The sequence below is a fragment of the Colwellia meonggei genome, assembly GCF_057537295.1.
The window spans coordinates 173015-230685 of record NZ_BAAJLZ010000004.1 but is presented as its reverse complement, the minus strand read 5'-3'; the positions used below and the strand labels follow the sequence as shown (position 1 = coordinate 230685).

Here is a 57671-nt window from a genome sequence, read left to right as displayed (position 1 = left end):
GATTAAGATCGGCTGCTGTCTCTCCCGGTAATACCGAAATGTACTGTCTATCTTTATGATCAAGTGAAAATAAAGTTACATTAGCGCGCAATTTATCTTCTAACCATTGGCTTTTAACACCAATTTCATAAGAATCAACATCTTCAGGTTTAACCGCTGGCTCAGCAGTTGAAGCGCGCGGATTAAATGTGCCAGACTTAAAGCCTTGGGCAAAACTGGCAAACAACATAACATCGCTATTCGCTTGATATTCAACACCAATGCGAGGGGTAAATTTAGACCAATCTGCTTTATCATCTAAAACGGTTGGCACTAAATCGCCGTCAGGTCTTACATAGCCCTCAATCCAGCCAGTTTCTGGGTAAACAGTATCGAAAATTAAGCCATTATTCACTTTTGCTGTTTTCTCATCTTTCGTATATCGAGCGCCGGCAGTAACCGACCATTTTTCAGTGAAGTCATAACTTAATTGTGCATATGCCGCTTTACTCGTCGAGTTATTACAACCACTTACTTCTCTTGTTAAGCCCGGTGTGCCAAAGGCACCTTGGCCAAGAACTTCTAGTATTGCCTCGAATTGACCACAAGAATCACCATCATAGAAATATAAGCCAGAAACAAAAGTATAATTATCGCCAATATTATTTAATTGAATCTCATGTGTTGTTTGTTCATCATCATAAACTGCTGGTACATCAAAAATACGTAGTGCAGTATTGTCAAAATCAATATTAGTTGGTGAGTAACTTTCTCTATCTGAGAATACGTACTTTAAGCTGGTTGTATCGTTAACATCCCAATTAGCAGTGAAACTCACACCTTCCACTTCAACTTTATTCCAAGTCGGTAAACTTGTGTAAGAATCATAAACACTGTCAGGTACTGGAGCATCCGTTAAAATACTCGGTAATAAGCGGTAGCCACCTTTTGAATTTGACTTATCTTCTGTTTTATCCCACTTCAACTTTAATGAAAGTGTATCTGTTGGGTGATATTCAACCGATAATCGCGCAGAAACAACATCTTTATTATAGTTTTCTTTATCCTGGCCAGATAAATCAGATTGTAAGAATTCACCGTAGCCATCACGTTGTAAGTTGGCATAGCCAAAACCGACATAAAGTTTATCTTCAATAACTGGGTATTGGCCTGTTAGTTTGACATCACGCTGGTTATAACTTCCTAAAGTACCGTTTAAATTTAGTTCAGCATCACCAGACATTTCCTTGGTAACGTACTTAATAGCACCACCTATGGTATTTTTTCCGTAAAGTGTCCCTTGTGGCCCGCGCAAAACCTCCACTCGTTCAATATCGAGTAAGTCTAAAACCGCTCCTTGTGGACGCGCCATGTAAACATCGTCAATATAAATACCAACACCTGGCTCATAACCCCATAAAGGGTCTTGCTGACCAACACCACGGATAAATGCAGTAATTGTTGAGTTAGTTCCTCGGCTACGTTGTAAGGTAGTATTTGGGGAAAATTGCTGTATTTCAGTTAACACTTCAATACCTTTTTCATTAAGCTCATCGGCACTGATTGACGTAACGGCTACTGGCACTTGTTGCAAGCTTTCAACCGTTTTACGTGCTGTAACTTCAATAACTTCTAATCCAGAATCTTTTTCTTCTGCGAAACTTACCGGACTAGATATAGCACTGGCAACAGCTAACGCAATACAGCTGAGCTTAATTGTATTTTTCATGTTATTCCCCACATTCTTCAATTATTATTTGGCTAACTTTTCAGTAGCGGACATTTTTATTGGTATGGGAAAACTCTATAGCAATTCATTTTAAAGATAATTTCTACTATAGTACCATGCCAGCCCAAAAACCTAGTAACCAAATGATTTTAAAGGTTTATTATTTTTATTAAATGAGTTTATTAGTTGATTTTCCAAAAGTTTACGATACTTTTCGCCGTACTAATCGGTGCTGCGAGTAAAAAATCAGCTGTTTTTCCGCCATTAAGTTCTATGGCATTAACCGCCATACCATGACCAAGATCATCAAGTTCTATTAACTGCACGTAAGGCTGATTCGCTTTATCGAGCCATTGTGTTACTTGATAACCTTGGTGGCTCGTTTTTACAGGGCTAGCATTAGGTACAGAAATTTCACTCCAACTTGTCGCTAAACGCTGAGAGTTCAGGGCATTAACAATTTTATCCGCTTTACCTGTCCACACCGACAACTTAGGTAATGATTTACCTTTTTCAATGACATCTTTGATTTCTTTGGTGAGCACTTGTTCCGTTTGAGACGGACCTGCACGCATACAAGCAATGGCCTTGATAAGGTTATTTGCGCAAGGATAAGGAATACCAGCAACCACTGCGCCTGCGGTAAATAATTCAGGGTAATGAATAAGTAAACTACTAGCCATTGCGCCGCCCGCAGAAAGGCCAACAATATAAACATTCTCTATGCTATGTTTTTGTTTCAACATCGAAATCATGCTAACAATAGAAAGTGTTTCACCACTGTCTTTATTAGTATCTTGCTCCGAAAACCAGTTAAAACAGCCCTTGATATTGTTACCCTGACTTTGTTGAGGAATTAAGAGTGAAAAACCATGTGTTTTTGCTAAGCCAAGTAAGCCACTTTGTTCAGCTAAAACCTCGCCTGATTGCACACACCCATGCAATAGAACAGCAAGGTTTTTATTATTACTTTCACCGATAAAGTAGCTCGCAGTTAACTCACCAGGATTAACTTCAAGGTTTGTTAACTTAGTAAAGTTTGCCAATGTATTATGGCTAAATATTATTAAAGTAAAAGCTACGAGTAATGTAGTCTTAGAAAAATTAAGCATAGAAGTGACGTCACTATAGAATTAAATTTAAGAGGTTAATCTTGTCGAATACTCACAGGTAGGTGAATGCTACTTTAGTACCAGCAACAATATCATCTATTACAACATAATGTTATTTATCACTATTTAATATAGTTTCACCACTTTAATGGCTAATGAAAATTATCCGATGTAAAAATAGCGTTCGTAAACGCTTGATTATGAAGCCGTACGTCAAACGACAAATGTTATATCATTACTTCCACAAGAGAAGCATAAAAGTTACGGTACATTAAATGAGGTAAGCATGCTGTCAGAATGGCAACAACATAAAGCACAATTACGGCAGTATATTACATCACAGCTCGATGACACAGATATCATTGATGATATTCTGCAAGATGTTTATATCAAAGCAAACAAGAATCTACAGCAACTAAAAGTGCGTGGCAGCATGAAAAGTTGGCTATATCGCATTACTCACAATTTGATCATGGATCATTATCGAACACGAAAAAATTTCGATGAACTCAATGACAACTTAGTAGCAGAGTCACTAAGCCCGATAGAAGAAAGCCATCAAACCTTAGCTAAATGCATTAAACCTTTGATTCAAGAATTACCAGAGCGATACCAACTACCATTGGAAATGGCTGAACTAGAAAATAAAAGTCAGCAAGAAATTGCTAATCGATTAGGCATTTCACTGTCAGGCGCCAAAAGCCGAGTACAGCGAGGGCGAAAAAAGTTAAGAGAAATTATGCTCAGCCAATGCGACTTAGAAATAACAAAAGCTGGTGTTGCAGACTTTTCACCTAAAACGAGTTTAGGTAAAAAGTACTATAAGACTATCTGTAAGCCGTAAGTTTACGCTAAAAGTATTTAACCCAAGCCATAGTGGTGTTTCGTTTAAACTGGCCGAATTTTTTAGAAGGCCAATACAATACCGCAACTAAAAAAGCAGAGAATAACCATACTTGCCAAACGTCACTGAAGGCAAAGTAATCTAGCTGTTGTGCACCATAACTAATATTAGGGCCGAAAAAGTAAATGGCGATAGCATAGCAAACCAACAATGCATATAAGTGCAAAATATAGAAAAACATCGGCGCAGAGCCAAGCACATTAATTCGATCTAACCAGGTTGATTTTGCGGTTTCAAGCCATGCTAGTGCTAACGCACCTATACCTAATGCGAATAGTAAAAAATTCAGTGAAGGCGGGTATTTAGTGTAATTTAAAAAGTCCATTATTGTCATTACTGTATTGGTTTGGACTTGCCAATCAAGTGTTTCACCATAAAGATTAAAGCCACGCAGTAACAATAGTAAGGCCAAAAATGAAGTACCGGCAATGAACAATATTTTTTTTCTTTTAAGCGAATCAACCGCTTGTGAAAATAGAGGTCCAACCGTATAGCCAAGCATGATAACACCTACCCAAGCTAATACTGGGTAAGACACTTTCACTTTAACAATACCTTCCGTTACAAGATATCCTCGGTCATGCAAAATAGTCCACAAAGAGTAACCGAATTCATTAGCTGAAAATTGAATAGGCGACAATAAGTTATGGCCAAAAACAATCAATAGTCCAAGTGAGGCAAGCCACACTTTAGGTATATGAGCGACTAATGCCAGTGCTATCATACTCAGCCCTATTGCCCAAATAACCTGTAAGTACAGTGTGTTATAGGCTGCAAACCAAGAGAAGTTAATTAGGGTCATCTCAAGAATAATTAAAATTAATCCACGTTTAAGTAGAAATTCTTGCACATTTCGTTTTTTACCATTAGCCGGGTTAGCGTATAACCATGCCGACATACCGGTAAGAAAAACAAAAATAGGCGCACACAAATGTGCGGTCATGCGGGTAAAAAACAATTCAACATCTGTGCTTTCAATATCCATAGGATCAAGCACTTGTTTATGTAAATAAAATCGCTCGCGTACATGGTCAACCAGCATTAGTAATATCACCATGCCGCGCAATATATCAATAGAAGCTATTCTTGGTTTTGAAACAGTTGTATTCATAAATATGTAGCGCCCATAACGGGCGCTTTTTCTAGGTAATTAGCGTTAATTAAAATTTATAAGTTAAACTTGCCTGGTAACGCATTGGCTGGCCAGGCATAGTCCATAATGCTGAGTAAGAGTTTGCAAAATAAGCCTCATCAAATAAATTCTCAATACTCGCTTGGATGGTTAAGTGCTCACTTAACGTTAAGCTACTAAATAAATTAGTGATGGTATAACTTGGCAGCTCATAACTTGGGTCAATAGTCTCACCAAGCCTGTCGCTAACATGTTGAATATGCGCGCCAATTTGCAGTTCTTTACCTGCTATTTCAGTATAGTGCTGCAGTGTTACATTTACAGTCTGCTCAGGTACATTGATCAGTTGACTACCAGCCGGAATTTCAACACCCCAATCAGGATTAACCATATCGTTTACAGTATGTGCATCAACATAAGCGTAGCTCAACGCAAATTCAGTGTCTTCACTAAGCATTGCTATAACATCAAGCTCAATACCCGTGCTTTCTGCCTTACCCAATGCGGTTGAAAACCCTGAATTAACCGGATCAGCCGTTAAAATATTAGATTTTTCTGTTTTAAATACTGCAATGGTACCGAAAAGCTTATCATTGTTGGCAGACCACTTAAGCCCCGCTTCCATTGATTTACTCTTCTCTGGAGCAAAATTACTACCATTTGCATCAGCACCCGAGTTTGGTCTAAAACCTTCAGCATAGTTAGAGTAAAGCGCTACATCAACTGTTAGCTTATAAGAAAGTCCAATTCTTGGACTAAATTCAGACTTTGATTGGCTTGCAACATTACTTGAAAAATTATTAGTAATATCTTGCTCAAACTTGTCGTAACGTAAGCCTATTAAAACATCAAATTTTTCTGTTACATTAACAAGATCTTGTACGTAAACACCCCAAACTTGCTGCTCTTCTATATTGTCAGTCGTAGGTGAGAGCGCAGGTGGCGTTTGACCATAAACAGGGTTTTCGGCATTAATTGAATAAGTTGTATCCCCACTTCCCCAACCAACACGCCACCTTTCTTGCTGTGAATGCAGCTCATAGTCATAACTGTCCAAACCTAACAGCATATTATTACTAAAGCCCATAGTATTGAATACACCACTTAGCTCTGCTCGGAACGACAAGTCTTTGGCATCATAGTCTCGATAACGACGCTGACGGCTAACCGTTTCACCGTCAACATAAAGTAATTGTCGGCCAGGTGACAACTCAGTTTCTGTTGAAAAGCCTTCTAAGGACGAGTCTCTATAGCCAGCGCCTAATGTAAAAAACCAGTCTTCATTAATATCATGTTTAAGTGTTAACTGGTGACCAATTGCGTCTACCTCCATCGGGCCATCATTTGGCTCGCCTAAGAATGTTTCTGGAGATAACTTAACTCCTGGGAGCACAGGAATACCGCGGTCAAAAGGGATTTCTTGTTTAACGTACTCAAGTTCATACGTTAAACGGGTTTCATCGTTGATTTGAAAATATACCGATGGTGATAAAGCCAGCTTTTCCGACTCTACCGTATTACGAAAACTTTCACTTTCTTCATAAGCACCATTAATACGAACAGCAATTTCATCGGTTACGCCAGTAGTATAATCACCTTCATAACGTTGGTACTGATGTTTAGCGCCATATAATTTTAAATAACCTTCGGACTGAAATTGAGGCTTCTTAGTAATGATATTTATCGTACCACCTGGCTCCCCACGACCATAAAGTGCAGAGCCAGGCCCTTTTAGCACTTCAATAGATTCTATATTGGAAATATCGCGTACACCGCTAAAGCCACGTCCGGCACTAAAACCGTTAATTAAATACGAAGATGGTAAATTTTCATCGCCAGCAAAGCCACGTACAGCAAAGCTTTCCCATAAACCACCAAAGTTATTCTGGCGTGCGATGCTACTTTCTAAACTTAGTGCCGTTTGAAAACTAACAATACCAATATCAGATAGCTGTTGTGAGGAGATTACACTAGTAGCTTGTGGCAAATCTTTTGCCGCTACATTGCCCCGGTACGCTTGATGATGGTTAATAACTTCAATCTTTTCAATATCGGCTTGTTCGGCAAAACTAAAACTTGAAAATGTGCTTAATAAACAAAGGGAAAGGAAGCTCTTATTAAAAGGTACTCGCGACATCATAACGGGTTTACTCGGGTTAATTTAGGATAATTGCGAAGATTTTAAATGTTACGTTGTAACATTACAACAATTATTAAAGAAAAATTTACTTATTGGCAAAATTAAAAACAAGGTTTGCTGGCAATAAAAAAGCCTTCTCGAAAGAAGGCTTTTAGTTATCTTAAACGCTTAACTCTTTAAAATGGCTTATCTAACTTTAACAGCAGCTTTTTGAGGCACTACCACCGCAGCCATTATATTGTCCGCTTGCTGATGAAATTGCTGCTTGTAGACGCAGAAAAGCACTTTCTATATCAGCTTTAGGTGCCGCGAAATTCATACGGGCAAATTGGCCATGATTTTCTCCAAACCAAGTCCCTGGCGAAACACCAAAACCAGCATCACCAAATAGCTTAACTAAGCCGTCATTAGAGTAACCAAGTTTTGAAAAGTCTAACCACACTTGGTAAGTACCTTCAACTGGAGTCATAGTGACGTTTGGCAGTTTTTCGGCGAGGAATGACGCGATCCACTCAACAGTTCCCTGCATTTGTTGTAAAAAACCATCAAGCCATTCTCCACCTTGGTCAAACGCCGCTATCGTGGCAAATGTCGTGAAAGCATTGCCGTGATCAATATATAGCGATTGCGATAGTTTGCTCATAGTGTCGAATATTTCTTGGTTTTCGCTATAAATATAGCCATTTGAAATACTTTGCATACCGAACGTTTTCGCCGGAGATCCTATTAAAGCGACATGTTTTTCTGCGCCGGTTGCCATTAAGCTAGTGAACTTATGGCCTGAGAAAATAATATCGGCATGAATTTCATCACTAATAATAGTGACGCCATGCTTTTCAGCCAGAGTTTGGATTTGACGAATTTCATGTTCACGCCACACCCGCCCGACCGGGTTATGCGGGTTACACAATATCATTAACGTGACATTATCAGCACTTAGCTTTTCTTCTAAGTCGCTATAATCAACTTCGTAACGGCCATTAACCAGTTGCAAAGGACTTTTAACCACATCACGACCAGCGCCGCTAATCACTTTCGCAAATTGATGATACGCGGGAGTTTGAATTAACACCCCTTCACCATTTTTACTAAGCTCTCGAATTAACAGCGCAATTCCGGCTAGTACGCCAGGCACTTGCACAAATTGATTCGAGCTTAAGGTTAAGTTATGCCTACGCTTGAACCAACCACTAATAGCATTAAAAACCGTGGCAGAGTCATTCTCATAAGCAAACTGGTTACGTTCTACAAGCCGTTGTAACTCCTGCTGAATCGGTTTTGCAATGGTAAAGTCCATGTCTGCTATCCAAAATGGCGTCACTTCGGTGGTACCAAAGACATTCTTTAGCATTGATGAACTATTACGAATAAAACTATTTTTTGCTGCCACTTTCTTTTCGGTAAACTTCATATCTATCTCCAATAAGGTTTACTAATAAGACGAAATAAATTCACAAAAGACGCACACATGATCATAAAAATTAAATTTATCTCACTAGCCTAAAACATCAACTAACACTCGTTGCCAGTTTTCCCCCATAATTTTATCTATTTCTGTACCAGTAAATTTTGCTTTTGATAGTTGATATTCAATTGAGCGCATGCGTTTAATATGGTTTAACTCAGGAATAACAATATGATTAACGTCTCGCTCGAATCCCAATACCCCCTTATTACCTAGACCTTGCCACCAACTGTCATATCCTTTAATGGCTACCGCATTATTATTGCCAGCGGATAGTGCATTTTTATGACCACGAAGAGGGTAATCATTTGCAATGGCAACGGCATCAATTCCAGCCACATTTTTAACATGCTTTAAATGTGCAATATAATGCTCTGGTCTTGGTATTTTTTCATTGGTTAGCCACCACGACATCATAAATACTCCAAACACTCCTCCACTATCAGCAATGCCTTTCAAAATATGGTCTGGTGTACAACGGGCGTTGTTGATAATTTCCCGCGCCGCACCGTGAGTTTGAACAATTGGTCCTTTGGCTCGATGTAACGTATCTTGAGCGCTGGCAACGCTAGAGTGAGACAAATCAATCAGCATATTTTTGCTTTCGAGTTTATCTATTAAGGCAAAGCCTTGTTTGCTTAACCCCTGTTGTTCTAGGCTTAACGCACCACCAGCGTATAAATTATTATAGTGATGTGTTAATTGCAGCACTCTTAAACCTAACTGATGAAATTCATCAACTTGCTCAAGCCCGCCTTCAACGCAATCAGCTCCTTGAATTTGTAGAAATACCGCACACTTATCACCATCTTTAGCAGTAAAAATATCGCTGCCCTTTTTCGCAATATGATAAGTATTTGGTGCAGCCAACATTTTTGCGGTTTTTTCTTTAATACTTTTCATACAAGCTTGATAGGTACGTTTATAATTTACGCTACCATCAGCAAGCTTTACCTCTTCAATTGCAGAAATATCAGCAATAAAACTATCTAGTTGTGATGCTTTAACATCAAAACTTTCATCTGGCACAAAAGATAAACCGTCAATATACAGCCTTTTTTTATCAACAGAAGTAACAGGACTACTAATATTCGAGCACGCACTTAAGGCCGTAATTGAGCTAAAACCTGCGAGTTGTTTCAAAAAATTTCTTCTTTGCATAGAACACTCCTTTATGCGCACTTACATTTTTATTTCAGCTATTAGGTGAAATAAAAAAAGCACTTTGCGATCAGCAAAGTGCTTAATTAAAAATTAAATATTCAGCAACAATACTTGTAACTAGCCTAAAAGTTTTCCTAAGCCGTCGGTTAAAATTTGCTTCGCTTGTTGGCCTTGCTCTGTATCTAGGTAACTTTGCGCAGTATTTACAAAACCACTGATCATCTCTGGCTTTAAACCCAATGCTTCAAATTGTTTTTTCACATCATTAATAGATTTTAAAGAGTCACTATATTGTGACGCTTTATCTAACAAACCACCTAAACCTTCGCCAGAGCTAAGTTTACTGATATCTGGCATTTGACTAACAAGCCCATCAACACCAGGTAAAGATTTAGCAAGCTGACTAAATTGCTCACTTGAGACATTATTTTTAACGTAATTTAAAATAGCTCCCATACCTCCTGCGGCCTGGCCTGAGTTCACATCTAAAGAGCCTGTCAACATATCGATTAGGCCGTCAGTGCTTGGCATAGCTGAAGTATTTACTTCAGCCGTTTGTTCTTTAGCATCGCCTAAGCCAATTAAGTTCTTCAGGCTGTCTAACCAGCTTGTTTCTTGTGCAAGAACAGAGGTACTTAATGTAGAAAGTGTTAATAGTACAATAAGTTTTTTCATAGTGATTTCCATCAATTTTAATAAGTTATTATTTAGTTAAAAACAAGTGTACAACATTTAACATAAAGGTATGTAACGCTTTATTCAAATTCAGTGATATCAAAGATTGGTAAATTCTCAATAAAATGTCTTTTAATTCGGTGTATAATAGAATTCTACGTAAAGTTAATGAAAGCATGCTATGAGCCAAGAAGATATTCAGTTAAATAATCCATTACACGGTTTAAAGTTAGATACACTCCTGAGTGAGCTAGTGACACATTACGGCTTTGATATTTTAGCGGAATATACCCGCATAAAATGTTTCAAAAATAACCCAAGCATGATCTCAAGCTTAAAGTTTTTACGTAAAACTGAATGGGCGAGAGAAACACTCGAACGTTTCTATCTTTATAGCTTTAAAAATTTACCTGAGCCGGGTGAAGACGAGTTTGAAATACCACCAAGGCAGAGAGAAATTCCATTATACATCAAACCAAAAGAGCCTAAAGTATTAATAAAAGGTGAGGCAATCGTTCCATTAACTAAAGATAGTTTTAAAGAAACACATCGCTCAAAGCCGGTACATAACAACAAATACCAAGGTGCTAATGATAAGAGCCAAAGCAGGCACTCTCGCTCAAATGAGCGGAAAAATGAAAATTCAAATACTGATTCAAAAAGAAATTCAGAAAGCAATAAGCCATTTGATCCATACGCTAACGCACCAAAGTAATGGGTATTATTCAATAAAAAACGCTAATAAATTAATTTATTAGCGTTTTTTATTTAGTAAAATAAATTATTTTAACTCTTATCCTTTTGTTGCAGTTGTTCTTGCTGCCACGCCCAAGTTGGTGATTTAAAGAATAATTTCACGCGATATGACCAAGACGGTGCTAGCCATAAGCGCTGTAAAAACTTCCCATACCCTGAAAAGAAAACAATAAGTGGGTTAACACTGTTAATTCTCGGGTATACGCCGTAGTTTACTTTTTCTTCCTCTTTGGCAAAACTACCGAACATTTTGTCCCAGATAATAAAGATGCCGGCATAGTTTTTATCTAAATACTGCTTGTTTGTTGCATGATGCACGCGATGGTGCGAAGGCGTATTAAAAATAGCTTCAATCGGTCTAGGCAATTTTTTAATGGTTTCAGTATGTAATAAAGTTTGATATACCTGCACAATAACTTCAGCTAAGAAAATAATAAACGGATTAAAACCTAAAAATGCCAACGGTAAATAGAAAAACAATGGGAAAAACCAATCCATTGGGCCATGGCGATAAGCTACAGATAAATTAAAATGCGGAGAACTATGATGTACAGTGTGAGTTGCCCAACCAAAACCATTCATATGCAAGAACCGGTGTTCCCAGTAATAAGCCAAGTCAGCCAAAACAATACAACCAACAATAGTCCAACCTGTTAACGGTAAATCAATAATTCTAAAATTATCATAAACGTAAAAGAACACCCCAGCGTAAACGCCAGCAACAAGAGCAACAATAACAATAAACATTGCAAGAGTAGCAAAGTTTGCAGTGCTATCGCCGAGTAAATTCCACGACATTTTTTTCTTAATCGCGTAACGTAAAAGCTCGATAATAAACAAAGCAAAAGCAAAAACTAAAAACCAATCATCTATCCAAGTTTCCCAGCCATAAATAAAATCGGTAGATAAAATATTTGATAAGCTATCCATTTTTCCTCCTACTTATATAACACTTGCATACTGACACTAACCACTTCTGCACGCTTGTTTAATTGATGACGTTCAACAACCGCAACAACTTCTTTCGTAAAATTAAGCTTTTTCCAGGCTGCTTCTAATTGCTTTGAGCTTAAATGACTATCGGTAACAACTGTTTGATAATGCCCAGTAGGCAGTGAGGTAAGGTGTGAATTCGACTTTAATTCTCGACTATCGTAACCAATAGTAATATCAGCACGAGTAAAACCTTTTGAAATATGACGATATAAAACATAGGTAGCTGTAGGGTAATCACTTAACTGTGAATGAAGTGAGCCACGCTGCGAAAATTCCGCCCATAGTTTATCAATGTCACTTATTAACATCTCTTGGCTAACACCAATAATATTAGCAACTGGGGCATTATTCTTAACACTATTATTTGCGCTAATAAGGCGAGTGCTTTGGTACCCTTCTTTCGTCTTTAGCTTGAGTTTTTCTGATGTTTTTTCACCATCAGTGCTCGCCGTACTCTCTGTGATTATCTCTATCGTACTTGGTGTGATAATTTCAGCATACGCTGGCGTTGGCTGATAAATAACACCAAACCAAACGGCTAGCACGATAATAATGCTAGTTAAAATTGATGCAAATAAATTCATGGTTCACTCTTACATTTTATTAGATAAGCGAAATATACGTTTCCCACAATAAATTGTCAACATGAAAATTTATTGATATTACCCCAATGTTGACATTAGCAATAGGGTCGATTTCTTTAATTTTAGCACTTCATCCAATAAGGCAAGCGGTAGTAACGACTCACTCATTAAATAATTTGCGTAAATTCCCGCCGCCACTAACTCAATTTTTTCTGCCGCAGCCCCTGAATATTGGCTTGTTAATACCGCCATAAGGTGGCGATTAAATTCCGCCATTATCTTTTCTTGATCAGCCTTTATCTCAGGTAATCTCTTAGCTTCCGAAAATAATGCTTCCCCAATAATAGTATTGTTTATATGTTCTGATGAACGGGATGAAAAAAGAATATCAATTAAGGCATCAGCCCTATAATTATTGGGCAACCAAGCTAAAGTGTCTTGCCATTGTTGATTATATTTATCTGTCCAACGAGCACTAAGCGCACAAATTATTTCATCTCTATTGCCAATATAGTGGCGTAAAATTGTTCGCTTCATTTTTGCCGTTTCTGCCAAATGCTCTAACGACGTTGCTTGTATGCCTTTCTCTAAAATACAAATTTCTAGCGCATCTAAAATTTCTTCTCGACGCTGACCAGCCATACTCGGGCGTGCCATAACTATTCTCGCTTTATTGTTCATTATGAGTTTATCGATCTTAAGCATATCTTAAACAAAGTAAATTGTCATATTGACAACATATAGCATTTACGCATAAGCTATAAATTGTCAATATGAAAATTTATTATCAAACTGGAGTTTTTGATGAAGAAGTTTATTATGATCAGTGCACTTTCTATGCTGACTGCTTGTGGAGGTGGCTCAGACAGTAAACCAGCGCCAATACCACCAATAGTACCAGCGCCCCCCGTAGCACCGCCAACACCACCAACCGTTGAACCCCCGCAAGCCAAAGCTGACTTTATTGGCTTTGAATCGGGTCAAGTGCGCCCAATAGCAAAATCAATTGATGGGAAACAGCTACTTGTTACAAATACTTCAAACAATAGCTTAGATATTTTCAGCATAAATAATTCTGGCGATTTAAGCTTAGAACAATCACTACCAGTAGGTTTAGAGCCAGTTTCGGTTGCAGTACATCAGCAAACAGCATGGGTAGTTAATCATGTTTCTGATTCAATAAGCTTAATTGATATTGCTAGCACACCTGCAAAAGTTATACGTACTCTGCTCGTTGGTGATGAGCCTAAAGATATTGTTTTTGCTGATGATAAGGCTTTTATTACCACTGCACACCGTGGTCAGCAACGCATGAACCCTGCCTTGGCCGACGTTGATGGGGCTGGCGATCCAAAACTTCATCAAGCAAATCAAGGTCGCGCTGATATCTGGGTATTCGATGCGACAGAGCAAGGCAACTCACTAGGCGGAAAACCACTAAAAATCATGTCACTATTTGGTGATACGTTACGCGGGCTAGCTGTAACGCCCGATAAATCAACAATCTATGCTGGCGTATTAAATTCAGGTAACCAAACTACCGCCGTACATGAATCCGTAATGTGTTACGGCTATGAAGATGACGAATACGGCGCTTACCCTTGCCAGATTCTTGATGAAATTAGCAGCCCAAATGGTTTAGAAGACGGTTATTTGCCTGGCGGAAGAACAGCGCCAGGTGTGAATGTAGAAGGTAAACCACAACCATGGACAAGTATGATTGTTAAGTACGACAACGACACTGGACAATGGTTAGACAGTAAAGGGCGTAACTTTTCAAACGGTGTTCGCTTTACATTACCTGATTTAGATGTATTTGCTATTGATACCAAATCTCTGCAACAAAAGTCAGCCTATAAACATGTTGGCACAACATTATTTAATTTGGCGGTAAACCCGAGTAATGGCAACGTTTATGTTACCAATACTGATGCCAATAACAGTACTCGATTTGAAGGTGCTGGTGAATTTGCGAAATCAACGGTGCAAGGTAATATTGCCCAAAGCCGCATTAGCGTTATTAATCCAAATGCGCAAACGGTTAAAGCCCGCCATTTAAATCGCCATATCAATTACGCTGATTTAAAAGGTAATACCAATGTAAAGCAACATAGCTTATCGACACCTCTTCAGTTAGCAATTACGAATGACGGCTCAACCCTTTACAGTGCAGTTATTGGCTCAAACAAAATAGCCAAATTGCCAACTAAACAACTTGAACAAGATAAATACTGGGACAACAATGGTGAAGAGTTTGATCCAAAAACATTAAGTCAAAATTACTTGACCGTTAACGGTGGTCCTTCAGGTTTATTGTTAGATGAAAGCAAACAACGCCTGTACGTTTTCACACGCTTCGACAATGCCATTGTCACTATTAATTTAAACGATAATTCTGAGAGCCAGCGTCTTAACTTAACAACGCCTGAGCCAGTTGAATTCAGTGCTGGACGGCAAATGCTTTATGATGCAAACCGCTCCTCGTCAAACGGCGAATCAGCCTGTGCAAGTTGTCATGTATTTGGTGATACCGATCATTTGAGCTGGAACTTAGGTAATCCAGATGGCACCAATGGTGAAAACCCACAACCTTTCCCTACAGAAAATTTATCGGAGCTTGGTTGCGTACTTGTTGGGCCTGAAGATGAGAGCTGCCAGTTATTAGAGATCATCAATGGTGATGGTGATAAACGCACATTTGCTGCGATGAAAGGCCCGATGGGAACGCAAACAATGCGTGGCATGCACAATCATGGACATATGCATTGGCGCGGTGACAGATCAACTGGCTACTTCGGCAATGATACTGAACAAACGCTTGATGAGCATACCTCGTTCAAAAACTTTATTGTTGCCTTTGAGGGCTTACTGGGACTTGATATTCATTTACCTGCTTCAGTTACCTCAAGTAATAAAAGTACCGATGTAGTTGCTCTTGAAAATGATATCGATGATTTTGCTAACTTTATGCTAAAAGTTGCTTTACCACCGAACCCTATTCGAAAATTTGATAATTCACTTTCTACCTCTGCACAGCGTGGAGCTGACTTCTTCCATGGCAATCGTCGCTCTGATGGCGCCGAAACCGATACACTAATTAACGGTGACTCAGTCGATGGGGTTAATTGTCAGGGTTGTCATGGTGTTGACCATAGCCAAGGTTTTTACGGTAGTCGCGGAGAAATTGCTCATGGTGGTGAAATTCAAATTTTGAAAGTGCCACAACTACGTAATCTATACACGCGAGTGGGTATGTTTGGTCTACCTGACAGGGAAGGCTTTTTACCATCACACACTAAACAACATCAAGGCGAGCAAATTCGTGGTTTTGGCTTCTTACACGATGGCGCTACCGATCAATTACTAAACTTTCTTAAAGGTGCTGTTTTTGATAACGGTGAAACCGGATGTCCAGACGGGGCTGACGAACGCTATGGTTGTCACTTTAACAACGGTGAAGTGGGCATTCCTGATGAGCTAACTCGTCAAGGATTAGTGGATTACATGATGGAATTCGACAACGATTTAGCACCTATTGTTGGTCAGCAAATCACCCTAAATAGCAACGCACCTGCCGCTGTTTCACAACGTGTTGCTTTGTTTGAACAAAGAGCGCAAACCGCATTTACCTCAAAAATATTAGGTGGTGAAGTTACGGAGTGTGATCTTATCGCACTTGGTCAAATTGATGGTAAACAACGCGGTTATTTATTTGATACGCAAACGAAGAAGTATCTTAGTGACGCAGCGTTAGAGCCAATGTTATCGCCGAGTGAATTACACTCGTTAGCGACAACAAGTAATAACAATTTAACTTTCACGTGTACTGTACCGGGTAAAGGCTGGCAAAGCGCTTTAGACCAAGATTTAGACAGTACCCTAAACTTTGACGAAGGAGCATAAACATGATGGCTTCATTTCCCTGGTCGTATTGGCTAGGCATTGCTTTATTTCTGTGGCTATTCGTCGACTTAATTCGCGGTGAAGTTTACCTGTGGCAGGCTTACCAGCGAGCCAATGAACCCGGTATGTATTGGTTTTGTATTGCACTGTGGGCAATTGTCGCAATCAGTTGTTTTATTTATCCAAACTGGTCGCTGTCTTAACAAAACAGTGTTCATATTCGTAACGGCAAAGTAGCAATTATGTCTACTTTGCCTTACTTTCAAGGAACCATTTATGCTCAAAAATAATCGCCTACCTGTGGATGCTTATACCTGTGATAAGTATTTTGCTATCGAACAACAGCATATTTTCTCTACCACCTGGGCTTTTGCCGGATTAAAAGAAGATCTGGTAAAGCCTGGACAATATATCAGTGTTCAGGCTGGGCTTAATAATATTATTGTAATTGTTGATGAAAACACTCAGCTGCAAGCATTTCATAATATTTGCCCGCACCGTGGTACGCAGCTACTAGCCGCAAAAGGCCAAGTTAATAAACATATCACCTGCCCTTATCACGACTGGCGTTTTGACTTATCGGGAAAGTTACGTTCTCTGCCAAAAAAAGTGCAAGAATTCAAAAATCTAGATAAAAAATGCTTCGGTTTAACAAAAGCCAGCGTTGCTTTATGGCATGGTATGTTGTGGGTGCATCCAGAGCCAAACCCAACCCCCATTGCACAATGGTTTGCCGATATTGAGCCGCATATGGGCCCGCATCAAGTGGATAAGTTAATTGAAGCGCCAGACGAATTAGTGATCAAAGATATTCACGCTAACTGGAAAATTATTGTTGAAAACTATATTGACCATTATCATTTAGCACAATTACATGTTGGCACACTAAATATGTATGATCACGCCAAAGCGAAGTTTCAGTTTGTCGGGCCGCACTTTGCATTCTGGGAGCCCTTAGCAAAAGGTTACAGCGCCAATCTAGAGCGAAACTCGCCATTACCACTCATTGAGCATATCGATAAAAGCCAACATGGAGCTTGGGTACCTATGTTATTTCCAGGCGTTGGTATCGCTGCCACAGAGTCAACATGGTCGGTATTTCACATTATTCCATTAGCAGCCAATAAAAGTCGTGTGGTTATTCGAACTAAAGTACAGCCATGTTCCGACTTAACTTATTTAAGTCAAAGCATGCGTAGCGCTATGTATTGGTATAAATCAACTTTTGCCAAAGACGACAAGATGTCAGCCGATCATCCGCTTGCTTCTGGGGATTTTTTACAAGAAGATATTTTTGTCTGCGAGCAATTACAAAAATCGCTAACTAGCCCTATTTATAAACCGGGGCCTTCTGCGGAATTTGGCGAATCTCCCGTGCGCGAACACCAATATATTGTTTGGCAATATATTAGTAAACACCTTAACGATAACGCCGAGCAGGAAATAGCCGTTACATCAATAAATAATTAAGCGTGTTAAACGAGTGCCAAGTTTGATACCTAGCACTCGTGTACTAACAATTATTATTAATTTTAAACATTTATAGCTTAAAGCGCGCCACTGACTGGGTTAATGAATCAGCTAATTTATTCACATCTTCACTTCGATTTGATAAGTCTTGTGATTCAGCAGCATTATGACTTGCAGCTTCTGCCGCTTCACTCATGGTCGCTTCAATATCTTGGCTAAAGCCTAATTGTTCATTCGAAGCGACACTAATACTTTTACTCATCTCATCAATCGTTAGCAAGGCACTTTCTATTTGTTTGATGGCATTACTAAGCTCTTGGCTTTGCGAAACACATTCCGATGCTTGCGTTTGCCCTTGTGAAATGGCTAATTCAGCGGTTTGTGTTTCTTTTTGCAAGGCATCAATCATGGTTTGAATTTCAGCAGTCGATGCTTGTGTGCGTGATGCTAGCGATCTTACTTCGTCAGCAACCACAGCAAAACCACGACCATGTTCACCGGCACGTGCTGCTTCAATGGCGGCATTTAACGCTAATAAATTGGTTTGATCAGCAATGCTGCCAATCGTGTCTAAAATGCCGCCAATACTATCGCTGTGCTTACTCAAGCGGGTCATAACCTCAACAGATTCTCCTAATCGCTCAGATAGCGAAACAATACGATTACTATTATCATCAGCAATAGTGCGTATCTCATAACTATGTGTTGTCGCCTCTGAAACATTATTCGCGGTTAAATTTGCTTCATCAGTCACGCGGGTTGAACTGGCAAACATTTTTTCTGCTATTTGCTTAGCGCTATCAACTCGAGTTATTTGCGCTGATGTTGACTGAGCTATACGTTGACTTTGCTCACTGGTTGTTTGTGACGACTCATCTAACGAATAAGCATTTTGACTAATATTTTTTAATAATGAAGTTAAGTCATCGCTGAGTTTATTAATGTTTTTAAATAACACGCCGAACTCATCTTTATTGCCAATAGTTAATCGAGCAGTTAAATCTCCCTGAGCAATTAACGCTAAGGAATCATTGGCAAGCGCCAAAGGAGTCAGCATAGCTCGCGTGGTAATCACACCAATAAAGCTCGCTAAGATAATAAATACCACAGCTAAAATAATCGCTAAACTTTCCCCTGTTTCCACCTTATTTTTTGTTGTCAATTGCAATTCAACAAAGCGTGCTTCAGCTAATGTCAACAACAGTGTTAACTGTTGGTAGGTGGCATTAAAACTCGTTACTGAATCGTTATAAGCATTATTAGCGTTAATAACATCTTCAAGGGCACCTTGCTTGTGCTGGTATAGCTCTCCTGGCTCAACAAGTAAGGTATTTAAGGTCGAAAATTGTTTTGAAAAATCATCAAGTAACGACTTATCATCAATCCCTTCAAACAAGCGTTGCATAAAATCGAAATTATTTTTAGCGTTAGCGATAAGAAAACCGACATCTTCTTTGTGTTGCGTTAAAACACTAAGTTCATTGACTTGCTGTAAACCTGACATAGTGTTTTGTAAGGTAAATAACATATCGTCAATACGGGCGCCATTACCTATGATATCTTCTAATAACTGTCCGTTATCAATTTCAAGTAACTCTAAATCCAGCATATCGTTACTTGCTTGGTCTCTGGTATCAACGAATTGCTGATATTGATTAGTAAACTTTTCGTTGGCTATAGCTATATTTTTTTTTGCTAAATAAAATGCCTCACTGTTGGCAACATATTCTTGATAATGAACTTGCGCTTGTTTCAGTGCCTGTTGCATTTTAGCTTGGTCCATCACCTTACTACGCAAAACTTGAACCGAATTTTGAAACTCTTGATTTAACTTGCCGAATTCTTGTTCGCTATTAATTAATGCTGCGCTATCTTGTTGCGTAAATCCTAAGGCGCCTACTTTAATCATGTTAAGTAGTTTAATTTGCAAAGCGTTACTTTGCTTTTGTACGGGTACCGCCAGTAATTCAACATTACTGTTGGCGGTACTAATTTGCATTAATGAATTATAAAAAAAGCTGCTTCCTGCAATTAACAAAATCCCTATCGTGCTAAACCCCATTATTATTTTTTGTTTTATGGTTAATGGTAGGTTGTACATAAACACCTCTGGAATGAATAAATTTTTCTTGCTTGTGCTAGGCACTTCAATCACGAAGATTGATGCATGATTATAAAACGCAGAATGCAAATGTAAACAGTGGTCAAACCACATACAGCCTTCAGCCTTCAGCCTAGCCAATTTTCTTCTAATTCATAATTTTTTAAATCAAATATTTTTTGCCAAAACTAAAAAACCACACATGAAATTAACAAAACATTAACACAAAACATAGCTACACCCCTTTATTTATAAAGACTATATATTTTATCTATCTTCATTATCTAAATTATAAATAACCCACAATTGGATAATAAATAATCACTCCTCTATTATCACCTTAACTGGTCGAACGTCCGATCAGTAAAACATACATAATAAAAACATGACGTAATAAATAAAAAATGATTTGGGGAAATAAATGAATACAATTAAAAGTGTAGTCACCATTCTCGGTTTCTGCTTAACACTCTACTCTAATTACACATTCAGCAAAGAACATAAAATAGTGCTCATCCACGGCTTTCAACCTCAGCAATTAATATCAGACGGCGATGTCACTGCAAGTGGTCAAAATTATTGGCAGGGTTATTGGAATAACTTAAGCGACGCGCGCATTGACTGGCCCTCATACGAAAGAATTGAAGGCAAAATTGCTTCTGACTATGTATGGCCGAAACTAAAGTCATTCTCAGAAAGTAACTTTTGCGATCCTGGTTGCATATTCGTCACGCACTCTACAGGTGACTTAGTCGCGAGATACATCATAGACAACCAAGAAACCTGGCTAGAAAATGCAGGATTGCAACCTCTTAACATAGTCGCAACATTCGATATTGCCGGTGCAGGTGGCGGTAGTGAACTCGCTGATTTAGCAGTTAGTGTTGCTCAAGGCACTGAAAGCTGGACTTTTGTTATTGAAGCAGCGCTAGAAGCATGGCTAGGTGGTGATCTTAGTGATGAAATGGGTGTGTTACACGACTTAAAAGTAAACAATGCAAGACAACTTGCCCCACTACCTGATGCCCGCATTCCTCGTTTAAGATTTGTTGGTGATGCCAGCGAATATTTAGGCGTAACTAGCCCATTCATTCAAGGACATGACGACGGAGTTGTTGGCAGTCATTCAGCCTGCGGTGGCAATCGCCAAGGCAAATATGGCAGTTGCAGCACTCAAGTTGCCTTCGACGGTAAACTAACAGCTCAGAACAACGCAGTACCTGGTTTTATGCCTTACCATTATCCAATGCTAATGGGCGAAGATTATAGCCATGGTTCATTGTTGGAGCCTGAACAAGAAGGCAAAGTGACAGCTGCAAGCAACCAACAAAATTTACTTTCGGGCGAAAGCATTCAATTTGATACCTACACAAAAACAACAGGTTGGTGGCTATGGAAAACTAATTACCTTTATGTGCAAAACTCTGGAAATGACAGCATGTCAGCACTGATCTACGACGCCATACCTAATTAGAGAAAGTAGGATAGTATTAGAGTTATGAACAGAAAACCAATGATAAAGCGAATAGTGACAATGAGTATAATATTTGTCGCTGTTTGGCTTTTTTGGCCATCGATGCCAGCACATGACCCGATAGAGCTTCAAACGGCAACAATCAAACCAAAAGCAGAATCTAGCAAAAGCTTAGTTTACAAAGCTAAAAAAAATAATGATAAAGTCGCTACTTCAACTAATATCACCGCAAATGATTCAGCAACGCTAGTCGCTAAAGCTTATGCTAGCGAGTTAAGCTATCCCCCCTATTCACAGCCGCTGAACGCTAATGATTATGATCGTCTAAACCCGAACTATTTTAATCCACAATCAATTCCTATTGATGATAACGGTAATACTGTAACCGCTAAGCTTTCAAAATATCGTTATACCTATCCAGAGCCAATTTTGGCAACATTAACTGGTGCGAATATCGATAATGCAAAGTTAGAGCTCATCGACTTAACAACGGGGAAGCAGCTACTTTCAAGTGGTTTTCAACAAGATGAGAACATATGGAGCGTAAAGCTTGAAGGGAAGCGAGATTTTCCAAATCAATTACAAGCAACCGTAAAAGCAAATATTAATGGCAAGAACGTCAACATAGCCTTGTCACTCAAGTATGTTGATTCCATAGCAACACTGGAAAGTTTTGAACCTGTTGTTAGCAGTAATTCAGACATGTTAATACAAGCTAACCTGAATGTTAGAGAAAGTGGTCTTTATCGTTTACGGGCAAATCTATTTGACGCTAATCAACAACCGATTGCACATCTTGTAAGTAAAGAAAAACTCAATAAAGGCAATGCGAATATAGACTTAAAAGCACATTTATCTGTGCTAAAAGGAGCGAAAACATCACTTTATTTATCCACTTTCTCTATTGAGTTAATGTCGCCTGCACCAGGAAAACCAACCAAATACGGTAATAGTGATATTAACAAATTTGAAATAAAAGATTTTGCAATTTCTAGCTTAAGTGATCTACCTTACCAACCAACGGCGCAAGAGCAACAACGATTGCAACTACTACAAAATATGGCACAAGGAAGATAAGCATCTATTAATTTTGATGTTAAAGAAATGAAAGATTTAAAGGAGTTTTGTAATAGTGTTTTTTAACACGCTATAAAATAAACACTTTAACCAAGGACTAATGATTGTTTACAAGACTTAGTTTAACATTTATTGCTTTGCTAACTTGCTCATTCTCGGCTTCGGCTATCGAGCAACCAAGTCAGAATCAACTAGTTTCTATATTGTTAGAAGCAGAAGATCACCTATCTGTAAAACCCTCTAAATCATTAGCATTATTATCAGGTGAAGTAGATTTATCACTATTATCTGAAGCACAATTCTTTCGTTGGCATGTGGCATTTATAAGAGCTTCATTATCGTTTAATGAATTATCCACTATGGAGAGCTCAATTAAGCATCTAATTTCACGCAAGTCATCTACCGAGTTTAAACGCAGACTCATTCCGATATTAAGTAGTATTGGTATTTGGTTAAGAAAATCAGGTTACTTGCAGCAAGCTAAGCTAACACTGACCTGTGCACTTACACATAACACTAATGAGATAAACGAAATAAAATTACTGACCAGCTTAGCTATAGCATCAAGACACTTAAACCAAAATGAATACGCAAGAGAAGTTTATAACTTTGCTAAAAAAATTGCGCAGAATGAAAAGCTAGAGCCATCAATCGCAACCATAGAAAATAACCTTGGCGGACTAGCGTTAGAAAGTAATGATGTTGTGAAAGCTGAGCATCACTTTCGTACAGCATTAGCCTTATATCAAAAGGAGTCAATTCGCTCGGGGAATATCATCAGTGGTATTAACTTGCTACAAACTTTTTTAATTCAACATCAACATCTGAATTATCAAAGACTATATCCGTCTATTGCACGACTTACCGATACATTCCCAAATAAATCAAGAAAAAGCACATTGTTTTGGCTAAATACGATTTTTGAAATAAGGCAAGGTAAACAGCTTAACGATGAACTGAAAGCTCAACTTATTTGGAACTTCAATCAAATCAACGACCGAAAATTACAGCTGATATTAATAAAATATTTCTCAGATGATCTAGGTATGGAGCTCAATGTACCGAATAATGTCAGTTTAAAAAGCTCAGCACCATCATGGTTCAAAGAAATTACTCAATGTGATTGGCAAAAGCTAACGCCCTAATAATAGGCAAAAAATTGTTGGCTAAAATATTGAGGAACGAAAACGGCCAACTGTAAATTTTCCCTCTTGAGCGCCTTGTAAGGTTACCTTGATTAAGCAAAGGTACCAATTATTACACCAATTAATACAAGTTCAATAACGCTATGCGCCGAATTTATTAATGTTAATTTTGAAGGAGTACGTGCAAACCCATTGTAATAACCCAAAGATATAGCAGTAAAAACAATTGCAAGTGCCCCTCCAAAAAATGCACCATTTAAAATACCTGATATATTTGTTACCGACATAAGCAAAGCGATAATAATGGTTTTTGTTAACCCTGAAACTAGAGATATACCAAAAGCCCCGCCTAGACCTTCGGTATTATCAGCTTCCTCCTTAGTGAGACCTAAAGTGTTCGCCCATGCTTCACCGAAAACTGCCCAGTGATACCAGACGAAGCCTAGTACATAGCTTGTAATAGTTGCAATAGCTACTGCGATGTAGTTTAGGTTTTGTAACTCTTCGATAATATCCATATATTTAATTAACTCTATGTAAGTAACCTAACGCCCTCGTTAATGGGCAAATAATTGTTGGCTAAAATAAGCCGACGCTGGAGCAAACAGCCAACTGTTATTTGTCCTGCTTTAACGACTTGTTAAGTGCCGATTGTATGGACTCTAAATATCTGATCCGAGCCCTCGTTGTTCGTGCTAAGCAAGCATTAAGCTGTTCATCTGTTAAATAAATATTGCATTCAGAATTTCTTCTATTTAACCATGCAGTTTGACTTGCTTTTAAATCAACAGTTAAATCATTGCTAGCAATAACATCTCGATAACCTTTATTTAGGTCACGATCATAAATCGAAAGCCCTATACTATTACATATCGCTTTTTCCAAACGGTTAAGCTTCCCGTCACACGAATAACTTGGCTTGACATCTTTTAATTCTGAATATGCTTTTAACACGTTCTCAAATCCAGAAATTTTTTCTTCTGCTGAAAATCTAGGATTTAAGTTGAGATAGTAGTCGAGGTTATTTCCCTTACTATCTTTTATTTTAATATCTGCTCCCGCATCAACCAAAAGTATCATCACTTCAATAGAAGCATTTTCAGCTGCGTAAGTCAGAGCACTCCTATTAAGGCGTTCTAATTTAGCGCCACATGAATATTCGGGTTCATGACTAGTTACTTGATCTACAGGCCAACCAGAATCGAGCAAATATTTTACTGAATCAAAATTATTCATGTGAGCAGCAAACATTAAAATATCTTTCTTGTAAAAAGATTCAATCGAGCTTTGACTAATAGTAGAAGATAGAATTTTATAGGCTTGAGGAGTGTCTACCATTAACGAAAGCGCAACCAATGGAACACTACCGTACTTGAGTTTCAAGTCCTGATTAGTGCTTTCCCAGTTATTGTAAGTTCCATCCACCATTTTTTGAAAAATCGAAAAATCTTTATCTTGGTTATAATAAACTCCTAGCGAATAATATCTCCCAGGCATAGATTGAATAATTTTAGAAGCATGTTCATAAGCTTCAGATTCTGAATAGGAGTAATTAGAAACATAATGACTTTTTAGTTCTGTAATAGCATCAAACATTAAGTTTTTATTTGTAGCATGCTCTCTATAACTCCAGATATCTTGATATTTCCAATCTTCAAAGTGCTTCTGTTGAAATTCAACTCTTGCTGCTTCTCTGCTATTTTTCGTACTTTTCCATGTTGGCTCAATTGCCCAAGGTCTAATTATTGCCATTGAAGAAAAAAATTGACCACTCCACCTAGCTGTTACTTCAGGTCGAGAAGTCCCACAATGTCCACCAGATAACATAATTTGTTCAACAGAACGTTTATACGCTGAAAATAATGGGAATGAACTCTTCATCTCACTACCATCAAAGTTCTGAAATATTTTTATAGTACATACTTTTTTTGAAGTACCATCCTTCAATATTTGATAAATATTTCTTTGAGAGTTACGACGGTGAAAGTCCCCAAAATCATCTAAAACATACCATTTATTTTTAAATTGAAATGGCAAATTCTCCCACCATGAAAAACTAGAGCTATTTGCTGAAGATCCAATTGGATAAAAAGGTACAAAACCCTCTTTTTTTCTTTCTTTTAAGTCGTTTTCTAACATATCAATTTCGTCAGGATTGATAACATAGCCAGTATAAATATCACCACGCCAACCATGTGATCGATCATGGAATACGTATAACTTTTGAGAGCCATAAAAATCAACCTTTGTTGATTTTAAATTCCCTCTAATACCTGGAACTTGCCGAGCGGAGAATTCAGGTAATGTAACTCCTTTAGATTGGCTAAGTCCTTTTGTATTAATCTGTTTAGACTTAAAAAGATCGCTATAATGATTAAGCGCTAGATTACAAACCTCACTTTCGCTTGATTCAATTATATAGGGTTTAAATATTTCCCCTCTAACCGAAAAACTGACACAAGTAAAAAATAACAAGGTGAAGGTGAAAACTTTTTGCATCGAACTCTCCATATGCACTGAACTATCCCTAGGCATTTAACGCCTTACTAAGCGTCGAAAAATTGTTGGCCAAAATAGCGAGGAACGAGCGTTAGCCAAATGTTTAGCGTCTGTTTGAGTAACTTGTTAGATGCCGCTATAAAACAGCGACATTTTACTATTTAATGTTCACGACATTCTTACTAAAAATCATGAACTACAGGTACTATAGAGCCAAAATTACTAAATTCAGATTCTCCGTAGATTGGTGTACCTGAATCTTCAGTTTCTTCCCACAAAGAATTATCTAGTGGCTGTAAGTTATAGGGACTAAGAAATTTAGCCAAAGCAACCTTACCAATCAGCTCGTCTTGTCCATTAGTATAAAACAATGTTATTAAACCACGCGAATCAATTTTTAGCTCCTTTATGTGGCCTGTATAAAAACCAGATGCGTCAAGAGAAGTAACTTCAAAATTGCTATTAAAAGATGTTGTATCAGATGTAAAGTTTAGAGTGACGTTTAAATCATTAGCACCATTGTTTAGCGGAATATTTATATTTTCAATTAAACCATTGCCAGTGGTAATAAAGCCATCAAGATCATCGTCGTTTATATCCATTAAGCCGCTAGAAGCAAAATCAAGCACTTGTTCAGTCGTTGGCTGCACGGTATTATCATTAAGTGCAATACGAAACTCCCACGTATTGTTGTCAGTGCTAACATGAATAAAGTAAAAAGTGAGTATATGAACATCACCTAACGAATCGAAGACCGATAGTGATGTTGAATGATTGAAAGTTAAAGGATCTTGCTTGTCAAAGTCATTAACAGAAAGTTCACCACTACTTTGCGATAGGTTTGTACTGATATTCACTCTATCTGTGGCTTCAGGACTGCCCATAGAATAATTTATCTGTACAGACTGACTTGTAGAAATGCTAACACTTGCAGAACTACCATCAGAGTTAACAGGGTAAACCATAAGAGGAAAACCTGAACCATTAATTAGATATCCTTCTTTATCAAAATGGAATGCATTTGAATTGGAGTAATAAAACTCTCTTGACTCAAGTTCTTTTTCAAGAACAAAAAAATCCGTCTCAACAGCTGTTCGTAATGTAAACTCTCCAATATGCTCTTGCTCCTCAGAACTTATAACAGTATGAGTTTCAGTAATATAATTTTTGGTTATACTCACATCATCTGATTCTGAGTCACACCCTGCAATAATTAATAGTAATATGACGAGTGGGGATTTATTGAATTTCATTTATCTTCCTTTGATTTTAAAATTATATTCCAGCAATGCTCTATACTAATGGTGTGCACAGGCATCTAACGCCCCATTAAGAGGCAAATTGTAGTTGGCTATAATGTGAGCGGAGCGAAACAGCCAACTGTTATTTGTCCTTTTGAGTAACTTGTTATACGTTAATATACACAAGACATAACATCAGTAGATTCTAAAAAGTGCATATCCGTCAGAATTAGATCAAGAACTACATAATCCCATTGTTCACTTGCAGTGGAGTTTGCTTTTACAGGACAACTATTCACTTTATCTATATTCCCCTTAAAATCCATCGTTTTTAAATGATATTTTATGCTTTTAGGGAAAGGGTTCTTTACCACCAGCACCATATCTAATTTGCTATCTATTTGCGTAAATGAGAACTCGATTGTTTTATCTGGATGAGCTATCTCCTCAACTAATTTAAAATTCCCTAAACCAATACCAGTTTCTTCTGCTTCGATAAAGACTCTATCGCCCGGAATTAGAGAGATCCTATCTTTGTAGGCAACAGGCCAATATAGCTCAATCGTCTTTTTAAACATCCCGTCAGGTACTCGCATTTCCACATGTTTATTTTCTCGACAATCGGCAACCTTACAAATAAATAGTAAAGGGTCAGATTGGTATCTAAATACTGTATAAATCACTAGAAGACTAAAACCTAAAAGGCCTAATTTTTTCACCGTACTGACCTTAATGCATAACGCCCTAATACTGGGCAAAAAATTGTTTGCTAAAGTGTTGAGGAACGAAAACAGCAAACTGTTTTTTGTCCTTATTTATTAGCTTGTTATGTTTACATTACACCAATAAGACCTAAAACCCCAATAGGTAATAATAAAATCCATTGTGGCAATTTTATGAATGCTTGAAACTTAAAAAAATACCAGCCAACTGCAATAAAAACTAAAGAGAAAATAACGAAACTTATTGAAATACCAATGACCATATTTTGAAACGAGTTTAAGTTAAACCAACCTACATAAGCTAAAGCAAAACCCGAAATAACTAAGATAGCTGAAACCATGTGCCAGCAACCTAATAGGGTAGCTTTTGGTATGTCTGGAAGATCAGATTTAAGAAATGGCCTAACAGGATCCACTTGACCAGCAAAGATATGCACCAATGAAGTAAATATCCCTATTATTCCTGCTGCAAAAATCCAAGTATTCACCGTACTCTCCTTGTAAACATAACGCCCTGCTAAGGGGCTGGTAATAGTTGGCTAAAATGTGCGAGGAACGAAGCGCAGCCAACTGTTAGCAGTCCGTTTTAAGCAGCTTGTTATGTGAATTTTACTCGTGATATTTACGAATGATAGCAACTTTACCGTTTTCCATCTCGAGTACTTCCATCATTATTTGTGTATAAGCCAGCGGCTGCTTACTTTGAGGATGAATACCCTTAGCGCTGTTCTTATATCGAATTGCAATTGCTGAATTATTAAAAACGAATACATCGAGTAACTCTGCACTATATTCAGTATGAGCACCTAAATAAAATAACATCCCTTTGCGCATAGCTTCTTTTCCATCAGGTAACCTTGAATCGTCTGTTTCCCATGGTAAATGTGAGTGCCCAACGTCATCTGTAAGCAAAGAAAAGTAATTTTCTAGATCTACTTTAGTTGCATTTGGAGTTTGTGTTGCAATCATAGTTTTAAAGTAGGTTTGAGCAAATTTTTCTAAGTCAATTTCACTTGCTGTAGCTGATAAAGCAAAAGTAAGTGATAAAATTAAAATTAATCCTTTCATTGAAACTCCATAGTTTGATTATTCACATAACGCCCATTTAAGGGGCTGATAATTGTTTGCTAAAATGTGTAGCGAAGCGAAAGAGAGCAAACTGTTAGCAGTCCCGCTTTAAATTCTTGTTAGGCATTCAAACTCCACCTATAAGCTCTTCCGTCTTTTTCTTTCTTTACAATCCCTTCATCTTCCAAGTTGTTTAATATAAGAGATCCATATGAAGGGTGTAGATCGGTGGCATCACAAAGCTCTTTGGTTGTACTGGTTGTTTTCTCTAAATGCTTTAAAACTTGCTCACGCCTTGATGACTTAAAAGAATCACTTAAAGTTTTGTCTACAAAAGTTTTTAACTTCTCTTTTTCATCGGTTGAACTACCATCTAAACCTTCTATTGCATTCGAAAGTTCTGACTGAATAGAACGTTTTAAATCATTAAGCTCCATGTAATGCTCTTGATTGGAAAAATCACTTGGTGCATACAAGGCTTTATTTTTAAAAACTAAAATCAAAAAAAACAATATCACTATAAGTGTGGGAAACCCCATAACAAAATAGATAAAGACTGATTGCATTTCTGGTGGCAAGTTAATTAATGCTGTTGTAGCCATTACTTCAGCTAAGCCCGCAAAAATTGAAATGATTGTAAGAGGGTTACTAATTTTCAAACATTACTCCATATGTTTAACTGAATGCCTAACGCCTCATTCAGAGGCAATAAAATAGCTGGTTAAAATTAGCGAGGCACGAGCAAAAACCAGCTGTTTTTTGTCCTGCTGAAATGACTTGTTAGGGCATCAACCGCTAATACTTTTCGTGATTCATTAGAGCTGCTATATGCCTTACTTCATTTGCATTACTGCGAATTCGTTTAGCTTCTTTTTCAAAGTTTTCTATGGCAGCTATAGAGATAGGATCTTCATTTAATTTAGTAATAGACATAATCAAACTAAATAAAACCCATGATGCATCTATTGCTAAATCAATGATATTATCGTCAAGATGTGCATCTCCACATTCTCTATTTCTAACTTCGCCATGCCAGCTTGGGTTTCTAATAAACATTGCTGTATCTCCCAATGGCACTAAGTATCCATGAAATAACGAATGCCGATAACTCATTAAATCTTTAGCTGCATATGACGCTGTTTTTAGAACTTCATTTGCCTTGTGTGTTAAGTCGTCACTACCGTTCTCTAATACCTCAATCCACTTATGAACGGAGCTTTTATCCGTAGAAGGCCTAACACCTTCAACTTGTTCGTTTTGTAAAACCCATACGGCTCTTTCTAAGTGAGATTCAAACATTCCCCAAGTAACGGCAAACACACCTATTTTCTGCTGTGTTTCAATCGAAATACCAAGTTCTTTAACTTTCAAAGTAGCCAACAAAGCGTTTTTCGTATGAGTTGGAAGTTTCACCGAACTCTCCTTGAGCCCTAACGCCCCAATAAGGGGCTGATAATGCTTGGCTATGCTGTGTAACGAAGTGGAACCGAGCCAAGCTTTAGCAGTCCCGTACTTGATTGGCTTGTTATATGCCTTGTTCTCTAATGTATTTATGAGCTTGATTTAATATATCTTTTCCCATTGTTTTGACAACTAAATCATCAAGCTCTCCTGCGGAAAACTCCGCCCAAGAAACTGCCTTTGAACCACTAGAATGAGCAAAACGACCATAAGCAACAGTAACAGTTTTTTCTTTATGAACCATTAATTCATAAAGCTCTTCCTCTGGCTCATCTAAAGACCACTTTTTAATAATTCCGTTTATCCAAGGTTCATACATTTAACTAGCCTCAATTAGGCATATAACGCCCCATTCAGGGGCTGATAATAGCTTGCTAAAATTGTGAAGCGAAGCGGAACCGAGCAAGCTGTTAGCAGTCCCGTTACTGTAATGGCTTGTTATGTTTTTTTAACACTTCAATACTACGTTCTAGAGTAGCCATTTCTTTGTTGTCAGCATTATAGACTTTGCCATCACACAAAATATAGTTTACGTTTTTATAGCTTAATTTATCACTCCTTCCTTGAAGGTGGCAGACTATAAGATCTTGCAATGGTTTTTCCTGCAATCTAATCCGTTCATTTTCAGCTTCTTTATCTTGTACAGCCAAATTTAATAAACTTGAAATTAATAGTCCTAAAATAAGGTAAATGACTATTGATAAAATAGTTATTAAACGTTGCTGGTTAACACCTACATATAAGGATTGTAATTTCCTCGAAAGCGGAAAAATGATAAAAGCCAAAATACAAAATGTCCATGGCCCAAAATCACCTTGAAAGGCAATGAACGTTGCTTCGATTAAATCCATACTTTCCTAAAAACATAACGCCCTGTTAAGGGGCTGATAATGTTTGGCTAAAATGTGTAGCGGAGCGAAACTGAGCCAAACTTTAGCAGTCCCGCTTGCACAGCTTGTTATATGGCTAGTGAACCACAGTTTGTTTAGGTTTTACAAGATTCATAACTGCTAGATATAACCAACCGCCAATCATAGTAAACCCAAAAGCAAAAGTTATAGCAAAGCTTGTAAGTGCAGAGCGGCCTTGCTTTTTAGCGAGTCGAGCGGCCAATAAAGCAGGAATTAATGCAGTGATAATTAATAAGTAAGGTACAAGTGAGGCATTTATTTTCATTTCTCTTTCCTTTGAGTTAAATCCAATTTTAAGAAGCCATATAACGCCCTGTTAAGGGGCTGATAATGTTTGGCTAAACTGTGTAGCGAAGCGAAACTGAGCCAAACTTTAGCAGTCCCGCCTTAAACAGCTTGTTATGTTTTTATTGCTCACCGTCAGTAGGTAATACAACTGGAACTGTAAATTTAACTTTAGTTACCGCAGATACTTGATTGTTTTCTTGGTTATTTTTGCCAAGTTTAATAGCACCAAGAAAAACCCCAATACTTTCCTTTGAGTCATCAGTATTTGTTGAGGTTAAACCAACATCAAATTGAACGTCTTGTGGCATTGCCTGATTATGGTAATTGTTTTTACCATCTTTATAAAATTTGACCGTTGAAGGGTTAATGACAGCCCCTTTTTCTTGAGCGTATTTCTGAGACTCTGAAACACCTTCAATAATTTGTTTAAGTGTATTTTGAATAAATTTATTCAATTCCATTACCGAACTCTCCTAAAAACATAACGCCTCATTAAGAGGCTAAAAATAGTTGGTTAAAATTAGCGACGAAGGAGCAAAAACCAACTGTTTTTTGTCCTTTTAAATGACTTGTTATGTTTAATTTTCAAGAAGAACCCTTAATCGGTCTTGGAATTCTTTTGCTGGTACAATGAACTTGTAACCTACATCAGTAGTAACAACGAAGTCACCAAAACTAGAAATTTTAAAATTAGGAATATCAATGTTTTTTCTAACGATATTGAAAGAGTATGCTTGTCCAGGCTCAAGGATTACTTTAGGTAAAGGTTGCTCTGTAAAACCCTCATTAAAGAATTGCATTACTTGATTCGTTTCAGGTAACTCAACCTGAAAATTTTTAATAAATGCTTTAAGCATCGAGTGATTTTCTAGATTTACACTTATACCGTACATAAAACCATTTATTGGATGCTCTGTCATTGATGTGCTGAGCTTTACCTTTATGTGAGGTCTAGTTAGTTTATCATTAACAAAATTAAGTCCTAATAGCGTTGCAGTTAACGCTAAACATGTAACTATAGGCTCCATTTCTATTGGCTGAGACGTGTTAAAGTTACTACTAATCAACCACCAAAAAGCAACCAACAAAGCTATTGAATTAGCAAAAATCGCAAGAGAAAACCTTACATTTTCTTTTATGAACACCAAATATGATTTCATGTACACCTTAAACATAACGCCTCATTAAGAGGCTAAAAATAGTTGGTTAAAATTAGCGACGAAGGAGCAAAAACCAACTGTTTTTTGTCCTTTTAAATGACTTGTTATGTTTAATTTTCAAGAAGAACCCTTAATCGGTCTTGGAATTCTTTTGCTGGTACAATGAACTTGTAACCTACATCAGTAGTAACAACGAAGTCACCAAAACTAGAAATTTTAAAATTAGGAATATCAATGTTTTTTCTAACGATATTGAAAGAGTATGCTTGTCCAGGCTCAAGGATTACTTTAGGTAAAGGTTGCTCTGTAAAACCCTCATTAAAGAATTGCATTACTTGATTCGTTTCAGGTAACTCAACCTGAAAATTTTTAATAAATGCTTTAAGCATCGAGTGATTTTCTAGATTTACACTTATACCGTACATAAAACCATTTATTGGATGCTCTGTCATTGATGTGCTGAGCTTTACCTTTATGTGAGGTCTAGTTAGTTTATCATTAACAAAATTAAGTCCTAATAGCGTTGCAGTTAACGCTAAACATGTAACTATAGGCTCCATTTCTATTGGCTGAGACGTGTTAAAGTTACTACTAATCAACCACCAAAAAGCAGCCAACAAAGCTATTGAATTAGCAAAAATCGCAAGAGAAAACCTTACATTTTCTTTTATGAACACCAAATATGATTTCATGTACACCTTAAACATAACGCCCGCATAAGGGGCTGGTAATAGTTTGCTAAAATGTGAAGCGAAGCAGAACCGAGCAAACTGTTAGCAGTCCCGTGCTTAATGCGCTTGTTAGGTAAAATAACTCAAAACAGAACTGTAGAAAACCAAAAGAACACCAAACACTTGCAGCTTTACTCCCCCGACAGAGGATTGAACCAAGTCTTTTTTTAAATTACTAATTTGTTCAGTGTATGTACTATTATTTTGACTTACGGTGGACTCTAATGTTTGTAATTTTTCACCCAGTTCTTTTTTGTTTTTATTAAAATCATCATTAAGCCAGCCTATCTTTGTCTCTAATAGCTCTACTTTTTCTTCTAAGGTAGTTGGAACTTTGTGCCCACGAGCACTACATTGTATAGGAGGTAAAGTTATGGAGCCACTTGCACTAACGCTTTTGAACTCTTGTTTTTTCCAAGGCCTTTGCTCATACCAACCGGCTACTAATCCTAATAATGTATTATTTTTGAATAACCCTATATTAGAATCAATTGAAATTAATATGAGTAAGCCACCAGATAATTGCATCAATAATGATATAAGTTCATTGATTTCAGCATTGTTGTAGCACAAATATTCATCACTAATACATTCTGTATTTAGCAGCAAATAATGAATAATGATTATTGGTATTAGTGAAAACACAGGCCATGCTTTTATAAAAATCCATTTAAAAACTTTAGTCATGATTGCAGTCTATATTTTTACCTAACGCCCATTTAAGGGGCTGATAATTGTTTGCTAAAATGTGTAGCGAAGCGAAACCGAGCAAACTGTTAGCAGTCCCGCTTTAAATGCTTGTTATATAGCACTTTTGCAATGAGGTTCTGAATAAAAACTAATACGTTCATTGAACCTTTTAGTTAACTCAGTATTCAATTGAGTTGCAATTTTTTGAGCCAACTCAAAGTTGCTTTTTGAGTAGTCGTACGTCGCTGCAAAGTAACAATTTTGATTCAAATAATTATTAACCAAAATAGCTATTTCACTTTCATTCTTGTAATAGGCAGAAACAATGACATCAGATTTTTCTGGTAAATGATGTTCTCCACCTTCTGATTGTTTAATGAGGTTATGTTTTAACGAAAAGGCATCTAATTTAATAATTAACTCTTCTTTACTCATTTCATCAACTAAAAAGTAAAACTTTCCTATCGGATCGTGGTGTACTCTAGAACAACTAGATAAGAGGAAAGATGCCAATATTAGAATTATGCGCATATCGTCCTTGTGCTATATAACGCCACAATAAGCGGCTAAGTAATTGTTGGCTAAAATGTGAAGCGAAGCGGAACCGAGCCAACTGTTACGTGTCCGTTTGATTGCCTTGTTAGTTGCTGCGCGTTAAATCGCATAACTTACAATAAGTTACCATATTTACGGATTAGACGGAAGAATCAAAAAACTCCCACCGCAACTTTGCCGCCACACATGAACTTTGAGCCGTTTGCGCCTTTTGCTAATTGTCTTAACTTGCAAAACTTAGGCGAAAACTGTGTAACCACAAACGCGAAACGACTTTATAAAAACTAAAAATTGAAACAACAAAGGAAGGAAACAAACACCAATCCTTTGATGTGAAATGCCGCACGTTTAATAAATAAATTTACTCGAACAAGTTGCGGCAACTAACGCCCCATTAAGGGGCTGATAAATGCTTGGCTAAACTGTGTAACGAAGTGGAACCGAGCCAAGCTTTAGCAGTCCCGCTTTAATGACTTGTTATGTTTTTTTGTAAACCCAATATCGAAAAGTTAATGCTTGAAAAAACGCTACCAAGCTAAACAATAAAGAGCCATTAAAAAGTAAATCTAATAATACGAAGCATATAGGAAGTAATAAATAAAAAATATACGACCTAGTTTTTGTATATTTACTTATTAGCCAATGAATAGGAAAACCAATTAATAACCAACCGATTATTGAAATGACTAAATAAACACCGAAAAACATTAAAAAAGAAATTAATACGCCATAAAAATCGTTGGCTGTTGTTGGCAATGAACCTGAAATAATAGTGAATACGACAACTCCTAAAGCAACAAAAAATATGCTCTTAATAATAGCTGCATCCCATTTGCCAAGATTCACCAATACTCCCTAAAAACATAACGCCTCATTCAGAGGCAATAAAATAGCTGGTTAAAATTAGCGAGGCACGAGCAAATACCAGCTGTTTTTTGTCCTGCTGAAATGACTTGTTAGTTGTCTTCTTGTTGAAAAAATTGATAAATATCACTAAAAAAAGTAAAACCTGAATCGGTTAGGTTTGTATATGTAGGGGATTTAACATCATCCAAGAATCCCAAATTTGTTAGGTCTTCTTTATAGTTAGCCCTAGATGGATTAACAGGGGCTTTTAGGAGCATATCAATAATAAGTTCAAACGAATAATTACCAGACTCAATTTCCTTTTGGAACCGTCTTCTAGTGTAATTTTTCACACGTCTTAATATGACTTCTTTTTGCTCATATTTAAATTCTGACAATTGAGCTAATGAATCACTTAACTGTAATTCTTTCTGTTCTAATTTTTTCTTAAAAGCAATTCTTTCCTTGTCATCAATCTTATGTTTATCCAACAATGATTCGATAACGCCTTTCAAATCTTCTCTGCTTTGAGTTACTTTCTTCTCTTTTTCTTTTTCTTTCTCTTTATTGTCACTTTCGGATTCAGTATCAGGTAAGTTTCCATTACCATACAATTTATCAAAGCGCGTTTTAACTTCTGCCTGTCCCTTATCTACGGAATTCAATCTTTCAGTTAACTGACCCAAAATAACAGAAGTATCTTTAGTAAATTTATGCATGTTGTCATAAAATTTTGAGCTACTGTTGGTTGCAGCAAAATAAAAAGCAGCTGAAAGCCCAACAGAAAAAACTGCAAGTATTAATGCTACCAAATCAGTTGCAGACAACTTTGTAAAATCAAAAGTCAAGTCCATATTGATAACTTTATAAATTATTACCGCAATGAAAATAGTAATAACGACTTCTCTTATGAGACGTATGATTGCTTCCACTTTAACTCCGAAAATATCCACTGAACCTCCATTGACAACTAACGCCTCGTTAAGAGGCAAAAAATTGTTGGCTAAAATTAACGACGAAGGAGCAAAAGCCAACTCTTTTTTGTCCTTTTAAACGACTTGTTAAGTGCTATATCACCAAGTTCATATCAACGTTGAAACCAGCATTTCGCATGTCTTTTGCCAAAGCTACTTTCCAAGCACCATGTTCATCCATAGGAACATAAACAACTCCTGAGATATCATTTGGTGTTTCTAGGCTACTTTTAACTAATGCACACACGTTTTTTCGCCCTAGCTTTCCATTTAAGAAACCATGTTCAAAAACAACATTCTGTCTAGCTCTTGGTTGCAAATCAGGATCTTCTGAAGATTTCGCCCCGACATCACAAGGAGTGTATAAAACCACACCAAAACCTACATTAGAATATTTCTCGATCTTTTCAATTATTGTGTCACCAGAGTTAGGCTGTTCATGAAGTACAATTGGTTCAAATCCCATTTGCTCAATAAAACGAGCGGTTTCAACTTTTGCGAGGTCATCATGACCATGAACTATAAAAACTTTATTATGATCAACAGTCGATTTTGACGCTGGCTTTGTGGCAGTTTTTGCCTCACTCAAGTTTTCTTTTGCACTAGCAAAAACTTCTTTAGTGATATCTTTAGTGTGTTTGTCATAACTGACAATGCTTTCTCTAGAGACAAACATAATGACTCCAGCTGGCATTGTACGATTTTCATAATCAGATAATTCTTTAGTTGTTTTAGCTGTTTGTTTAACAACGATTCTTTTTACTTCTTTAGCTTGAATAAAGTATCCATCAAATTGAAACTGTTCGCCTTTTAAGTAAGGAGTTACAACATCAGTTTCAATTTCTTTAACATCAGTTTTATCTAATTCGAAATGCTGTTTATATTTTCCATTCTTTCCTACTTTTTCTGATGTTTCGATTAAAACTTGATAGAACACAGGTGCAGACTCCTTTAGGCACTTAACGCCCTAATAATGGGCAAAAAATTGTTGGCTAAAATGTTGAGGAACGAAAACAGCCAACTGTTTTTTGTCCTTATTTATTAGCTTGTTATATAACTTTAACACTAACCAAAGATATTTGTAAATTTACTAACTGCAAACAAAGCAATACCAACAATTAGTGCATGTAAGCGATATTGCGACCAAGAAAATGAGTCACTTGGTACTGCTTTAAGGTACTCGTCCTCTCCGCCACCGTTAAACATATTTACGGGCAAGAAATCAGACATAAACATAATTAGCCCAAAGGCTATTAAAATGATGCTAATTATAAAAATGAATTTGGTCACTACTCGATCCTGAGAGTTATATAACGCCTTGCTAAGCGGAAAATAATGGTTGGCTATAATCGCGAAGCGATGGCCACTGTTATTTTTCCTTTTAAGCAACTTGTTAAGTTGCTTTTGTTTCAACCAGATCATAAAGAACACCATCTTGTTGCTCTTTAAATTTACCTTGTGCTATTAATTTTTTGATAGCTTTTTGCACTGAATTATTAGATGAATTAAGTTTTTTAGCTACCTCTTTATGAACATTCTTAGACCATGGTTGAATAGGTAATAAGTTTTCAACTTGACTTATAAACTCCTCATCAACAACCATACCTGTCACTGTTTCTAGAGGAATAATAGCTGCATTTACCATACCTGTTGTTGCTCTGCATAATAAAATATCTGTTTCACATTCATTACACTTAACTTTATTTTTCTGGTTTGGAACGGAATCAACTTCTCCCGTTGTACTAGTATGACAAAATGGACAAACGAAAGCTTCCTGTTTCAAGCCTGAAACATCTACATTAAAATCATTAGAGTTTTCATCGTAAATAGAAATTAATGAAATAGTACAACTACTACATACAAGAGGCTTCGCACTTCCATGTTTAGCTCTTTGAATATACTTAACGTCGCATTTACAAGACGGACAGGTTTTTACCAAGTTTCTTTTAATCTGTTTCTTAGTTCTTGGTATCGCTATGTGAGAACCTGCTATATTCCCAGCTAAATTTTTCATTTCCCTTTTTAGTTGGTTTACTCGTTTATCTACTGTTTCAGCAGTAATCGAGTCTTGTTCATACGAATCCCATAAGTGGTCAACTTTATCCATTAGTTTTATAAGCAATTTTTCATTTTCTTCAGTTTCCTTCCTATGCTCCTCAATTTCCTCTCCTATTACGCCTTGCCAATCACTCAAAGAGGTGTCATTTACTGACTTAAGCATAGCAATCATATGTATAGCACTTATGATTCTATTTTTACTATCTATCTGGTGATCATCGTCTTGTAATTCTTCACCTAAAAATACGCTTAACCTATTAAGTTGATCAGATAAGTTGTTTACTTTTTCCGCAGCCTTTAACGCATAAGTTTTTAAATTATCATTGTGCATCTCTTTTACTTCACTTATCGCTTCTCTATGTTGAGATGAACTATGGATTGTCGAGAAGATCCAAGATGCCATGACCGACAGGATAGTTAAAAGTAGACTTAGAATTGCACTTTCTTTTGCTGAGAGCGAACCAAAAGCAATTATTAACACGCAAATTGCTACACCAACTGATAAGAGAATAGCTATATTTCTCTCGAGTGTTCCATTTTTGTTCATAAATATCTCCATTGATGAATTGCAACTTAACAGCTTATTAGTGAGAATAAATCCTTCTTTCTGCCGAAAGTGGTTACTCTAACTAATGTTCATTTACTTACATTAATATACATCAGTTATTAATAGTTTCAAAAGCTTATCACGCTTCAGAACTGTTGATGCTTGTTGAAAGAAGGAATAGTTCTCGTTTTATGGGGGAAAGTGAGAATCATGAGAAAATTTCGCGATAAAACATTTGTTACAAAATAAAATGAAAATTTATTAGCGGAACTACTGATACGAAAATAATTGATTATCGTTGTCAATTTACAGCTAATTTACATAACGAGAACTATACTTTAAACCTATTCAGTGTGACCTTAAAACTAACACATGGAATTGCGTATACCTCTCCCTATAATCCTATTTTACGGAGCAATCACCACGTTATTCCAAGCAAAATTACACTTCTATGTATGGAATAGATAAACGCTATAGTAATGTACACGGCGAACGTATGCTTTCCCTAAGTGCTAACATAAAGGAAAACAGTAATTAAAAGACAGCGGTGACATGAAAATACCCACCACTACCAGCTAATGTAAACTTTGTTTTTTTTCATTCCACTTAAAGACGCACTCTCAAGACAAAAGAGATTGCAATAGTTGCCTTTACCTTTGAAAATTTGTCGTTATCATAGCTTAAGCTTTTATTTATGTTATAGACTATGAAAGATTGCAATCAATGTGGTAAGTGCTGCATAAAGTACGGAGACGGTGATCTTTCGGCAACGAAAGAAGAAATTGCCTTATGGGAAATATTCAATCCTGATATTTTTGATTATGTTAAAAATAATGAAATATGGTTTGATCCAAAAACTCAGGAAAAGCTAGAAAAGTGCCCTTTCCTTGAAGTCTCTCCAACTGCTTCAAATAATTCAGCCCCAAAATATACCTGTAGCATTTATTTAGATAGACCTGAAGATTGTCGCCATTACCCGAGTTTAGTTTCTGAAATGATCAGAGATGAATGTGAAATGATTGAAGCCATAGACATATCGAAACCTAGGCAAGCCCAATTAGCTCTAGATTTAATAATGAAAGGCAGTCGTCCGTCAATTACCGCTTAATGTAATTACCTTAAGCGGTTAGTTTTGGCTGCTTACATACGCAAAAGTAGAGCAACGTTGTTCTAATTTATTGTTCTTCCAATATCACCTTCAAATTATTCAATCCTGTTTGTAGATCGTCACCAATAATTTGCTCGAAATCCATAAACAAAAACATAATATTCATCGGATAATCCATATGACCACTAAAGCCCCATATGATCTTTGTTTGATTTTCAGAAATACTTTGTATGCTCATAAAGGCAGGTTCACTCGCTTCAAAAGGCTTTAAAAATCGTAATTCAAAATCGATACGTTCACCGTCTTTAATGGCTATTATTTCTTGCTCACCTGTACCCACATCAGGGTTTTGTGAATCCCATGCAGAAACAAAACCCACTTCTCCATCAGTACCTCGATAACTTTTTGTCATTTCTGGGTCCATTTGTGCCCATTTACTAAAATTATCTTGGTTCTTCAACAACTTGACGTAATTAAACACCACCATATTCGGCTGGTTTATTATAACTTCACGTTCAACTTCGTAACTGTCTTGCACGAAAATAGCCACTATCAGTGGTATAGCAATAATAGTCGCAATAACGATAAGTAATTTTTTTAACATAAGATAACCTTTTCTATTTTTTATTATAATTTGGCTTGCTAAGCCTAAGTTTGGCGCAACCATTGTTGCATTTCAATAATAAAAATAAGAAATGGAATATCGGTCAAAGGTTATAAAGCCTGTCGGTGTTGGCAACCTTCAGGCAATAATAAGGGCATATATCAAGTTGAATAATAGGTATTAGGCTACGCTGATTTTTTAAAACGCAGTACAAAACGGTCTGTTTTACCACGTACGGCGGGGTCAAAAACAACTTTAGTGTAATCATCATTCGCATTACGAAGAAATGCGGCTTCAGCATCCAAAGTAAAGCCAGCCTCAATGAGTTCTTCTACCACATAATCTCGGTTGATTCGATGTAACTTAGGGTTATGTTCCTTGGCATTGTTGTGCATATCAATAATACCCAATACACCACCAGGCTTTAACGCACTTTTAAGTTGGGCCAATATTGCTTTACGCTTCGCTTTTGGCGCAGATGAATAAAGATCATGATAATTTAACACGACGGTTATCGCATCAACTTCATTGGTTAAATCAAATTCGCCAAATTCCTTTTTATAATGACTAACATTTGGCAATCGTTGATTCGCTATTCTCTGGTCAAACTCTTTAGCAAAACGCCCGTCAAATACTTCTAAAATAAACTTATTATTTTGCGCAATTACCTTACCTTGCTCTCCAACACGATGAGATAATACTTCAGTATAATAGCCACCACTCGATAAAATTTCTAAAACCGTCATCCCTGGTTCAATACCAAAGAACTTCATCACTTTCGCTGGTTTTCGGCCCATATCGCGCTCTCGATCAGCCTGCGCACGTTGCTCAGATTGCAAGGCGTTGACAAATTTTTGTTCGCTATCACCATAGCCAAAGGCCATAGAACTCATAAAAACACTACAGCTAACTAATACAATTTTTAATTTCATGATTGCTCTCCTAAAGTACTGCTTTGTTGATGACTTAAATGATTATTCATTTGACGATTTATGCTTGTTACTTTAGCTAGCTTGTTGCGACGATAAAAAATATACACAACATAAATACCACCGGCTAAGTGGCCTAACATCAGCGCTTGAAACAAACTTACATCGGTTAAAAATACCGCACCAATAAATGTGCACGGTAGTAACAAAATAATGCGATGAATGACACCTAAAGACAGCGCTTGCCAAGGTTTTCCTTCTGCATTTAAACATGACTGATAAACGATAACTAAGCCCGCCCCGATATACCCAAACGGTACCCAAGTAAGGTAAATGGTTAGCAATTCAGCCACCGCGCCCTCAGGACAAATAAAATAGGACAACATGTTATTGTTAATCACTAAAGCAACCGCTAATGCAAGCTGCAGTAAAATTACCAAACCAAAAGCAAATAAATATGCCTGTCGAACACGGCTGACATGACCGAGCCAAAAGTTAGTACCAACAATGCACGGCATGGTTGTCGTTAATACCATAGGTATCAATAAAAAAATGGATTCCATACGGAATATAAAAGCGAAAGCCGCGACATAGCTATAGTTAATTTCGGCGACAATGGTGGTTAATATAGCCATGCTTATAGGGGTAACTAGCTGCTGCGAAACAATCGTTATGCTATTTATTTTATTTGACAGTAAACCACCCTTAATTTCTGCTAACTTAGGTATCGTCAAATGCACTTTTTTATGAAGAATAAATAGTGATATGCAAGCAAATAAAACGTCAACTATGCCATGAGTCCACGCCAGTCCCTCCAGCCCAGATATATAAAGTCCACTCTCAGGCATCAATAAAGCAATTGCTATAACACTCTTAGATAGCAGCCAAGACAGCATTAAGCGACTTGCGATATTTGAGTTACCAAGCGCCCTAAATATAGCGCTAACTTGCCAAATAATAGCTAAAAAAATCCAAGTAAAATAACGTGATTCAACATACAGCATTTGGCTATTCGCCAATACTATTTTTGGATCACCAATATGACCTGAAGCCCAAGTTCTACTTCCAAGAAATGAAAATATAGCTTCATTAAAAAAGCAAAATAATAACGAAAAAAGCGCAATAAAAAAGGTAGCTTGCAACAAAGAGCTACTAATTGCGTTAGAAAGTTGATGGCCATGTAAGCATGACACTTTAACAATTTTATTATTGGTTATTATGCTCAAACCAATGGCAATGGCGGTTACTGCTGTTGTGATTGGTAAAGTAAAACCAAGTGCAGTTAAAACATCTTCACCGTTAAAAGCTAATAAACTAGATTCAAGCAAGTCATAGGCAAATAGCGCCAAAATAGCCGTGATCATCGGCAAGGATGAATGCACGATAACTTTAGGTATTTTTTCTTCTGCAATCCAGTTTTTAAGCTGTTGGTCCATTAAGCTAAAATTCTTGTTGTTAATATTCAATAACAAGATACGTGAAGCTGAGAATTTTATTCGTTCATGAATGTAACAATTCATGTTACTCAATGATTTAAATCGAGAAACTGAACTAGGATTCACTAAAATACACGTTACTCTGCACTCTTATTACGACGAGTAACATTAAAACTCCCCAATAGGCTATTTCATTAGGAAACATCTTTTAACAATCCAATTGACAAAATAACAACACCTTATTGCAAATGATAACAATTACTATTAAGATTGATATCAATAAATAATAAATGGATGTTATCTAACCTTAAGAAAGCGCTCGACTTTCTCTTTATCAATAAAGCAAATTTCAATCACTACTGCACATACATGGTTGTATGACTACTCGTGGGCAGCATAAAACATGGTGAATGATGCTTTTTATAAGTTTGAGTGAACACGAGAGTATCAAGGATAGCTAACGCTAATTTGAAAAACGATCAACCCTCTCTACAGGACTTATCAATAAAGGCCTGTGAAAACACACAAACAAAGGATAAAACATGAATAAGCTTGCCCTGCAAGGGAAAGACAGCAATGGCTATTTAAAAAAAACTAAACTGGCAACCTCTATCGCACTAACATTAGCTTCGTTGGCAACAAGCCAATTGGCTTATGCAAATGATGATGCTATCGAATATGAAAAAATCACCGTTACCGGTCAAAAAATCACCCGAACTTTACAAGAAACACCTGCCAGTATTGCTGTTTTTAGTGATACTAAAATGCTCCAACAAAACTTAGGTGAAATCAGCGAAGTATTATTTGAAACAGCCAATGTTCACTCTTCTGCCGCAGGAAACTTTAGCATTCGAGGCATAGACGGCTTTAACGTTTCAGGTGCCGGAACCAGTGCTTTAGCTAGTGTTTACGTTGATGGCGCCGCATTACCTCAACGTCTAATACGCAATGGCTTCTCGACATGGGATGCAAAGCAAGTAGAAATTCTTCGTGGTCCACAGTCTACCCTACAAGGCCGTAATGCATTAGCTGGCTCAATTATTATGACCACAACCGCCCCTTCACATGAATGGGAAGGCAAATATCGCGTACAAATTGGCGAAAACGGTGAGCGTGAAGCAGCCATTGCGTTTGGCGGCAGTATTGTTGAAGATGAATTAGCTTTTCGTTTTAGCGCTGAGAAAGAAGATTTTGACGGCTATAATTATAATATTACACGCCAAGAAGATGCCGACTTTAAAAATGATGAACTTTACCGATTAAAACTTTTATATACACCAAGTGCTATACCAGATTTATCGGCACAACTTAGTTTTACTCATGCCACCACAAATAAAGGTGCCAGCGGGGTAAATGTTCCAGCAAATGGCAATCCATTTGACCAGCGTATTATTACTAATAACGATCCTCAGGAGTTAGTTTATAAAACAGATATTGCTAACTTAGAAATCAATTACGGTATTAGTGATACATGGGATTTAGTATCCATTAGCACATACTCAGAGGTTAACTCTTCATGGGATGATTATGATGATGATGCAGGCCCACAAGCGCTTGGTACGCGTTTCTATCATGAAGATACCGAAACATTTAGCCAAGAACTGAGACTTATCTATAACGGTGACCAGCTTACTGGTTTAATAGGTGCTTATTATTTTGACCAAAATATTCCCACTAATTATGGTGGTATTACCCGCATTAGTCTAGCGTCACTGGGCCTTACAGCAACATCTTTAATGAATAACTTCGGTTTAGATGAAGCAACAGCAAATTTTGCTATTAGCCAATACGCTGGTTTTGATCCAGTTGTTTTAGACCAAGCAAGTTCTACTGATCAAAACATTACTTCTTACGCCTTGTTTTCAGACTTTACTTACGAGTTCAATGAACAGTGGAATATCTTCGCAGGCTTTCGCTGGGACCGAGAAGAACAGGATAATAATGATAGCCAAAACTTGGCCATTGCCAATATAGATAAAATGCCATATGTTGCAAATTACCCGGCGCCATTGAACCAACTTATTGGCGGTATTAACGCTCAATTGATTAACTACGCAGCCGATGCTAATACTCCTATTCCCGTTACCGACGCAAGTTTTAACGAGTTCATTCCAAAGTTAGGTGTTAGCTACAACTGGAGTGACGATATTACAACTAGCTTTACTTTTCAAAAAGGGTATCGTTCTGGCGGCGTTGGTGTTAATTCGGCAAAATCTTCACCTTATCAATTTGACTCAGAGAGCACGTCAAACTATGAACTTGCATTACGCTCATTTTGGTTAGATGGCGATTTAATGTTGAACGCTAATGCTTTCTATATTGATTGGAAAGATCAACAAGTAAGTGTTCAGCTTTCTGAAAACTCATTTGATAGCGAAACAAAAAATGCTGGTAGTTCAACCGTTAAGGGCTTTGAGGTAGAAGCCTTTTATCAAGTTACTAATGAATTTGAGTTATTTGCCTCACTTGGACAAGCAAAAACAGAATTTACTGACTTTGTTATAACCATACCAACTAATAATGCCCCTACCGTTTACGACTTAACAGGTAGAAGCTTTGCTGATGCACCTGAATGGACTGCAAATATTGGCGCTACTTACCAAGCTGACAATGGCATTTTTGCTAACATAAATGTTAATTATGCCGACAGTTCAAATGCCGATACCAACCCATACAGCCGCGGCCTAACAGAAGGTGACGCCGAATTTAATTTACAAAACGATGCGCGTACTTTAGTTAACGCAAAAATAGGCTACGACTGGGAAACTTTCGGTATCTATTTAATTGCTAAAAACTTATTAGATAAAGAATACATCTCAGGGGCAGCACTGGGCACGGGTAGACGTGTAGTGAGACATGACTTAGGTGCGCCACGTCAAATTAGTTTAAGTTTGCAAGGCACTTTCTAACGGCTAATTAACAACGAATGCTTAAACAAAAATGGCTATTTACATCAGTAAATAGCCATTTTTCATATCTAAAACCAGTCATGACATCTTAAGCGCTTTATTGAATTAAACTAATAACTTAGCGTCATGGGCATAATCATCAAATTAATTTTTTACTATTGAATAATTAGCGCTATACATGGTGTTAATTGGTTGCGAAATCACCTTCAATTATAGTTTCTTCAATAGCTGTTTTTTGCGCTAATTTATATGCTATAAAAATAAACAATGCTGCAACCCCAGCCAACCCAACTTGCATACCAAAGGCTGTATATTGACCGGCTTGCCAAAGCAATTGTAAGTTTTCTGGAAACAATAGCCAGTCACTGATTATCGTCAGTAATAATATCCCCGCAGCGCTAACAAAGCTTACAACTAAAAATGTTCGCTTTTCGATAAACAACGCAATAATAGCTGAAATCAAAAGGGTTGCGACAAAAGCATAGATAACAAAATCAGCTCTTTCAAGAAAAGAAACAGGCAATAACCTTTCAGCAAGAAAAGCCACGCAACAGGCTATACCAACGCCGAGCGTACTAATAAGCGTAGTATAAGTGGCTATTTTCACTGAACGTTGTGAGGCTTTCAACTGCTTCTGGCGTTTTTCAATCCACAATAAATTACCCGTTACAATTAGCCCACAAACTGCAATGCCTAAAATGAAATAAATAAAACGTAAATCTAAACCGGCAAAGCCGCCAAAATGTAGCTCACTTAAAGTATCAATACCGTGTCGAACCTCACTATGCTGGTTAACATCATCTTTAAATATAATCGAATTATCACTAAGGTTAATTGCCACTTCAAAACGTTGGGCAAAATTACCGTCAATTCGGCCAATTAAATGTATTACAGTACTTTCATCTCCGTAGTTATACATTCGAACCACTTTAGGTACGTGGCCAAACTCGGCACTGTATTGCTCAACCAATTGGTCGATGTTATTAAATTTTTGCGGGTTATCTTGCCATTCAACCTCAACACTGCGGACACCAGCATCATTTAACAATGCCTCTTGATCCCCTTTATATAAAATAACAGCAAAAGCAATTTGATAAATAATCACCAAGTTAAATATCAAGCCACTTAATGCATACATCAAAGTAAACGGAATGCTGATGGTACCAACAACATTATGCATATCGAGTAATTTGCTACGAGTGTTAGAATCAGTGCGGTATTGAAAAAAGTTACCCACTAACTTTCGAGCATGGAGCAAAATTCCTGACAACAACATGAAGAAGAAGAACAAGGTAACAAAGCCAATAATGTAGATACCAAAAGGAATATTTAAGTCTCGGTGTAACTGATAAATAAAATCTGCAAGTATGAATTGATCAATTTCACCAACAACTTTGCCGCTATATGGGTCTAACAATAAACCAATAAATTCGCGCCCTGCTTGTTCTTCAATTAGGTCGACATAAGCTTGATAATAAGGCGTTTCTTCTGATGGAGGTAAAATGGTTAAATGTTCTTTGGCATTAAAAGGCCGATCCGCAATCGCTAACTCCATAATCTCACTTGCGGATAATATTTCTCCTTGTTTAATATCATGCGTTGGCTGAACTGACCATAAGAAAATTTCATGGCGAAAAAGACTAATTGAGCCAGCAAAAAATACCACAAACAACAACCCTGAAATAATAATACCGAGCCAGCCATGTGCATCCGTTAAATTTTTTAATGTATATTTTTTCATTGCTTAACCTAAAAAGTAATAAATGTTGATCAGTGCAGAAACAATCAGCGGATACCCACATCGCTGCCAAGCTTGTTTTGCTGAATCTGATGAGTAACACATGACCAAAGCGATAGCCCACATAGGAAAGGCAACCACCAAGCCTATTAATAACTTTTCATCGATGTTAAGAGGTAGAATATAATTTAGGTTCAGCATGACTGAAATTGATAACAAACAACCTAAAAATATTGCCACTAAGGTTTTATGCAACATATTGCCTCCCTGTACTAAACAAAACATTAACAAGCATGATCGCAGTAATGGCAACAGGGAACATTCGGTAAGCAACATGACCATATATAAAAATCACAGCGCCCCAGCATGCCATGATTAATGCCAGTACATAAAAGAAGGCCGTTGCCGCAATATGATGCTGCGATGCAGAGATATAAGCGGCAATGACTAAAATTAGAAAACCGCCCCAAGCAGCATGTTTATTAGTCGGCTTAGCGAGTAGTTTTTGATTAGGTGAGGCTGAATAACTTAAAAGACAGGCGATCCAAGTTAAAAATATTGTAAGTTCCATTTAAATTCACTTTATTGATAATTGTTCGTATTACGATTTGCATTTTATAGATTTTCGTTAAAATTGATAGCCCTAAATGAAATAAAACTGGCATGATTTAAACAAGGTAGCCCGCGATTGGGCTTACGTTGTTTTTTAGAAATATCTTTGAATATAAAGCGTTGGTGGGGAAATATTGATAGTGATATGCATACGTGCAGCAACATATCACTATTTGTAAACTAGGTTAGCCCTTGGCAAGCATGCTGTCTAACCAGCGGGTCGGTAATAACCTTTTTAATATTGCAAACAGTTTTGTTGGCGTAGTAATACGGTAACGCAACTTGGGTGTTTTACTTTCTAACGAGTGAATCAATGCGCGAGTAACGTCTAGCGGTTCTAAAGTAAATGCAGCATTTGATTTTTCACTACTTAGGCGCTCAATTTGTTGGCGATATTGTTGTTTATGGTCACTTGACTCAACATCAATATGCGCTTGAAAAGCAGCTAAGGCATTGGCGCGAAATTGCGTATTAATAGGCCCAGGCTGTAAAAGCACAACATCAATATTGGCTGGTTTTAGCTCTAACCTAAGAGTATCGGTTAGGCCCTCAATGGCATACTTAGAGGCATTATAAGCGCCTCGATAAGCCATAGATACAAAACCTAATACAGAGCTACATTGTATAATACGGCCATGTCCCTGTTGTTTCATGATAGGAATAACTTTTCGAGTAAGTTCATGCCAACCAAAAACATTGGCTTCAAACTGGGCTCGTAATGCTGACGTTGGTAGGTCTTCTAATGCCCCAGGTTGCCCATAAGCACCATTATTAAATAGATAATCAAGCTTGCCATTGGTTTCTAATAATATATCGCTTAGCGCCTGCTCAATAGTTTCCGGCTCAGTTAAATCAAGCAAATGCGCCGATAACCCTTTCGCTGCTAAATTTTCTACATCTGCTGGTTTACGTGCTGTGGCGAAAACTTGATAACCACGTGCCGATAAGGTTAATGCTGCGTGCAAGCCAATGCCGCTCGAGCAGCCGGTAATTAATATTGATTTTTTAGACATTAATAAATCATAAATATAAGTAAAGTTACTCGCCAGCTTACTAAAATATAACGCTCAAGCAAACGAATATGCTAAGTAAATACCAATAGTGCTACCTTTTAATTAAAGGCGTTACATTTAACATCGTTCATCTTTAGGTGAGTCCATAACCACATGGGTCGTAATTGTACGTACCTGAGGAATGGCACCGAGTACGTTAGCGTGAAAAGCTTTAAATGACTTAATATCATGGGTTTCAATACGCAGTAAATACTCGAAAGCCCCTGTCATGTTGTGACATTCTTTAACTTCTTCAGCAACATTAATTGCACGCTCAAATGCCTGTTGCGACTCGGTAGAATGCTCATCTAAACCTATGGTGACATAAGCAATAAAATGATTACCTAGCAATTCAGGATTTAATACCGCTCGATAGCCTTTAATTAAGCCGCTACTTTCTAACTCCTGCACTCGTCGTAAACATGCCGATGGCGACAAACCTATTCTTTCTGCTAGCTCTGAATTGGCAATTCTGCCGTCACTTTGTAACTCGCGCAATATTTCACGGTTATATCTATCTAATTTAGTCATTTATTGTCCATTTAGCGATATTATTTGATAAATTCGCACAGTTATTGCCTGTAAATAAACTTATACTTGTTTAACAACGAAAACAACAAGGACTTTATTGATGAACGCTGAAATACTCACTGCTTTAGCGATTTTTGCTTTTGTATCGTCAATCACACCTGGGCCAAATAATTTAATGCTAATGAACTCTGGCGCTAACTTTGGCTTTAAGCAAACATTGCCACATGCCTTAGGCGTTGGTATTGGTTTTACGGTTATGGTTGCCCTCGTCGGTATGGGAATTATGCAAATATTCGATGCATTCCCGATCAGTTACCAAATACTGAAAGTATTGAGTATTATTTACCTACTCTATTTGGCGACTAAAATTGCCATGTCTGACACATCAATTAAATCAACAGGTGATGAAACTCAGAAAAAATCAGTACCGCTTACTTTTATGCAAGCTGCAATGTTTCAGTGGGTGAATCCAAAAGCGTGGACCATGGCACTAACTGCAATTAGTGTATATGCGCCATCAAAAAACTTAACAGCCGTGCTCATTGTTGCCCTAATTTTTGGTTTAGTGAATTTTCCATGCATTAGCAGTTGGATAGTGCTTGGCGAGAAACTGCAAATATTTTTGACCAATAAAAGGCGCCTAAGATTTTTCAATTTCACCATGGCAATACTATTAATACTGTCATTAGCACCTGTTATATTGAATTAACAACCTAGCCTTTGCCATTGAGGACTAGCCTTCCTACGGCAAAGGCTCATCCGTCAAATTTATTCTGATAAAAAGCTATGGCATATTTGCCAGCTATTAGGGCACTGACTTTTCGCAGTATTAGATAACGCATAATTAAAGTCTTTCAAAGTCAGCACTCGGCCACTATGAGCAGCAGCAAAACGTTCTACATCTAATTTTTCTTCTGCTAAACGTTGCGCTAATAACTTCAGTGTTTGGCCACCGTTAGGCGAGCCGCTAACTTTACGAGAAAAGAACATATCAGCGGTAAATAATAGTTTTGCCTGTGAAAAATAGCTGATTAAATTATGTGTTGCATGGCCGCTGGCAAAATCAAGTACTTGCAATGCACCATTGGCATAGCTTGCAGAGCCAGTTACTACATCAAAACGCTCAGGTGCGATATCAGCGTAGGCAAGCTCTTTAATTCTCGCTTGATGCTCTTTAACACTAATAAAGGTTACGCCAAGCTCAAATGCTTCTCTCATACCTTCAAGGTGATCAATATGGTGATGACTAACCACTTGATATTTTAGTGGTTTGCTATTTCCTGCCAACTTTTGCACGGCTGTTAGTCTATTCGTTAAGTCTTCATAACCGCCAGCACCAATATAATAATCACCAGCATCTAAAAATACTGAAAAGCCCCAATCTTGGCCTGCTAAATAAATGTTATCGTCAAGCTTTTCGACCATCATCTCAGAAAACGACAATGTTGGCGCACTATCTTGATAATTTTCTGGCAGCTCAAACGCCCGGCTTACATCTGGATTAATGACTAATTCTCGTGCTACTGACACCATATAAGGCTGACCGCCTCTTGTGACATAAGTGCTAGTAGCGAACTTCACCTCTTGCTGAGATTTAACCTTTGAATAGTTATAAATAAACAGTTTACCCGGCTGCCAATCTGGCTTTGACATTTTAACGATTAAGCCCGTTTGCTGATTAATAAATAGCGTTAATTCCTCGTAGCCTTGCATCGCTAATTTAACCTTGAATAATTGCGAGTCAAACGTTACCTCGTCATCAAGTACTGTTGCATCATCAATATTTCGATAAAGTAAGACCGCTAAAGCAGTATCTAAATAGTAAAAGTGGCGACGGTCGGTTCGTGCATAACTTAAATTCGTATTAACAGACAAGGTTTTTAAACTGTGGTTAAGTTGATAGCCTTGCTTACCATCAAACATTTGATGTTGAATAGAAAAGCTGTCTTTATCGCCTCGTATCCACTTAAAGTTTTTTCTTTTATTGATGAAATCAATGGTGCTATCTGAGCGATAGTTCACCAAGTCAACCGCGTTTGGGCTTTCACTTTGCCCGTAACGAAAACTTTTATAGGTGTCCTTTACATTAATACTTTTGATTGCTTTAAAGTGCTCTTCGCCATAGCCAGAGACAACTTTATTGATTATTTCTGTTTTATTGTCACTAGCAAAAGCCGCTGCACTATCACCAAAGTAACAGGCCAGTAAAATGACTATTGTTATTATTTTATTCATACGCTAATCCCTTAAATGTGGTCAATAAATCCTAATGTAGCTAACATTTAATCGCGATAACTATGAGATAAGAGGGATGAATTTTAGGTCAAATAACAAGTAGAAACATAAACTTACAATTAGCAAGTGTTTGCATAAAGCAATTAAATTGCATGCGAAATTAACTGAGGAGCAATTTGTTTACCATTGTCATTAAAACGAGAAACGCATTAAAACGAGATAGGTATCAATACGCTATAGATATTAACCTTCGTCGGCATTAACACGTATAACAACAGAGCCAGCTAACTTGTCATGCCAGCCCTGCTTCTTTTTATCCATTGCGATCCAGAAAAAACCAAGCCCTAGTGGCAAAAGGGAAATGTAATACCCAACATAGCGAATAACAGCTTGCTTAACACTAAGCTTATTACCGGTTTTATCATCAACCACTTTTGCCAATAAAGCTATTTTCCCTGGTGTTGCCGACTTATAAAGCCAAAATAGAATAATGGCGAATATAGGAAATACATAGCTAATAATAACGTCAAGCCAACCTTGTACTGATTCTCCAGAATAAAAGTATTCGCCACCATATATCAAAAATAAAATGGGAAAGGTGATCATGATGAGAATGATAGTGTCGATAATGCTTGCCGCAAACCGTGCCCAAAAACCAACGTAGCTAACTTCTGCTTTCATGTTAGGTGTTAAGGTTTCTTGGGCCTGATTGTTGCTAGTTTCAATGTTGCTCATTACCATTCCAAATTAAATTATCGCTTATTTCAGCGCTTTATCTGAGTGAGATAGTAGCAACAATTGAATTCGTGCAGCTAATGCCAGATCAATAAAAGCTCTCATAACTGCACGTTAAACGGCTATTCTTACTCTTTGGAAACAGGCGTTTGCGTTCCTGTTTGCGGTTTAGCACGCCAATAACCTTGCGTCCCCAGTTTCCCCCATGCCCATTTTATCCAAGATAAACTAGTAAAGCTTAACCAAATAACCCAAGCAAGCATAAGCCCTTTATAAAACAATACCGGAATACTAAACACGGAAATGTTAGGTAAAAGGCCATCAGATTTATCGGCAAACCACTGTAGATTATTGCCAAAAGAGTAATTGCCGGTAATGCCCATATTTGGGGAACTTAATAGGCTAGTAGGAATAACAGCGATTAAAGCTAATACGGTAACGATGGATAATCCGTACAAAACAAATTGTGAAAAATTAAAAGCAATTCGATTTAAGTTTTTCGGTCGATAAGTACTTGCTGTTAGCGATGCAAACCAAACTGCTACTAGCATTAATATGCCCCAGTTGTTCAAACTTAAACCAAAACCTAAAGCAATCCAACTCATTAAGGTTAGCGGTGAAAATGGCACACGAGCCACAACTATCGCTAATAAAATAAAAGCTAACAATTCACCCCAATATAATACTGCTGGGCCAAGTATTGGGCCGTCAGTCCAAAGTACCCAGCGCTGCCGCGTTAAGTTGACAATACTAGTGATATTACTAACTGGTGCGTTTAAGTTGATAGTAGGTACTGTTAACAATAATTCATTACTGGTATTTGAGCGCATTGAAATTTGAATAGTGTGCTTACCGGGTAAAATAGGCAAAGCTAATTTGCCTTGCTCAAGTTGCAAATTAATCAATTTATTATCGGTTCTAATTTCTTTTAACTGATAACTATCAGGCAATTCAATGTGATGCTCTCCGCCACGGGTACTGCGATAGTCAAATGACAAGTTTAATTTTGAGGTGCGAGTGCCCTGTTCAATTTCCACATCAACTCTATCAATTGCAAGGATTTCACCTTTAACCGCGTTAGGTCTTGATGTAGCAATGGATAAGGTTTCTCCCGGGTAAGGGTAAAATAAATATGAATAGTAGTCATCGGGCTCTTGCGCACCTAAAATAATTGGTATACCACTGATCTCAGCATGCCACGAAGGGTTAACAATAATTTGCCACTGTTCAACCAAAGGTAAAGTTGCACTGGCCTGTAAAGACAATAATGCCTGGCGTTCAAGTGTTGAGTCCCAACGAAACTCATCTTCCCCTGCAGGCAATGTAACATTAACTTGCGCATTTTCTACCACCATATCAGCGCTAATAATACGTTCACCCGGCAAGGTCGGTATTTGCATATTAATAGAGCCAGAGCTCGGCGCAATACGTTTTACCCTTGTTGTAACTGTCCATACTTGGTCAATAGATAACTCCCTCACCACCTTCACGAAAGGCTGATAAGCATATCGCGTTGACGAAGTATTATTTTCCTTAGCAGTATCGCTATTATTGAGTGTTTGTTCATTGACTACAGAAAGAAACGCTAAGGTATTACCTGTTAAATGATTGGCCTGCACGCCCACCACTTCCCAAGCCTTATTTAAGCCTAATTCAACATGTTGCGGTTGGTCTTTAAATTCAAGCTGAAAAGTATCTACAGGAGCAATTTCTCCGGACAAATTAAAAGTGGAAATACCTTGCGCTACCGGAATATATAGCCAGCGACCTTGCTTAAGTAAACTATGTACCGGTTTACCATTTAACAAAAGCTTTTCCGGTCGCCAAAACTCTGATTTTGGCAAGGCAATTGCTGTTTCTGCATTGGCATGAACATTAAGTACTACAGTTAACTGCGACGCTTGACTTTGCACTTTTATTCGGTTGATTAAGGCACAGCTAGGCGCACATTCAGGAGCTGCTAATACGCGCTGTTGCAGTTCTTCGAGCAAGGCTTGTGGTGGAAAGTTAGCTGCTTCTACTTTTCCAGAATAGCCAGGTAGTAATAATCCTAAAGCGAATAAAGCCATTAGTGCAGACGAGTGAAAGTTTTTAACTTTCAGCTTAACAACCTCTTTTAGTACCAAGGCTAACCATAACAACGCCAATAAAACCCCTAATATTTTAACGGCCCGATAACTGTTCTTTGATAAAACAATAACATCGAACTTTTGCCCTTGAGTAACAGGACTGTGCCAGTTTATGATGTATGGTTGCCACTGCCAATCAGGAATACCGGAGCCAGCTTGGATCATTGCGTCTGATTGATAACGCTCCATCAATAAATCTGCTCTTTTAATTCGGCTACCTGTTATTTCAATGCGCTCAACATCTTGCTGTGTTGAAAAAGCTTGCTTTTCAGCGCGGGATTGCACCATATCTGTAACAATGCTCATTTCCGCATTACTACGGTCATTAAAACTCTGCACTTTAGTAACATTAGCTTCGAGTTGCGGATGAATAACCGTTCTTAACTGCATTGCACTAAAATACAAAATAGCACCAACCACTAAAGCGACACTAAACGCCCAGTAACCATTAACTATTGTTTTTAACGATGTAAATGGTTGATGAGTTTTGACTGCTACCGCCATTAAAAAATTTACAACGGCAAACAGTGGTACGCCACTTTCTTGATAAATCGCGATCAACATTAATGCAGTAACCACACCAGCACTAACACTAACGATACGACTGGCAACAAATGCCGAAAGTAAAACAATGAAGCTCGCCCAAATGGTCCAATTACTCCACCAACTATTAGAAACACTGTCAGCGCCGAATACCGCAAACAGCTTATTACCTGGTGGCAAATTCAACCTTAACGAAACACGTTCAAAGTTGTTTTGCCATCCACTTATAGCAATTTCACTATCAGCCTGAAAAATACCACGAGCTTTAATATTGGTGCCTGGATACCGGTTTTCTATGCCTCGTTCCCCATCACCTTTACTGGTTATTAATACCGAACCATCTTGATCTTCTGCTGACTCAAGCAGGTAAGGTAACTTCATACTTAGCCGCCAATCATTAATCATTTCGCCGCGAATATTATCATTAAAAGTATAGTTTTCACCGTCAAATGATAGCCACAAAGTGCGGTTAAGGGTTAGCTGGTTTTCAATATGAACTGGTTTACCTCTATGTTGAATGTCGTAATGGAGTGCGTCACCTTCTTTCAATAAATAGCTCGGTAATTTGTACCAAGCACTTGGCATATCGGCCTGATTACTATCAATCATTTGTGCACCACTTAACCGGCCAATACGTAGGCTTTCGTCACCTTCAAATACCCAAACTTCTTCTTTAGGCCAATGGTGTGACTGTATTGGTTTTTGCCATGTCAATAATGTTTGTTTCGCATAACCCCGTATTAGCATTTGCCAATTACCTGGTTTGAGTTTTACATGCAACAATCCATCTGCATCCAAAAATGCAGGTAGTTCAGACTCAATGCCAATTAACTCAATATTTTCAGGCAAAGCGCGACCGACAATAACTTCACGCATTTTCCCAGAAACGCTAAAGTCTACGTAAGTATCTAAGGCGATGTGGCTACCGTCAGTAATTCGGCGTGCAACCGTAACATCTATTGAGTCATGTTGTGCTTGGCTTGGCTCCAATTCTTGCAGCCATAGATCATTATATTCAATTTTAGGAAAAGCAATTACTTGACCATTAATGCTCATTTTCACAAATGCATATTGGCGCGGAATATTGATACTTTCAGGAATGCTCGGCCAGTTAAATTGCCCTGTAACCTGATATTCGCCTTTTTCTAAAGCAATAGCTGGCTTACCTTGATATAAAATTACTGGCAACGACTTATTATTGACCTTTACGTCTAATGGCCAATTCTCTGCACTTCCCGGTAAAGGAATAGTGCTTTTTGCCAGTACTTGCCATGACTGTTGAAATGTTGCCCCGGTATCTGTTACATCAAGTACTAAAATACTTGGCCAAGCACAAATATGGTTTTTCTTTTGACTATAATCGCTACGATTAATAAATGGGCAATTATAAGCCTCGTTGCCTTCCATCACCCATGGTAGCCACGGCGTAAGTGCTTTCGGGACATTCTCGGCAATAGACTTAGACTCAAATGCAAACGATGTTGTCGATAACAACATAATCAAGACACCAAAAATACGAGAATAAGCTTTCAACATACAGACATAACTCCTTG

54 protein-coding genes (1 of these 54 cut by a window edge) are annotated in these 57671 nt (G+C 37.5%); 11 read left to right on the top strand and 43 right to left on the bottom strand.

Going from position 1 to position 57671, the window contains the following annotated elements; genetic code table 11:
• Both AC27E9_RS11900 and AC27E9_RS11895 read right to left on the bottom strand, forming a co-directional pair.
• Positions 1-1708, bottom strand: partial view of a TonB-dependent receptor gene (locus tag AC27E9_RS11900; RefSeq protein ID WP_487130442.1) — the 5' portion only. 554 nt of this gene lie to the left of the window's left edge; 1708 of the gene's 2262 nt are visible here — the first part of the coding sequence; it begins with the start codon at positions 1706-1708; the stop codon falls past the left edge of the window.
• A 182-nt stretch (positions 1709-1890) separates the two neighbouring features.
• Positions 1891-2754, bottom strand: coding sequence for an extracellular catalytic domain type 1 short-chain-length polyhydroxyalkanoate depolymerase (locus AC27E9_RS11895; RefSeq protein ID WP_487130440.1), 864 nt, complete (start codon positions 2752-2754; stop codon positions 1891-1893).
• Between the two features lie 352 nt (positions 2755-3106).
• Here AC27E9_RS11895 and sigZ point away from each other — a divergent pair, with 352 nt between their 5' ends.
• Entirely contained in the window at positions 3107-3664 is a 558-nt protein-coding gene (gene sigZ, locus AC27E9_RS11890) for an RNA polymerase sigma factor SigZ (RefSeq protein ID WP_487130438.1), read from the top strand.
• Between the two features lie 7 nt (positions 3665-3671).
• On the opposite strand, the gene AC27E9_RS11885 is transcribed toward sigZ, so the two are convergent.
• The 5 genes from AC27E9_RS11885 to AC27E9_RS11865 all read right to left on the bottom strand — a co-directional run bounded on the left by AC27E9_RS11885 (position 3672) and on the right by AC27E9_RS11865 (position 10300).
• Positions 3672-4835 carry an acetyltransferase domain-containing protein gene (locus AC27E9_RS11885; protein ID WP_487130436.1) on the bottom strand — a complete coding sequence of 388 codons (1164 nt, stop codon included), beginning with the start codon at positions 4833-4835 and terminating at the stop codon, positions 3672-3674.
• Positions 4836-4884: 49 nt separating this feature from the next.
• Entirely contained in the window at positions 4885-6996 is a 2112-nt protein-coding gene (locus AC27E9_RS11880; RefSeq protein ID WP_487130434.1) for a TonB-dependent receptor, read from the bottom strand.
• A gap of 196 nt (positions 6997-7192) precedes the next feature.
• Entirely contained in the window at positions 7193-8407 is a 1215-nt protein-coding gene (locus tag AC27E9_RS11875) for a MalY/PatB family protein (RefSeq protein WP_487130432.1), read from the bottom strand.
• Positions 8408-8491: 84 nt separating this feature from the next.
• Entirely contained in the window at positions 8492-9622 is a 1131-nt protein-coding gene (locus AC27E9_RS11870; protein ID WP_487130430.1) for a membrane dipeptidase, read from the bottom strand.
• A gap of 120 nt (positions 9623-9742) precedes the next feature.
• Positions 9743-10300, bottom strand: a complete 558-nt coding sequence (locus tag AC27E9_RS11865; protein ID WP_487130429.1) for a DUF2780 domain-containing protein — start codon at positions 10298-10300, stop codon at positions 9743-9745.
• 181 nt (positions 10301-10481) lie between these two features.
• Here AC27E9_RS11865 and AC27E9_RS11860 point away from each other — a divergent pair, with 181 nt between their 5' ends.
• Positions 10482-11015 carry a VF530 family protein gene (locus AC27E9_RS11860; protein ID WP_487130427.1) on the top strand — a complete coding sequence of 178 codons (534 nt, stop codon included), beginning with the start codon at positions 10482-10484 and terminating at the stop codon, positions 11013-11015.
• Between the two features lie 71 nt (positions 11016-11086).
• Here the strand turns inward: AC27E9_RS11860 and AC27E9_RS11855 are convergent, their stop codons facing one another.
• The 3 genes from AC27E9_RS11855 to AC27E9_RS11845 all read right to left on the bottom strand — a co-directional run bounded on the left by AC27E9_RS11855 (position 11087) and on the right by AC27E9_RS11845 (position 13293).
• Positions 11087-11986 (bottom strand): sterol desaturase family protein, encoded by a 900-nt coding sequence (locus tag AC27E9_RS11855; protein ID WP_487130425.1) that lies wholly within the window; start codon positions 11984-11986, stop codon positions 11087-11089.
• A gap of 8 nt (positions 11987-11994) precedes the next feature.
• On the bottom strand, positions 11995-12636 hold the full coding sequence (locus AC27E9_RS11850) for a hypothetical protein (RefSeq protein ID WP_487130423.1): 642 nt from the start codon (positions 12634-12636) through the stop codon (positions 11995-11997).
• A 78-nt stretch (positions 12637-12714) separates the two neighbouring features.
• Positions 12715-13293: a TetR/AcrR family transcriptional regulator gene (locus tag AC27E9_RS11845; RefSeq protein WP_487130421.1), complete on the bottom strand. Its 579-nt coding sequence runs from the start codon at positions 13291-13293 to the stop codon at positions 12715-12717.
• Positions 13294-13440: 147 nt separating this feature from the next.
• Between AC27E9_RS11845 and AC27E9_RS11840 the strand changes: the two genes are divergently transcribed.
• From AC27E9_RS11840 to AC27E9_RS11830, 3 genes are all read left to right on the top strand, one after another.
• Positions 13441-16539, top strand: coding sequence for a YncE family protein (locus AC27E9_RS11840; protein ID WP_487130419.1), 3099 nt, complete (start codon positions 13441-13443; stop codon positions 16537-16539).
• A gap of 2 nt (positions 16540-16541) precedes the next feature.
• Entirely contained in the window at positions 16542-16742 is a 201-nt protein-coding gene (locus AC27E9_RS11835; protein ID WP_487130417.1) for a hypothetical protein, read from the top strand.
• 73 nt (positions 16743-16815) lie between these two features.
• A complete protein-coding gene (locus tag AC27E9_RS11830; RefSeq protein ID WP_487130415.1) occupies positions 16816-18009 on the top strand; it encodes an aromatic ring-hydroxylating oxygenase subunit alpha in 1194 nt (397 codons plus the stop codon).
• Between the two features lie 70 nt (positions 18010-18079).
• Here AC27E9_RS11830 and AC27E9_RS11825 read toward each other — a convergent pair whose 3' ends face one another.
• A complete protein-coding gene (locus tag AC27E9_RS11825; protein ID WP_487130413.1) occupies positions 18080-20224 on the bottom strand; it encodes a methyl-accepting chemotaxis protein in 2145 nt (714 codons plus the stop codon).
• 307 nt (positions 20225-20531) lie between these two features.
• Between AC27E9_RS11825 and AC27E9_RS11820 the strand changes: the two genes are divergently transcribed.
• From AC27E9_RS11820 to AC27E9_RS11810, 3 genes are all read left to right on the top strand, one after another.
• Complete coding sequence (locus tag AC27E9_RS11820; protein ID WP_487130411.1) at positions 20532-21584, top strand: hypothetical protein; 1053 nt, start codon at positions 20532-20534, stop codon at positions 21582-21584.
• A gap of 60 nt (positions 21585-21644) precedes the next feature.
• A complete protein-coding gene (locus AC27E9_RS11815) occupies positions 21645-22661 on the top strand; it encodes a hypothetical protein (RefSeq protein WP_487130409.1) in 1017 nt (338 codons plus the stop codon).
• 104 nt (positions 22662-22765) lie between these two features.
• On the top strand, positions 22766-23806 hold the full coding sequence (locus tag AC27E9_RS11810; protein ID WP_487130407.1) for a hypothetical protein: 1041 nt from the start codon (positions 22766-22768) through the stop codon (positions 23804-23806).
• A gap of 92 nt (positions 23807-23898) precedes the next feature.
• On the opposite strand, the gene AC27E9_RS11805 is transcribed toward AC27E9_RS11810, so the two are convergent.
• The 21 genes from AC27E9_RS11805 to AC27E9_RS11705 all read right to left on the bottom strand — a co-directional run bounded on the left by AC27E9_RS11805 (position 23899) and on the right by AC27E9_RS11705 (position 39557).
• Positions 23899-24324 (bottom strand): DUF1761 domain-containing protein, encoded by a 426-nt coding sequence (locus AC27E9_RS11805; protein WP_487130405.1) that lies wholly within the window; start codon positions 24322-24324, stop codon positions 23899-23901.
• A 97-nt stretch (positions 24325-24421) separates the two neighbouring features.
• Positions 24422-26305: an ankyrin repeat domain-containing protein gene (locus tag AC27E9_RS11800; RefSeq protein ID WP_487130404.1), complete on the bottom strand. Its 1884-nt coding sequence runs from the start codon at positions 26303-26305 to the stop codon at positions 24422-24424.
• Positions 26306-26487: 182 nt separating this feature from the next.
• The gene (locus AC27E9_RS11795) at positions 26488-27558 is read right to left on the bottom strand and encodes a flagellar hook-basal body complex protein (protein WP_487130403.1); all 1071 of its coding nucleotides are present in this window, start codon (positions 27556-27558) and stop codon (positions 26488-26490) included.
• 161 nt (positions 27559-27719) lie between these two features.
• Positions 27720-28265 (bottom strand): hypothetical protein, encoded by a 546-nt coding sequence (locus tag AC27E9_RS11790; protein WP_487130401.1) that lies wholly within the window; start codon positions 28263-28265, stop codon positions 27720-27722.
• Between the two features lie 113 nt (positions 28266-28378).
• Positions 28379-28756, bottom strand: a complete 378-nt coding sequence (locus tag AC27E9_RS11785) for a hypothetical protein (protein ID WP_487130399.1) — start codon at positions 28754-28756, stop codon at positions 28379-28381.
• 121 nt (positions 28757-28877) lie between these two features.
• A complete protein-coding gene (locus AC27E9_RS11780; RefSeq protein WP_487130397.1) occupies positions 28878-29336 on the bottom strand; it encodes a nuclear transport factor 2-like protein in 459 nt (152 codons plus the stop codon).
• Positions 29337-29455: 119 nt separating this feature from the next.
• Entirely contained in the window at positions 29456-29995 is a 540-nt protein-coding gene (locus AC27E9_RS11775) for a helix-turn-helix transcriptional regulator (protein WP_487130395.1), read from the bottom strand.
• Positions 29996-30131: 136 nt separating this feature from the next.
• Complete coding sequence (locus tag AC27E9_RS11770) at positions 30132-30749, bottom strand: hypothetical protein (protein WP_487130393.1); 618 nt, start codon at positions 30747-30749, stop codon at positions 30132-30134.
• A 112-nt stretch (positions 30750-30861) separates the two neighbouring features.
• A complete protein-coding gene (locus tag AC27E9_RS11765) occupies positions 30862-31116 on the bottom strand; it encodes a hypothetical protein (RefSeq protein WP_487130392.1) in 255 nt (84 codons plus the stop codon).
• Between the two features lie 103 nt (positions 31117-31219).
• Entirely contained in the window at positions 31220-31648 is a 429-nt protein-coding gene (locus AC27E9_RS11760; RefSeq protein WP_487130390.1) for a hypothetical protein, read from the bottom strand.
• A 115-nt stretch (positions 31649-31763) separates the two neighbouring features.
• Positions 31764-31973 (bottom strand): hypothetical protein, encoded by a 210-nt coding sequence (locus tag AC27E9_RS11755; RefSeq protein ID WP_487130388.1) that lies wholly within the window; start codon positions 31971-31973, stop codon positions 31764-31766.
• 142 nt (positions 31974-32115) lie between these two features.
• Complete coding sequence (locus AC27E9_RS11750; RefSeq protein WP_487130386.1) at positions 32116-32457, bottom strand: hypothetical protein; 342 nt, start codon at positions 32455-32457, stop codon at positions 32116-32118.
• Between the two features lie 117 nt (positions 32458-32574).
• Positions 32575-33156 (bottom strand): hypothetical protein, encoded by a 582-nt coding sequence (locus tag AC27E9_RS11745; protein ID WP_487130384.1) that lies wholly within the window; start codon positions 33154-33156, stop codon positions 32575-32577.
• A 110-nt stretch (positions 33157-33266) separates the two neighbouring features.
• Entirely contained in the window at positions 33267-33848 is a 582-nt protein-coding gene (locus AC27E9_RS11740) for a hypothetical protein (protein WP_487130382.1), read from the bottom strand.
• 108 nt (positions 33849-33956) lie between these two features.
• On the bottom strand, positions 33957-34574 hold the full coding sequence (locus AC27E9_RS11735; protein WP_487130380.1) for a hypothetical protein: 618 nt from the start codon (positions 34572-34574) through the stop codon (positions 33957-33959).
• Positions 34575-34688: 114 nt separating this feature from the next.
• Positions 34689-35012 carry a hypothetical protein gene (locus AC27E9_RS11730; protein WP_487130378.1) on the bottom strand — a complete coding sequence of 108 codons (324 nt, stop codon included), beginning with the start codon at positions 35010-35012 and terminating at the stop codon, positions 34689-34691.
• A gap of 597 nt (positions 35013-35609) precedes the next feature.
• The gene (locus AC27E9_RS11725) at positions 35610-35978 is read right to left on the bottom strand and encodes a hypothetical protein (RefSeq protein ID WP_487130376.1); all 369 of its coding nucleotides are present in this window, start codon (positions 35976-35978) and stop codon (positions 35610-35612) included.
• 110 nt (positions 35979-36088) lie between these two features.
• Complete coding sequence (locus tag AC27E9_RS11720) at positions 36089-36931, bottom strand: hypothetical protein (protein ID WP_487130374.1); 843 nt, start codon at positions 36929-36931, stop codon at positions 36089-36091.
• A 115-nt stretch (positions 36932-37046) separates the two neighbouring features.
• The gene (locus AC27E9_RS11715) at positions 37047-37889 is read right to left on the bottom strand and encodes a TIR domain-containing protein (RefSeq protein WP_487130372.1); all 843 of its coding nucleotides are present in this window, start codon (positions 37887-37889) and stop codon (positions 37047-37049) included.
• Between the two features lie 128 nt (positions 37890-38017).
• Positions 38018-38188, bottom strand: a complete 171-nt coding sequence (locus AC27E9_RS11710) for a hypothetical protein (protein ID WP_487130370.1) — start codon at positions 38186-38188, stop codon at positions 38018-38020.
• 157 nt (positions 38189-38345) lie between these two features.
• Complete coding sequence (locus AC27E9_RS11705; RefSeq protein ID WP_487130368.1) at positions 38346-39557, bottom strand: hypothetical protein; 1212 nt, start codon at positions 39555-39557, stop codon at positions 38346-38348.
• Between the two features lie 706 nt (positions 39558-40263).
• Between AC27E9_RS11705 and AC27E9_RS11700 the strand changes: the two genes are divergently transcribed.
• Positions 40264-40665, top strand: a complete 402-nt coding sequence (locus AC27E9_RS11700; protein ID WP_487130366.1) for a YkgJ family cysteine cluster protein — start codon at positions 40264-40266, stop codon at positions 40663-40665.
• 67 nt (positions 40666-40732) lie between these two features.
• Here AC27E9_RS11700 and AC27E9_RS11695 read toward each other — a convergent pair whose 3' ends face one another.
• From AC27E9_RS11695 to AC27E9_RS11685, 3 genes are all read right to left on the bottom strand, one after another.
• Positions 40733-41269, bottom strand: coding sequence for an SRPBCC family protein (locus AC27E9_RS11695; RefSeq protein WP_487130364.1), 537 nt, complete (start codon positions 41267-41269; stop codon positions 40733-40735).
• A 185-nt stretch (positions 41270-41454) separates the two neighbouring features.
• Positions 41455-42201 (bottom strand): class I SAM-dependent methyltransferase, encoded by a 747-nt coding sequence (locus AC27E9_RS11690; protein ID WP_487130362.1) that lies wholly within the window; start codon positions 42199-42201, stop codon positions 41455-41457.
• Entirely contained in the window at positions 42198-43634 is a 1437-nt protein-coding gene (locus AC27E9_RS11685; protein ID WP_487130360.1) for an MATE family efflux transporter, read from the bottom strand. Before AC27E9_RS11685 ends, AC27E9_RS11690 begins: the two co-directional genes overlap by 4 nt.
• A 542-nt stretch (positions 43635-44176) precedes the next feature.
• Here AC27E9_RS11685 and AC27E9_RS11680 point away from each other — a divergent pair.
• Complete coding sequence (locus AC27E9_RS11680) at positions 44177-46543, top strand: TonB-dependent receptor (RefSeq protein ID WP_487130358.1); 2367 nt, start codon at positions 44177-44179, stop codon at positions 46541-46543.
• Positions 46544-46727: 184 nt separating this feature from the next.
• Here AC27E9_RS11680 and AC27E9_RS11675 read toward each other — a convergent pair whose 3' ends face one another.
• The 5 genes from AC27E9_RS11675 to AC27E9_RS11655 all read right to left on the bottom strand — a co-directional run bounded on the left by AC27E9_RS11675 (position 46728) and on the right by AC27E9_RS11655 (position 50476).
• Entirely contained in the window at positions 46728-48284 is a 1557-nt protein-coding gene (locus tag AC27E9_RS11675) for a PepSY-associated TM helix domain-containing protein (RefSeq protein ID WP_487130356.1), read from the bottom strand.
• Between the two features lie 3 nt (positions 48285-48287).
• Positions 48288-48539: a hypothetical protein gene (locus AC27E9_RS11670; RefSeq protein WP_487130354.1), complete on the bottom strand. Its 252-nt coding sequence runs from the start codon at positions 48537-48539 to the stop codon at positions 48288-48290.
• Positions 48529-48852 carry a hypothetical protein gene (locus AC27E9_RS11665; RefSeq protein ID WP_487130352.1) on the bottom strand — a complete coding sequence of 108 codons (324 nt, stop codon included), beginning with the start codon at positions 48850-48852 and terminating at the stop codon, positions 48529-48531. Before AC27E9_RS11665 ends, AC27E9_RS11670 begins: the two co-directional genes overlap by 11 nt.
• Before the next feature lie 226 nt (positions 48853-49078).
• Positions 49079-49906, bottom strand: coding sequence for an SDR family oxidoreductase (locus AC27E9_RS11660; RefSeq protein ID WP_487130350.1), 828 nt, complete (start codon positions 49904-49906; stop codon positions 49079-49081).
• A gap of 117 nt (positions 49907-50023) precedes the next feature.
• Positions 50024-50476, bottom strand: coding sequence for an Lrp/AsnC family transcriptional regulator (locus tag AC27E9_RS11655; RefSeq protein WP_487130348.1), 453 nt, complete (start codon positions 50474-50476; stop codon positions 50024-50026).
• 100 nt (positions 50477-50576) lie between these two features.
• On the opposite strand from AC27E9_RS11655, the gene AC27E9_RS11650 reads away from it, so the two are divergent.
• Positions 50577-51185, top strand: a complete 609-nt coding sequence (locus tag AC27E9_RS11650; protein WP_487130346.1) for a LysE family translocator — start codon at positions 50577-50579, stop codon at positions 51183-51185.
• Between the two features lie 59 nt (positions 51186-51244).
• Here AC27E9_RS11650 and AC27E9_RS11645 read toward each other — a convergent pair whose 3' ends face one another.
• The 3 genes from AC27E9_RS11645 to AC27E9_RS11635 all read right to left on the bottom strand — a co-directional run bounded on the left by AC27E9_RS11645 (position 51245) and on the right by AC27E9_RS11635 (position 57654).
• Positions 51245-52711, bottom strand: coding sequence for an MBL fold metallo-hydrolase (locus AC27E9_RS11645; protein ID WP_487130344.1), 1467 nt, complete (start codon positions 52709-52711; stop codon positions 51245-51247).
• Between the two features lie 243 nt (positions 52712-52954).
• Positions 52955-53446: an RDD family protein gene (locus tag AC27E9_RS11640; protein ID WP_487130342.1), complete on the bottom strand. Its 492-nt coding sequence runs from the start codon at positions 53444-53446 to the stop codon at positions 52955-52957.
• 128 nt (positions 53447-53574) lie between these two features.
• Positions 53575-57654 (bottom strand): hypothetical protein, encoded by a 4080-nt coding sequence (locus tag AC27E9_RS11635; RefSeq protein ID WP_487130340.1) that lies wholly within the window; start codon positions 57652-57654, stop codon positions 53575-53577.
• Positions 57655-57671 lie beyond the last annotated feature (17 nt).

Excerpts from the sequence above, each read along its gene's own strand:
- AC27E9_RS11815 (WP_487130409.1), top strand. The coding sequence starts at position 21,645 with ATGAGTATAATATTTGTCGCTGTTTGGCTTTTTTGGCCATCGATGCCA.
- AC27E9_RS11685 (WP_487130360.1), bottom strand. The coding sequence starts at position 43,634 with ATGGACCAACAGCTTAAAAACTGGATTGCAGAAGAAAAAATACCTAAA.
- AC27E9_RS11675 (WP_487130356.1), bottom strand. The coding sequence starts at position 48,284 with ATGAAAAAATATACATTAAAAAATTTAACGGATGCACATGGCTGGCTC.
- AC27E9_RS11690 (WP_487130362.1), bottom strand. The coding sequence starts at position 42,201 with ATGAAATTAAAAATTGTATTAGTTAGCTGTAGTGTTTTTATGAGTTCT.
- AC27E9_RS11640 (WP_487130342.1), bottom strand. The coding sequence starts at position 53,446 with ATGAGCAACATTGAAACTAGCAACAATCAGGCCCAAGAAACCTTAACA.
- AC27E9_RS11660 (WP_487130350.1), bottom strand. The coding sequence starts at position 49,906 with ATGTCTAAAAAATCAATATTAATTACCGGCTGCTCGAGCGGCATTGGC.
- AC27E9_RS11665 (WP_487130352.1), bottom strand. The coding sequence starts at position 48,852 with ATGGAACTTACAATATTTTTAACTTGGATCGCCTGTCTTTTAAGTTAT.
- AC27E9_RS11875 (WP_487130432.1), bottom strand. The coding sequence starts at position 8,407 with ATGAAGTTTACCGAAAAGAAAGTGGCAGCAAAAAATAGTTTTATTCGT.
- AC27E9_RS11635 (WP_487130340.1), bottom strand. The coding sequence starts at position 57,654 with ATGTTGAAAGCTTATTCTCGTATTTTTGGTGTCTTGATTATGTTGTTA.
- AC27E9_RS11700 (WP_487130366.1), top strand. The coding sequence starts at position 40,264 with ATGAAAGATTGCAATCAATGTGGTAAGTGCTGCATAAAGTACGGAGAC.
- AC27E9_RS11850 (WP_487130423.1), bottom strand. The coding sequence starts at position 12,636 with ATGAATTTATTTGCATCAATTTTAACTAGCATTATTATCGTGCTAGCC.
- AC27E9_RS11880 (WP_487130434.1), bottom strand. The coding sequence starts at position 6,996 with ATGATGTCGCGAGTACCTTTTAATAAGAGCTTCCTTTCCCTTTGTTTA.
- AC27E9_RS11830 (WP_487130415.1), top strand. The coding sequence starts at position 16,816 with ATGCTCAAAAATAATCGCCTACCTGTGGATGCTTATACCTGTGATAAG.
- AC27E9_RS11760 (WP_487130390.1), bottom strand. The coding sequence starts at position 31,648 with ATGGATTTAATCGAAGCAACGTTCATTGCCTTTCAAGGTGATTTTGGG.
- sigZ (WP_487130438.1), top strand. The coding sequence starts at position 3,107 with ATGCTGTCAGAATGGCAACAACATAAAGCACAATTACGGCAGTATATT.
- AC27E9_RS11795 (WP_487130403.1), bottom strand. The coding sequence starts at position 27,558 with ATGAAATTCAATAAATCCCCACTCGTCATATTACTATTAATTATTGCA.
- AC27E9_RS11805 (WP_487130405.1), bottom strand. The coding sequence starts at position 24,324 with ATGGATATTATCGAAGAGTTACAAAACCTAAACTACATCGCAGTAGCT.
- AC27E9_RS11730 (WP_487130378.1), bottom strand. The coding sequence starts at position 35,012 with ATGAGTAAAGAAGAGTTAATTATTAAATTAGATGCCTTTTCGTTAAAA.
- AC27E9_RS11845 (WP_487130421.1), bottom strand. The coding sequence starts at position 13,293 with ATGGCACGCCCGAGTATGGCTGGTCAGCGTCGAGAAGAAATTTTAGAT.
- AC27E9_RS11645 (WP_487130344.1), bottom strand. The coding sequence starts at position 52,711 with ATGAATAAAATAATAACAATAGTCATTTTACTGGCCTGTTACTTTGGT.
- AC27E9_RS11825 (WP_487130413.1), bottom strand. The coding sequence starts at position 20,224 with ATGTGGTTTGACCACTGTTTACATTTGCATTCTGCGTTTTATAATCAT.
- AC27E9_RS11695 (WP_487130364.1), bottom strand. The coding sequence starts at position 41,269 with ATGTTAAAAAAATTACTTATCGTTATTGCGACTATTATTGCTATACCA.
- AC27E9_RS11840 (WP_487130419.1), top strand. The coding sequence starts at position 13,441 with ATGAAGAAGTTTATTATGATCAGTGCACTTTCTATGCTGACTGCTTGT.
- AC27E9_RS11820 (WP_487130411.1), top strand. The coding sequence starts at position 20,532 with ATGAATACAATTAAAAGTGTAGTCACCATTCTCGGTTTCTGCTTAACA.
- AC27E9_RS11800 (WP_487130404.1), bottom strand. The coding sequence starts at position 26,305 with ATGCAAAAAGTTTTCACCTTCACCTTGTTATTTTTTACTTGTGTCAGT.
- AC27E9_RS11670 (WP_487130354.1), bottom strand. The coding sequence starts at position 48,539 with ATGTTGCATAAAACCTTAGTGGCAATATTTTTAGGTTGTTTGTTATCA.
- AC27E9_RS11680 (WP_487130358.1), top strand. The coding sequence starts at position 44,177 with ATGAATAAGCTTGCCCTGCAAGGGAAAGACAGCAATGGCTATTTAAAA.
- AC27E9_RS11755 (WP_487130388.1), bottom strand. The coding sequence starts at position 31,973 with ATGAAAATAAATGCCTCACTTGTACCTTACTTATTAATTATCACTGCA.
- AC27E9_RS11705 (WP_487130368.1), bottom strand. The coding sequence starts at position 39,557 with ATGAACAAAAATGGAACACTCGAGAGAAATATAGCTATTCTCTTATCA.
- AC27E9_RS11870 (WP_487130430.1), bottom strand. The coding sequence starts at position 9,622 with ATGCAAAGAAGAAATTTTTTGAAACAACTCGCAGGTTTTAGCTCAATT.
- AC27E9_RS11650 (WP_487130346.1), top strand. The coding sequence starts at position 50,577 with ATGAACGCTGAAATACTCACTGCTTTAGCGATTTTTGCTTTTGTATCG.
- AC27E9_RS11745 (WP_487130384.1), bottom strand. The coding sequence starts at position 33,156 with ATGAAATCATATTTGGTGTTCATAAAAGAAAATGTAAGGTTTTCTCTT.
- AC27E9_RS11710 (WP_487130370.1), bottom strand. The coding sequence starts at position 38,188 with ATGTTTATGTCTGATTTCTTGCCCGTAAATATGTTTAACGGTGGCGGA.
- AC27E9_RS11860 (WP_487130427.1), top strand. The coding sequence starts at position 10,482 with ATGAGCCAAGAAGATATTCAGTTAAATAATCCATTACACGGTTTAAAG.
- AC27E9_RS11780 (WP_487130397.1), bottom strand. The coding sequence starts at position 29,336 with ATGAAAGGATTAATTTTAATTTTATCACTTACTTTTGCTTTATCAGCT.
- AC27E9_RS11765 (WP_487130392.1), bottom strand. The coding sequence starts at position 31,116 with ATGTATGAACCTTGGATAAACGGAATTATTAAAAAGTGGTCTTTAGAT.
- AC27E9_RS11655 (WP_487130348.1), bottom strand. The coding sequence starts at position 50,476 with ATGACTAAATTAGATAGATATAACCGTGAAATATTGCGCGAGTTACAA.
- AC27E9_RS11885 (WP_487130436.1), bottom strand. The coding sequence starts at position 4,835 with ATGAATACAACTGTTTCAAAACCAAGAATAGCTTCTATTGATATATTG.
- AC27E9_RS11740 (WP_487130382.1), bottom strand. The coding sequence starts at position 33,848 with ATGAAATCATATTTGGTGTTCATAAAAGAAAATGTAAGGTTTTCTCTT.
- AC27E9_RS11750 (WP_487130386.1), bottom strand. The coding sequence starts at position 32,457 with ATGGAATTGAATAAATTTATTCAAAATACACTTAAACAAATTATTGAA.
- AC27E9_RS11855 (WP_487130425.1), bottom strand. The coding sequence starts at position 11,986 with ATGGATAGCTTATCAAATATTTTATCTACCGATTTTATTTATGGCTGG.
- AC27E9_RS11735 (WP_487130380.1), bottom strand. The coding sequence starts at position 34,574 with ATGACTAAAGTTTTTAAATGGATTTTTATAAAAGCATGGCCTGTGTTT.
- AC27E9_RS11865 (WP_487130429.1), bottom strand. The coding sequence starts at position 10,300 with ATGAAAAAACTTATTGTACTATTAACACTTTCTACATTAAGTACCTCT.
- AC27E9_RS11835 (WP_487130417.1), top strand. The coding sequence starts at position 16,542 with ATGATGGCTTCATTTCCCTGGTCGTATTGGCTAGGCATTGCTTTATTT.